Below are 57671 nucleotides of genomic sequence, written 5' to 3' on the forward strand. Positions count from 1 at the left end.
TATGGTGGATCAGCCTGAGCAGGTCGAACGCAGCGGCCAGCAGGCAGACGAACAGCGCCGTTGCCGGCACCAGGTAAGTGGATGCACTGTGGAGCATGACGTCGGCCGTCGCGTCGCGCGGCAACGCGGCCGGCGCATGCAGTGCGTGGACGAAGAACGCGACGGTGCAGGCGAGCAGTACGGCGACGCTCGCGGCGAGGCTGAACGTCCGCCCGATCTGCCGGCCGGGCCGTGCCGACAGCGTCACCGCACGCCTCGCAGCCGGTAGCCGACGCCGCGCATCACTTCCGGCATGCCAGGCGCGCCGGCCTGTTCGAGTTTCTTGCGCAGCCGGCAGATGTGGCTGTCGACCGTGCGCTCCAGCGCGCTCACGTCGGCCATGCACGCATCGAGCAACTCGCCGCGCGTGAACACGCGGCTCGGCGATCTCGCGAGATGCGCGAGGAGCCGGAACTCCGTCAGCGTCAGCGTGATCGGCACCTCGGTACCCGCCGTGCGCACGCGGGCCAGATAGCTGTCGGTGTCGATCTCGAGGTCGCCGACGCGCAGTATGCGCATGGTCGGCGGCGCGGCGGCGCGGCGCAGGATCGCGCGCAACCGCGCGACGACTTCGGCCGGGTTGAACGGCTTGACGATGTAGTCGTCCGCGCCGGCGTGCAGGGCCTGCAGCCGGTCGAGGTCGCGATCGAACGCGGTGACGACGACGACGGGTGTATTGTCGCGCCGTCGCAGCTCGGCGAGCACGTCCCAGCCGTTCTTCTGCGGCATCTTCACGTCGAGCAGGATCAGGTCGGGCTTCAGGCGCGGCTGCACGTCGAGCGCCGCTTGCCCGTCGGCGACGCGGTAGGTGCGAAGGCCGTCGCGCTTCAGGTATGCGTCGAGGATGTCCGAGATGTCGGGCTCGTCTTCCGCAATCAGTATCAGGGAATGGGTCATGGAGTGTACCGTGCGATGTCGAACAGTCGGGGCGGCCCGTGGCCGGGCCGGGGCACGCCGTTGCGCCACGCTGCCGCACGGGGCGCAACGGCGTCGTTCGTTCAGTTCTGCGCCACGCGCTTCGACGGTGCGACGTCCTGGTCCGTCAGGCCGCCGCCGAGCGCCTTGTACAGCGCAACGGCATTGCCGAGCTCGTCGCGGCGCAGGTCGAGCAGCGCCTGCCGTGCCGCATAGAGCTGCCGCTGCGAATCGAGCAACTCCAGCCGTCCCTCGACACCCGCGCGATAGCGCAGGTTCGACAGGTCGGTGCGGCGTTCGGCCGAAGCGACCACGCGCGTCTGCGCGTCGATCTGGCGGCCGAACGTTTCGCGCCCGGCGATGCCGTCGGCGACTTCGCGGAACGCGGCCTGGATCGCGCGTTCGTATTCGGCGATCGCGCTGGACTTGCGCACTTGCGCGAGACGCAGCTCGGAACGCAGCCGGCCACCCTGGAAGATCGGCACCGTGACCTGCGGCGCGAAGCTCCACACGCGCTGACCGCCGTCGAACAGGCTGCCCATCGCGGGGCTGAGGAAGCCGATCGACGACGTCAACGACAGGCGCGGAAAGAACGCGGCGCGCGCGGCGCCGATGTCCGCATTCGCGGCGACGAGATTTTGTTCGGCCTGCTGGATATCCGGGCGACGAAACAGCAGCTCGGACGGGAGACCCGCCGGCAATTGCGTGATCACCGGTTGCTGCTGAAGCGGCAGCGGCTCGGGCAGATCCTTCGGCAGCTCGGTGCCGACCAGCAGGCGCAGCGCGTTGCGCGCCTGCTCGACGGCGCGCGTGCGTGCTTCGAGATCGGCCGTCGCGCTCGCGACCTGGCCTTCGGCCTGTGCGATGTCGACGCCGCTCGCCTGGTGCGCTTCCTTCAGGCGACGCGCGAGATCGAGCGATTGTCGCCAGTCGGCGAGCGTGCGCTCGGACAACTGGCGCTGCTCGTGCGCGAGGCGTTCGGCGAAGTACGCGTTGGCCACGCCGCCGACGAGCGAGATCTGCACCGCGCGTCGGCCGTGATCGGTTGCCAGGTAGCGCGCGAACGCGGCATCCGATTGCGACTTCACGCGGCCGAACAGGTCGATCTCGAACGCGCTGATGCCGACGTTTACGCCGTACTGGTTCTGCGTCGTGCCGAACAGCGGCGGATTCGATTGGGTGTCGTCCGACGTGCGCTGGCGCGTGAAGTTCGCGCCGGCGCCGATCGACGGCAGACGCGCGGCGCGCTGGATGCCGTACTGCGCTTCGGCGGCCTCGACGTTCAGCGCCGCCACGCGCAGGTCGCGGTTGTTGTCGAGCGCGAGCTCGATCAGGCGCTGCAGGCGGCGGTCGCCGAACATCGTGCGCCAGCCGAGATCGGCGGCGTTCGCGTGGAGATCGGCGGCAGCGGCGGCCGTGTAGGCGGTCGGCACCGGCATCGCGGGTTTGACCAACGTCGGCGCGAGCGAGCAGGCCGACAGCGCGAGGACGAGGGGAAGAATAAGCAATCGCATGGCATCAACCTTCCTGTCCGTGAGTCGGGGCCGCCGGCTGTTTGCGGGAAGCCCGCCATGCGCCGATGCGCTCCTGGATGCTCATCACGAACACAAAGAAAACAGGGACGAAGAAAATGGCCAGCACCGTGGCGGTCACCATGCCGCCGAACACGCCGGTGCCGATCGCGTGCTGCGTCTCGGCGCTGGCGCCGGTCGCGATCATCAGCGGCACGACGCCGAGGCCGAATGCGAGCGAGGTCATCAGGATCGGGCGCAGGCGCAGCTTCGACGCCTGGACGGCTGCCTCGATCAATCCCTTGCCTTCCTCGCGCAATTGCTTCGCGAACTCGACGATCAGGATCGCGTTCTTCGCGGACAGGCCGATCACGGTGATCATCCCGACCTTGAAGAACACGTCGTTCGGCAAGCCGCGCAGCAGCACCGCACCGATCGCGCCGATCAGGCCGAGCGGCACCACCAGCATCACCGACAGTGGAATCGACCAGCTCTCGTACAGCGCGGCAAGCACGAGGAACACGACGATCATCGACAGCACCATCAGCATCGGCGCCTGCGACGCCGACTGGCGTTCCTGCAGCGACTGGCCGGTCCACTCGACCGCGAAGCCCGGCGGCAACTGCGCGGCGAGACGTTCCATCTCGGCCATCGCCGCGCCGCTCGACTGGCCGGGAGCGGCGGTGCCCGAGATCCGCGCGGACGGGTAGCCCTTGAAGCGCACCATCTGCAGCGGCGTGTCGGCCCACACCGGGCGCACCACCTCGGACAGCGGCACCATGCCGCCGGCCGCGTTGCGCACGTACAGCTTCATCACGTTGTCGATCTGCATGCGCGCCGGCGCGTCGGCCTGGATGATCACCTGCTGCATGCGGCCGGCGTTCGGGAAGTCGTTCACGTAGGTGGAACCCATCGCGGTCGACAGCGTGTCGCTGAGCGTCGCGAACGACACGCCGAGCGCCTGCGCCTTCGCGCGATCGATCTCGAGGCGGATGCTCGTGCCGGCGGGCAGGCTGTCCGGGTACACGCCGGTCACGACCTTGCTTTGCGCGGCGAGTTCGAGCAGCCTGGCTTCCGCGGCCTTGAGCGCGGCCGTGCCCTGGTTGGCGCGGTCTTCCAGGCGCATCGAGAAGCCCGAGCTGTTGCCGAGTTCGTCGATCGCAGGCGGCAGCAGGCTCATCACCGTGCCTTCGGTCACGCCGGCCATCGCCTGCTGCGCGAGCATGCCTTCCTCGAGCGTCGATGCGCCGCCGCGATTCTTCCAGTCCTTCATCACGGACCAGTTGATCGCCGCGTTCGGACCCTGGCCCGAGAAGCCGTAGCCGATCACGGAAATGCTCGACTGGATTGCCGGACGCGAAGCAAGATGCTTCTCCAGCGTCCTGACCACGTCGTGCGTGCGCTCGGCGGTCGCGTCCGCGGGCAGCAGGAAGCTGGTGATGAAGTAGCCCTGATCCTCGTCCGGCAGGAACGACGACGGCAGGCTGCGGAAGCCGAACGCCAGCGCGCCCGCAATCGCGACGAACACCAGCATCACGCGGCCCGTGCGCCCGACCAGGCGGCCGACGCGCGTCTCGTACCATTTCGTCAGGCGATCGAAGCGGCGGTTGAACCAGCCGAAGAAGCCGCGCTTCTCGTGATGGCCCGGCGCGAGCGGCTTGAGCATCGTCGCGCACAGGGCCGGCGTGAGCGTCAGCGCCAGCAGCGCGGAGAACAGGATCGACACGGCCATCGACAGCGTGAACTGCTTGTAGATCACGCCGACCGAGCCGCTCGCCATCGCCATCGGCAGGAACACCGCGGTCAGCACCAGCGTGATGCCGACGATCGCGCCCGTGATTTCCTTCATCGCCTTCGACGTCGCGTCCTTCGGCGACAGTCCTTCCTCGGCCATCAGGCGCTCGACGTTCTCGACGACGACGATCGCGTCGTCGACGATGATGCCGATCGCGAGCACCATGCCGAACATCGTCAGCACGTTGATCGAGAAGCCGGTCAGCAGCATCACCGCGAAGGTGCCGAGCATCGCGACCGGCGCGACGATGGCCGGGATCAGCGTATAGCGCACGTTCTGCAGGAACAGGTACATCACGAGGAACACGAGCACCATCGCCTCGAACAGCGTGGCCAGCACTTTCTCGATCGAGATCTTGACGAACGGCGACGTGTCGAGCGGGATCGAGTAGGTCATGCCCGACGGCATCGACTTGCTCAGTTCGGCCATGCGCGTGCGGATCGCGTCCGCCGTCTTCACGGCATTGGCGCCCGGCGCGAGCTGCACGCCGGCGAGCGTGGCCGGCCGGTTGTTCTCGCGGCTCACGAACATGTAGTTTTGCGAACCGAGTTCGACGCGCGCGACGTCGCCGAGCACGACCCTCGAGCCGTCCGCGTTCGCGCGCAGCACGACCTTCGCGAATTCCTCCGGCGTGGTGAGCTGGCCCTGCGCGGTGAGCGGCACGGTCACGCGCTGGCCCGGCAGCGCGGGCAGCGCACCGAGGCTGCCCGGCGCGATCTGCACGTTCTGCTGACCGATCGCGGTCGTCAGATCGCTCATCGACAGACCGAAATTGATCAGCTTCTGCGGATCGACCCAGATGCGCATCGCGCGTTCGGAGCCGAACTGCAGCACACGCCCGACACCGTCGATGCGCCGCAATTCCTCGGACACGCTGCGCGCCATGTAGTCGGCGAGCGCGCCTTCGTCGAAGCGGCCGCTGTCGGAGCGCAGGCCGATCAGCATCAGGAAGCCGGACGACGCGGATTCGACGATCAGCCCGTTCTGGCGCACGGCGGCAGGCAGGCGCGGCTCGATCGACTTGATCTTGTTCTGCACGTCGACCTGCGCCATCTCCGGATCGGTGCCGGGCTTGAACGTGACGGTGATCTGCGCGCTGCCGGACGTGTCGGCCGACGATTCGAAGTACAGCAGGTTCTTGACGCCGGACAGCTCGCGCTCGATGAGACTCAGCACGCCGTCGTTCATCGTCTGGGGCGTGGCGCCCGGATAGTTCGCGGTGATCGTGACGGACGGCGGGGCGACCGACGGGTAGCGTGCGACCGGCAGTTGCGGAATCGCGATCAGCCCCATCAGGATGATGAAGAGGGCGATCACCCACGCGAACACCGGGCGGCGGATAAAGAATTCAGCCATGACGGGAGGCTCCTCGTGACTCAGTGCGCGGACGCGGCGGCCGCGTCAGGCGACTTCCAGTCGGTTGCGGCAGCCGGCGCGCCGTCGGTCAGGCGTTCCATGCCTTCGACGACGATCTTCTGGCCGGCCTGCAGGCCCGACTTGATGCGGTAGCTGCGGTTCGTGAGCTCGCCGACTTCGACGGCCTTCAGATGCGCGTTGCCCTTCGCGTCGAGCACCCATACCTGCGGCTTGCCGCCGGCGCGCACCACGGCCTGTTGCGGCACCATCACGGCGTTCGCGTAGTGGGCGCGCGGAATGCGGGCACGCACGTACATGCCCGGCAGCAACTGGCGCTTCGGGTTGTCGACCAGCACGCGCAGCAGCACGTCGCCGGTGCCCGGATCGACGTTGACGCCCGAAAACAGCATGCGGCCCTTGACGTCGTAGCGCGTGTCGTCGTCGCGCAGCACGTCGACCGGCAGGCCGTTGCCGTCGGACGCTTGCGGTTGAGCCGCGAGCGCGCCGCGCAGCGCGTCGAGCGACGCGGCCGGCTGGCGCACGTCCACGTATACCTGGTCGATCTGCTGGATGCGCGCCATCGGCTGACTGTCGCCGCTCGACACCAGCGCGCCTTCGGTCACGAGCGCCTGGTCGATGCGGCCGGCGATCGGCGCTTCCACGGTTGCGAATTTCAGGTCGAGCTGGCGGCGCGCAAGCGTCGCGCGGGCCTGCGCGACGTCGGCCGCGGCCTGGTCGCGTTGCGATACGGCGTCGTCGTACACCTGGCGGCTGATCGCATCGGCCTCGACGAGCGGCTTGAAGCGCGCGGCCTGCACCTTTGCGCGTTCGAGTGCGGCCTGCGCGCGCTGCAGCGATGCGGCGGCCGTGTCCATCTCCGCCTTGAACGGCGCCGGGTTGATCTGGAACAGCGGCTGGCCCGGACGGACTTCGGTGCCTTGTTCGAACAGTCGGCGTTGCACGATGCCGCTCACCTGCGGCCGGATCTCGGCCACGCGCACGGCCGCGACGCGGCCCGGCAGGTCTTCGGTCACGTCGACGCGCGTGGCGGCCACGGTCATGGCCGCCACCGGTGTGGCCGGCGCGGCGGCCTGCTGTTCGGACGGCCCGCAACCCGCCAGCATTGCAGCCACCAGCGCGCATACGGCGCCGTGGCAGCATCGTTTCTGATTCTTCATAGCGACTCCAGGAAGCGCAGGCAGCCCACTGCCTGCTTTGACGGACCGGAGTCTGACGCGCGTAGTTGGCGTCTTTGATGCGGAAAGATGGAGATTCGATGGAGGCGGTGAATGGCGCCGAAAAACGATGGCGGCGGGGGGCGGACGACGCTTGGCGGAACGCTGGTTGGGGACGGCGGGCCCGCCGGGTGCGCGGGTGCCCGGCGTCGTGTCGACGTCGTGTGGGCGGCGGGGCGCGCGTGGATGCTGCCGAGAGCGGTGCGTGGCGACGAGCGCGCCATTGGCCTTGGCCGATCGCTATCGGGATCCAGCGCAGGCATCGCGCGATATCGAAGCGGACCCGGGCAGCGAATGGGCTGCGCCTTTCTTCAGGCGGTACGGGATCGCTCATCCCGATCCGGAGCGGATCGCGTTCTATCGTCTGCTCGACGAGTTTTGTCGAGTCGGAACGTGGGCTCGGACGACGCACGGGTCGATTTTCCCGTGCCGTACGTCACCCGAATTCCGTAGTACTCCTGCTGTTTTCGTGCGAATTTCCGCATTCGCTACGAAGTCCCGGCGTCAGTCGCGATCCCGCCACGCGTATGCGAAACGAAGGCCGTCGCCGAGCGTGCACTGGAAAACCTGCGCGGGCGCGACGGGCTGGTACGTGGTGGGCGAAAGCGAGCGTACCGTCACCGTCGCGCTTTCGTCCTGCATCACGCGATACTGGATCAGCTCGAGTACGGTCGCGCCGCTCGGCTGGACGGTGAGGTGCTGGTTGGCGAACGCGAGCGTATTGCCGCCGACTTCCATGAAGTCGCGTATCGCGAAGCCGCCGGACACGGTGGGCGCCGCTGCCTGGGTAGCCGCCTGCTGCGCGTGCTGGCACTGATTCGGCGAAAAGATCGCGGTGACCGTCGCACCGGCAAAGAGCCGCGTGCGCAACTGACGATACGAATCGGCGCTGTCCGGTTGGGTGCTCGCGGCGGCCGCAGCGAGACTGGTTGTCGCGCCGGCGGCAACCAGAACAATGGCGAAGCGATTCAGCATTTTCCCGTCTCCGTGCGATGAAACCAACGGCACGATAGCACGGTGCATCCGCATCGTTCAGACGGTCGATTCGTAGTCGCACTACCGTTTGGCGCCGACATCCCGCAGTGCGTCCGCGGCATACGTGTTGTCGTGCGTCAGCGCGAGTTGCAGCAGCGATTGGCCGCGCCGGTCGACATGGTTCGGATTCGCGCCATGCGCGACGAGCAGCGGAATCAGCTCGAAGCGGTTGAACAGCGTCGCGAATCCGAGCGCGGTTTCGCCGGCGCCGTTCGTCTGGTCGATCGGGCAGTGTGTGTCGATCAGGCGTCGCGCGATGTCGGGTTCGTTCCTGAAGAGGGCGCCCATCAGCGCCGTATTGCCGTGGCGATCGCCAATGCACGCATCGGCGCCGGCCGACAACAGGTAGTCGAGCGCCGCGGGCTGGCCGTCGTACGACGCGAGGATCACGGCCGTATAACCGTGGCTGTCGGTGGCGTCGAGGGGATAGCCGGCGTCGTGCAACGCGCGCAGGATATCGACGCGGCCGACGCGCGCGGCGTCGAACCAGTCGTCGTCATAGCGGCGCAGCGCGGCAGGGTCGGCCTTGCCGTATGCCGGCCGGTCGGGCAGATGCGCGCAACCGGCGAGCGCGACCAGCGCGAGCGCCGCCGCGGCCGCGCGGATCGCGTGGGTGAAGCGTTCGGATCGCATGAGGATGTCCTGATGAGGTGGCCGGGCCGACGTGCGCGGTGCGAGCGCACACGTCGGCAGCGACCGTCGTCGCGGGATCAGTCGTCGCTCAGCTTCGCCGCGAGCGATTGCACTTGCTGGACGTTCGCGTGAACGGCCTGCGCGAGACGCGTGCCGTAATCGGCGTCGGCCTTGTAGAAGTACGACAGCATCGCGTACTGGTTGTGCGCGTTCTTCACCTGACCGAGATCGCCGGACAGTGCGGTGACGAGGTCGTCCTTGTCCTGCTGCGACAGGCTACGGTAGTACTCGCCCGCCTGACGGAACGGCAGCTTCTTGCGGATCGCCTCCTGCTGCGTCGTGCCGCTGAGCGCCGTGCGGACCGACTTGTACTGCGGATCCTGCGCGAGTTCATTCAGCGTCGACGGTTCGTAATTCACCTCGCCCTTGCGGTCGCCGGCATTCATCTTGCCGTCCTGGTTGTTGTTGACGACCGGCACGACCGGGCGGTTGATCGGCAGATCCATGTAGTTCGCGCCGAGCCGGTACATCTGCGTGTCGGCGTATGCGAACAGGCGATCCTGCAGCATCCGGTCTTCGGACGGCTCGATCCCCGGCACGAGCCGCGACGGCGCGAACGCCGATTCCTCGGTCGACTGGAAATAGTTGTCGGGCACGCGGTTGAGCGTCATCGTGCCGATCTTGCGTTCGGGCACGCCGGTCCACACCTTCGTATCGTCGAGCGCGTCGAAGTCGAAGCGGTTCAGGTCCTTCGGCGCGAGCACCTGCACGTACAGATCCCACTTCGGGAAATCGCCCTGTTTCAGCGCGCCGTACAGGTCGTTCGTCATCATGTTCCAGTCGCGGCCGATCGATGCGGGGATCTCCTGCGGGCGCAGGCCGTGCACGCCTTGCTGGCTCTTCCAGTGGAACTTCACGTAGTGCACGTCGCCCTGCGCATTGACGAACTTGAACGCGTGCACCGCGAAGCCGTCCATGCGGCGATACGAATCGGGCATGCCCTCGTCCGTGTACAGCCTCGTCAGCATGTGGGTCGCTTCGGGCGTGTGTGCGAAGAAGTCGAACGCGAGGTTCGGATCCTGCACGCCGGTCACCGCGCTCGGTTTGTTCGCATGCACGAAGTCGGGGAACTTGATGCCGTCGCGAATGAAGAACACCGGCCAGTTGATGCCGACCATGTCCCAGTTGCCCTGCTGCGTATAGAACTTCACCGCGAAGCCGCGCGGGTCCCGCGCCTGCTCGGGCGAGCCGCGATAGCCCATCACGGTGGAGAAGCGCACGAACACGGGCGTGCGGGTGCCGGGCGTGAAGACCTTCGCTTTCGTCAGGTCGGAGATGTCGGCGCTCGGCACGAACTCGCCGAATGCGCCGGTGCCGCGTGCATGCACGACGCGTTCCGGAATGCGCTCGCGATCGAAGCGCTGCAGTTTCTCGATGAGTGCGGAGTCCTGCAGTAGCACCGGGCCGGCGGGGCCGGCCGTTTGCGAATTCTGGTTGTCGCCCACGGGCGCGCCGGTGTCGCGCGTGAGTTCGGCGGCATGCGGAGCAGCGGAGAGCGCCACGCAGATCGCGGCGACTGCGTGCCGCAGCACGCGATGGGAAGATGAGGACATGACGATGGAACTCCTTGAATCCGATCGGTGGTGGGGAAGCCGACTGAATTAGAAGAGATCGTCAGACGATTGGCTAATTGATATTCGATATGTTTTCGATAGCCGTGGGGGAGATGCAGCGCGAACCGTCCGTTGTGCAAGAAACGAAGCCGTATCGTTGCGCGCGCAAGGAGTCGCTGCGGCGCGCATGATGCATCGGTCGTGCATGATTTCTGGCGACGCCGTCAACCGGCGCTCGTTTGCCACCCGAGCCCGAGGCTCTTTTGTATCGACACGTAGTTCTTGATCAGTTCGGCTTGCCCGGCGATCACGTTCTGCTGTGCGGATAGCGCTTCGCGTTGCGTATCGAGCAGGTCGATCATCGACGCGACGCCCGCGCGATAGCGCTGGTCCATCAGCGCGCGCGAATGCACGGCCGACGTCTGCACCTTCGTCAACGCGACGACGTGCTCGCGCTGATGCCCGTAACGCTGCAGCGCGGTGTTGGCATCCTGTAATGCGCCGAGCACGGCCTTCTGATAATTCGCTTCCGCTTCGTCGCGCGATGCTTCGGCCGCACGTACCGCGCCGCGCGTGCGTCCGAAGTCGAGAATGTTCCATTGCAGGTACGGCGCACCGATCCACGTGAAATTCTGCTTGCGGAACAGGTGGCCGGGATCGGTCGCGCTGAAACCGAGATCGCCGAGCAACGTTACTTTCGGGAAATAGTCGGCGACATGCTCGCCGATCTGCGCATGACTCGACGCGAGCCGGCGTTCGGCCGCGCGGATGTCGGGGCGCTGTTTCAGCAATGTGGCCGGATCGCCGATCGCGACGCTGCCGGGCAGCGTCGGCAGCGCCGCGTCCGGGGTCGACAGCACGACGTCGAGCGCGCCCGGCGCGCGGCCCGTCAGGATCGCGAGGCGGTCGAGCGATTCGGTCACCTGCGCATCGAGCGGGATCAGCGACGCGCGCGTGTTCTCGACCTGCGTCGTCAGCCGCTCGATGTCCGCATCGGCCGCGACGCCGCGTGCGCGGCGCTGCTGCGTGAGTTCGAGCATTTGCTGCTGCAATTGCGCGGTGCGCCGCGACAACGCGAGCCGTTGCTGCTGGTCGCGCAGGTCGACATACGCATTCGCGACTTCGGCCGCGATCGACACCTGCGTGTCGGCGAGATCGGCATCGACGGCTTCGGCCTGCGCGGAAGCGGCTTCGACTGCGCGGCGTGTGCCGCCGAACAAGTCGATTTCCCAGGTCGCGTCGAAGCCCGCCGAATAGAGTTGCAGCGGCCCCGAGCCGCCGAGCGACGGCGATGTGCCGCCCGACTGGCCCGAGCCGTTCGACGGCAGCAGCGAGCCGAGCGCGCCGACGTCCGGCTCGCGCATGCGGATGGCCGCGACGGTGGCCGACGATTTCGGCATCTGCGCCGCGCGCTGCTGCGAGAGCTGCGCACGCGCCGCGCGCAAGCGTGCCTGCGCGGCGTGCAGATCGGGGTTGTACACGAGCGCCGCGGTGATCAGCTCGTCGAGCTGGCGATCGTTCAGCGCGTGCCACCACGCGCTCGGCGCGGGCGCGGCAGTGTCGATGCCGGTGGCCGGCGCACGCACGAAGGTCGGTGCATCGGGTGCGGCGGGCGCGCCGCGGTAGTCGGGGCCGACCGTGCAGCCGGCGAGCAGGCACGCGGCCGCGCACAGAGTGAGCGCGGGGCGGCGGGGCAGGGAGAAGGGTTTCATCGCGTATGACGGGTCAATGGCCGGACGACATCGGTTGCGGCCCGCGCGGCGTTCTCAGCAGCAGCGCGAGCGGCACGCAGGCGAGCAGCGCGAGGCCCAGCAGATAGAAGGTTTCGGAATAGGTCATCACGACGGCCTGGATCTGGATCTGCTGCGCCAGTTGGCCGAGCGCGCGCATGTTCGAATACGTGAGATCGCCGGTGTGCGCGAACCAGTTGGCCGCATAGGCCGACAGTCGATCCTGACCGATCGGCGAGTTCGCGCTCACCGATTCGCGCAGCGCGGCCGTGTGGAAGGTCGTGCGCCGATCGATCACGGTGCCGATGATCGCGAGCCCGATCGAGCCGCCGAGGTTGCGCGCCATGTTGTAGAGCCCGGCCGCATCGCCCGAGTCTTCGCGCGCGACGGCCGCCATCGAAGCCTGGTTGAGCGGCATCATCGCGAGCATCTGCGCGAGGCCGCGGATCAGTTGCGACCACACGAAATCGTGGCCCACGCTCTGCGCGGTCAGGTCGATGTCGAGCATGCAGCTCAGGCAGAACAGCAGCAACCCCGCGATCACGAGAATGCGGAAATCGACCTTGCCGAGCAGACGCGGGAGGATCGGCATCACGAGAAAGGCGGGCAGCCCCGACAGCAGCATGATCGCGCCGGCCTGTTCCGCGTTGTAGCCGGCGACGATCGCGAGGAACTGCGGCAGCAGGTAGGACACGCCATACAGCCCGGCGCCGACCGCGGATACGATCACGATCACGCTCGCGTAGCGCGGGTTGCGCATCAGCGACAGCCGCATGATCGGCCGTTTCGCGAAGCGCTGCGACAGCGCGATCAGGATCATCCCGACCAACGATACGATGCTCAGCGTGACGATCATCTGCGATTCGAACCAGCGTTCGCGCTGGCCTTCCTCAAGCACGACGGTCAGCGAGCTCAGGCCGATCGCGAGGCCGAGGATGCCGAGCCAGTCCGCGTTGAAGAACGCACTCCATTGCGGGCGGTCCGACGGCAGGCCGAACACCAGCAGCGCCATCAGCAGCAGGCAGACGGGCAGGTTCAGGAAGAAGCACCAGCTCCAGTTCACGTTCTCCGCGAGCCAGCCGCCGAGCACGGGGCCGAACAACGGCCCGAGCAGCACGATCAGGCCGAACATCGTCATCCCGACCGGCAACTGCGACAGCGGCAGGCGCGTGCGGATGATCGTCTGCGCGGTCGGGATCAGCGCGCCGCCGGTGAAGCCCTGGCCGATCCGGCCGGCGATCATCGTCGGCAGCGAATGCGACCAGCCGCACATCATCGAGAACGCGATGAACAGCGCGGAGTTCGTCAGCAGGAAATTGCGCAGCCCGAACACGCGCGTGAGCCATGCGGCGAGCGGGATCATCACGATCTCCGACATCAGGTAGCCGGTCGAGATCCACGTGCCTTCGGTGCCGGTCGCGCCGATTTCGCCCTGGATCTGCGGCAGCGCGGAGTTCGTGATCGAGATGTCGAGCGTCGCCATCAGCGCGCCGAGCGCACCGGCCGCGACCGCGATCCAGTCGGTCACGCTCGCGCGGCCTTCGTGCGGCGGCGTGGGTGTCGTGGCGGGCGTATCAGCCATGATGCTGCTCGTCGCGGGCCGAGCGCGTATCGACGTCGACCGTCACCGACAACCCAGGCAACAGCATGCGTTGCGCGCGGGCATTCGCGGCGAGACGGATGCGCACGGGCACGCGCTGGACGATCTTCGTGAAATTGCCGGTCGCGTTCTCGGGCGGCAGCAGCGCGAACTGCGCGCCGGTGCCGGGCGCGAAGCTGTCGACGACGCCGGACAGCGGGCCGTCCGGCAGCGCGTCGACATGCAGCTCGACGGGCTGGCCGACGCGCATGTTGCCGATTTGCGTTTCCTTGAAGTTCGCGACGAGATAGATCGAGTCGACCGGCACGACGGTCAGCAGGCGCGTGCCGGGCTGCACGTATTGCCCGACGCGCACCGTGCGGTCGCCGACGCGGCCTGCGAGCGTGCTGCGCACGATCGTGTTGTCGAGATCGAGCTGCGCCTGGGCGGCGCTGGCCTGCGCGGCCTCGAGCTGCGCCCGTGCCTGCTGGAGCTGCGCGGTGAACGACGCGATCTGCGTGCGGGCGGCGGCGATCGACGCGTTGTTCGCGGCGAGCGTCGCGCGCGCCTGATCGCGCGTGCTTTTCAGGTCGGCCACGCGTTCGTGCGTTTCGGCGCCGGTCGCCGCGAGCGGCGCATAGCGCGCGTACTCGTCGCTCGCGTGCTGCGCGTTGATTTGCGACACCTTCGCCTGTGCGTCGGCCTGTTCGAGATTCGCGCGCTGCTGGCTGATGTCGGCTTCGGCGCGCGCGATATCGGCGCGGCGGGCGTCGACGGTCGCCAGCGCCTGCGCGAGCGCCACCTGGTACTGGCGGACGTCGAGCCGCACGAGCGGATCGCCGGCCTTGACGGGCTGGTTGTCGCGCACGTAGACGTCGGTCACGTAGCCGGCGACCTTCGGCGCGGCAGTCATGCTGTCCGCCTGCAGGTACGCATCGTTGGTGCTCTCGATGAAGCGGCCGACCGTCCACCAGCGACCGAGCCACACCGCGCCGCCGACGGCCGCGAGCACGGCGACCGCGAGCAGGATGCGTCGCTTCGTTCCGCCGTTGCCGTTGCGCGGCGTTGTTCCGTTTTCCTGACGATCTGCTTTCTGTGGCGGGTCTTGTGGTGTCGACATGCGGGATCCAATTTATTCCAAGTGGAAGAATTATTCCAGTTGATAAAATTGTGTCAAGTAGAATGTCGATCGATCGAATGACGAGGAAGGCATGAACGAAGCGAAGAAGCTGCGCCGCACGTCGGCGGGCGGCTACGCGCGCGGCGACGAAACGCGCCAGCGGATCATCGAGGCGGCGATCGAACTGTTCGGCGATCGCGGGTTCGCGGGCGCGTCGACGCGCGAGATCGCCGCGAGGGCGGGTGTGAACGCGCCGGCGCTCCAGTACTACTTCGAGAACAAGGAAGGCGTGTACCGCGCGTGCGTCGAGACGATCGCCGAGAACGGCTGGCAGGTGTTCGCGCCGGCGGTCGGCCATGCGCGGGCGATGCTCGACGCCGACGCGAGCGTCGACGCGCTGATCGATGCGTTCATCGGGCTGCTGCGCGCGTTGTCGGACCGGATGTTCACCGCGCCGAAGACGATGAACCAGCGGATGTTCTTCGCGCGCGAGCAGGGCGGCCAAGAACCGGCGAGCGCGAGCGAAATCCTGATGAAGCGCATGCGCAAGCCGCTGAACGACGTGAGCGCCGAGTTGATCGCCCGCATCACGGGGCGGCCGGTCGACGATCCCGTCACGCGGTTGCGCGCGCTGAGCCTGTTCGGGCAGATCACGGTGTTCCACATCGCGCAGCGTTCGGCGCTGCAGTTGCTCGAATGGGACGCGTTCGACGGCGAGCGCGCGGCGCTCGTGACCGAAACGATCGCCGACCAGACGCGCGTGCTGCTCGAGCAATGGCATGCGCAGCGCGATGCGGGGGCGGCCGATGGGGGATCCGCGCCGAAGCGCGCGACGAAGCGAGTGGCGGCGCCTCCCGCCGCGAAAAGCACGGCCCGCGTGAAGAAGCCTGCCGCGCGTTGAGCGCGGCAGATCACGTGCTCCCGACGATCAATCCGGCTTGCGCGCCGCTGCGTCGGGCGACGGCGGCCGGGCTGCCGTATCGGCGGCATTGCGCGTATCGGCGCGAAGGTCGTTTTCATCGTGGCCGACCGGCCGCGATCCGTCCGCATAGGCCACGACGCTGCGCTGCGGATTGGCGATCCGGATTTCGCGTTCGCGAAACGTCTCCGCGATGCGCCGGTTGAATTCGCGCTGCACGCTCCAGCGCGCCGAGTCCGTGCATTGCATCTGCCCGGCCAGCGCGAGCGCCGCGCCGTCGACCTGGTCGATGCCCCAGTAGCTGAAGTCCGACAGAATGCCGTCGCGGTACTTCGGGTCGTCGCGCAATGCGGCGCCGATTTCCTTCAGCGTCGCGATCGCGCGGTCGATGTCCTCGTCGTACGCGATGCTGACCTTGACCGCCGCGTTGCCGAGCCCGCGATTCGTATTGTTGACGGTCGTCACCGAGCTGAACGGGATCGTGTACAGCGACCCATCGCCGGCGCGCAGCCGCACGGTGCGGATCGACAGGTATTCGACCGTCCCCGACACGCCGGCGAGCGTGACCCAGTCGCCGACCTGCATCGCGTTTTCCATCAGCAGGAAGATCCCGGTGATGAAATCCTGCACGAGCTTCTGCGAGCCGAAACCGAGCGCGACGCCGAAGATGCTGGCGCCGGCCAGCAGCGGGCCGACGTTCACGCCGAGTTCGCTGAGGCCCGTCAGCACGACGACGAGCGCGATCATCACGAACAGCAGCGAGCGCAGCATCGGCAGCAGCGTGCGCAGCCGCGCGGCCCGCACCAGGTTGCCTTCGCGCGTCCATCGTTGCAGGCGGCGCTCGATCGCGATGTTGGCCGCTTCCCACACGACGAGCGCGACGATTGCCGCGATCGCGATCGTCACCAGCGCGGAGGCGAGCCGGTGGCCGATCGTGCCCGTCTCGAACGCGCGGAAGATCGGCACGCCCCAGATCTGCAGCAGCAGCAGGAGGGTCACGATGCCGAGCACGCCCGACACGATCCGGCGCAGCAGCGGGTAGTAGCGGTACGCGTGCAGATGAACGAGCGTGCGGTCGTCCTCGCGGCGCTGGAACAGCCGCGCGAGCGCGCCGAACACGACGATCGACACCATCCGCATCGCGATCATCGCGGCGATCGAGCGGCCGCCGAGCGTGATCAGCACGCGGTAGCCGTTGTGGACGTCGAGCGCCCACACGAACCACAGCGCCATCACGATGAAGACCGAGACGGGCGCCCATGCGTCGGCGAGCGCGTTGCCGACGACCGTGAAGGTCGGACGATCCGCGCCGGCGGCACGGATCCGTGCCGCGACCGGCCGGCGACACCGCAGGATCAGCACCGAGATCATCACGTGCCCGACGAGCGCGACGGCCTTCAGCAGCGCGACATGGCCGGCTTCGGTCAGGCCGAAGTTCGCGGCGATCTCGACGGCCGCCGTGCACGCGCCGACCACGATCGCGATCCGCGCGATCGAGCGTTGCGCGAACCCGGCCCATGCGTCGCTGATATGCAGCAGCCGCAACTGCCGCGCGTCGGGCTGGAAGAACAGCCGGCTGACGATCGTGACGAGCCGGCAAATCACGTAGGTGTCGATCAATGCTTCGAGCGCGGATTCGATCGGCGTATCTGTCTCGACGAGCAACGACATCGTCAGGCTCGCGACGCCGACGAACACGAGCAGCGGCACCGCGCGCAGCGCGAGACTGACGAGCGCGCGCGGCATCCGGTGCAGCAGCGTGGTGTGTCGGCGCGCCTGGCCCCGGCTTGGGGAGGGCGAGGGCGCGGTGTCCGCAGCGTCGGTATCCGCGGCGTCGGCGGCCGCGGTGTCGGGCGGAGTGGACGTGTCGGGCGGCGGCGCGTGATCCTCGTCCGATGCGGCGGAATCGGGCGTGGGGCCGCGCGATGCATCGGCGCGGCGCGCGGCCACCGTCGCCAGCGCGCGTCGCAGCAGCCGCTTCGCGAGCCATTCGACGACGAGCGCTGGCAGAAGCACCGCGAGGAGGATCCCGAGCGTGCGTGTCAGGTCCGCACGCTGGTCGGCGCGCGCGAGCTTGTCGTGCCACCAGCTTCCCACCGAACCGATGTCGAGCAGCGAGCGCAGCGATTCCTGCAGCGCGTTGCCGATCTGCGCGGCCCAGCGCGATCCCTGGCGGACGAGCATCGATGCGAGCCCGTTCGACGTGAGCGCGGCCGGTGCCGCGGCAGCCGATGCGCCGCTGGCCGCGGACGCCGCGCTTGCCGGCACGGCGGGCGCGCTCAATGCGCCGACGGCTGCGATGGCGCGCAGCGTCGTTTCGACCTGCGCGCGCTCGCGCGGGTTTTCCAGCACATTCAGTGCCTGCCGCGCCTCTTGCGGCGTCAGCGCGGGCGCGGCGTCGGAGGCGGCCGACGCGGCCGCTGGAGCAGGAGCGGCCGCGTGGGCGGCCGAGACGACGGCGGCAAGCAGCCAGCCGAGGAGGATATGTCGCATGGCGTGGGCATGCGGGTGCGTCTCGTCACGCGGCCCGCGAGGCTGAATGATGGACGGAAGTTAACATGATCGCGATCGGGACCGAATAGTTCCGTCGCCGGCTATTCGATCGGGCATGAACGAGGCGGAGCGGGCGTTGGCGGGGCATGTGCGCAAGCCGTGTGCCGGCTGCCGTCCGTCCGATTTCGGCGGGAACGTCCTGCTTGCGTGGCCGTAAGGCGTCTGTAACGCGTGCGTGCCGGTGCCGATCGGCGATGCGCCGCTGCGCCGCTGCGCGGGCGTTCGTCCAGCCACGACCGACGCTTGCACCGCATCGTATGAATTGGGATTCCTGATGAATCAGGCTGGCTCGTCGTGAAATACCGGCAAGACATGCTCGGCGATTTCCTCGATGACGTCGCGCACGGGTCGGTCCGATCCAGGGTTCAGCGTGACGTGGTGCGTCCCCGCCGCGCGCATCTCATGCAGGATGTCGACCAGCGCGCGCCGTCCGGTTGCATAGCCGAGCGGCAGCGCGGTGGCAGGCGTATCGGGATGCGCGGCGAGATCGAGCCGCATCGATACGCCGAATGCGCGAAATTCCGGCGACGCGAGCCGATCGACCGCCGCGCGCCACATCGAATAGCGGGCACGCTGCGTATCCGGATCGCGGTGATACGTCATCCAGCCGATCGCATGCCGGGCGATCCAGTCGACGCTCTGTCCGCCCGAGCCGACCGCGAGCATCGGCACCGCGTCGCCGCCGCGCGGCAGCAGCGTGAATTCGGGCGCATCGGGCGGCGCCTGGTCGGGCAGCACGCGCGACGGCACGCCGAGCGCGGCCGCGACGACGTCCCAGTGCGCGCGATAGCGGTCGCGTCGGGTGTCCGCGTCGACGCCGAACGCCGCATATTCGGGCGGCCGGTCGCCCGAGCCGAGCCCGAGGATGAAGCGCCCGCTCGACAGCGTCGCGACCGACAGCGCGCCTTTCGCGATATGCAGGGGATGACGCAGCGGCAGCACGATCGCGCCGCTGGCGAGCGCGATCCGGCGGGTGCGCGACGCCAGCGCGCCGAGCAGTACCCACGGGTCGAGGTGGCCGACCGGATCGGGATAGTCGGCGCTGTTCAGCGGCACGTCGCGAATCCACAGCGCGCGAAAGCCGAGCGAATCGGCCAGCGCCGCGAGTTCGAGCTGTTCGTTGAAGTCCGCGACGATGCGGCCGCTGCGAAGCAGCGGAAGCGTGAGGCCGATCGACAGCCGTCCGGCCGAGAAGACACGATGCGCGATGTCGGGGCGGGCGGGGGTGGGGATGGTCATGGCGAATCCTTGGCGGCGAGGCAGCGGGAATGCGCGGCGTTCAGTGTCCGAATGCTAGCGTGTTTGCGCGATGCGCGAGCGGGACGGCCAGGCCTCGCGCTACCCGACCCGCAGCGTCGCGCCGTGCGGCGCGAGCGGCGGGCGTGACGCCACGCATTGCGGCGCGCGGTCGTCGCGACCGGAGCGGCAGGCCGGCGTGCGGGAGCCGATATCCAGCCGGTGCTTCGTGTCGGACATGCGGCGCGTGCGGGTTCCGGCCGGCCGGTGGCGGATTGTGGGAACGGGCGAGGCCGGCCGCTCGAGTCCGATCACGATGCCGGCCGCGGGGCGATTGTCAGGTGGTCGGCGCACTGCGCACGGCGACGACGCGACGATGCCGGCGATGCGTTTCAGTTTCGAAACGTTCGCGCTTTCCGACGGGGTGCGATGCCTGCCCGCGGCCCGCGAGGCCTTGCGGCATGAAGCATGGTGCGCTCCTTGCATGGTTGTATGGGCCGTGAGTGCGATCGCGGGTGCAGTCGGCTCGGCAATCGCTTCAGTGGGTCGGACATATCGAAGACGGGGACAAGAGAATGAAAAAAGACCGAAACGCAACGTGTCGTGTTGCAAACATGAATCGCCGACCTGCCAGGGTATTCGCTTCGCCGTTGATTGCGGCGACGTGAGCGCGCGGCTTTCCGTTCCATCCGGGTAATCGGGTTCGTTCCGAACGACGGCGTGCATGCGTGACGCACGAGTCCGACCGGTGCCGGTCGGCCGTCGGGGGCGAACCGCGTGCAGGCGGATGGCCCCGGCCCGGATCCCGGAATCGTCATGCCTTGGCGCAACGCACGTCGTCGCGCGGCACATGCGTTTGCACGCCGCGCATTGCGCCGGCATGACGAGCGCACCGAACGGGATCGGGTCGGGAAAGCCGGCGACGCGCCGACGTGCGCGACCGGGCGGAACACGCGGAATCCAGGGGAGCGTCCGTCGATCGCGGCATGACGGACGTCGCAACATTGTGCTGTCAGTTGATCCACTACCCCGATGGATCAATTGTTGAAGCGCCCGTCGCCGAGCGGCGACGGGCGTCTTTTTGTCCGCGCCCGCATGCCGTGGCGGCGGCCGGCCCGATCGCACGGCGTTCTGTATCATGTGCTGGCGTGCGTGGCGGCCCGTGCGGGCGCACGGCCTGCCGGCGCGACCGATCACGTTGCCAACATGAACGATAACGCCTTGCCCGATTCTTCCATCGCCGACGCCGATCCGGCCGCGCTCGATGCGCTGCAGACGTTCGTCGAGCGTCATCCTCGCCTGCTCGTGCTGACCGGCGCGGGCATCAGCACCGATTCCGGCATTCCCGGTTACCGCGACCGCAATGGCCAATGGATGCGCTCGCCGCCGATTCAGCTTCACGAATTCCTCGGCTCCGACGCCGCGCGGCGCCGCTACTGGGCGCGCAGCATGATCGGCTGGCCGGTCGTCGGCCGCGCGCGGCCGAACGGGTCGCATGTCGCGCTGGCGCGGCTCGGCGGCGCGGGCCGGATCGAGCGCCTCGTCACGCAGAACGTCGACGGCCTGCATCAGCGCGCGGGCAGCGGCGACGTGATCGAACTGCACGGCGGCATCGACGGCGTGACCTGCCTCGACTGCGGCGCGCATCATGCGCGGGCCGCGATCCAGACCGTGCTCGAAGCCGACAATCCCGAGCTGCTGGGCGCGCAGGCCGAGCCGGCCGCGGACGGCGACGCGCACCTCGAATGGGCCGCGCTCGATACGTTCCGCATTCCGGCGTGCCCCGCGTGCGGCGGCCTGCTGAAGCCGGCGGTCGTGTTCTTCGGCGAGAACGTGCCGCGCGAGCGCGTGGCGCTGGCGTCGCAGGCGCTCGACGCGGCCGACGCGTTGCTCGTCGTCGGCTCGTCGCTGATGGTGTATTCCGGCTACCGCTTCTGCGTGTGGGCGCAGGCGCAGCACAAGCCGGTCGCCGCACTCAATCTCGGCCGTACGCGCGCCGACCCGATGCTGACGCTGAAGGTCGAGGCGCGCTGCGCCCCCGCGCTCGACGCACTCGTGGCGCGGCTGGGGCTCGGGCGCAACGGCGACACGAAGGAGCATGCATCGTGACCGGCGCCGCTACTTCGCCCGATCCGTCTGCGCGGCTGTCGGCGCCGGCGGCCGAACGCAATCGCGGCCCGATCCTCGACGTGCTGCGCCGCGTGCTGCCCGCGAGCGGCAGCGTGCTCGAAATCGCGAGCGGCACCGGGCAGCACGTCGCGCACTTCGCGCAGGCGTTGCCGGGCCTGCACTGGCAGCCGAGCGATCCCGATGCGCACGCGCGGCGTTCGATCGCCGCGTGGGTCGCGCATGCGGGCCTCGAGAACGTCGCCGGGCCGCTGGCGTTCGACGTGCGCGACACGCCGTGGCCGGTCGCGGCGCTCGACGCGATCGTCTGCATCAACATGATTCATATCTCGCCGTGGGCCTGCACCGACGCGCTGTTCGCGGGGGCGTCGCGCGTGCTGCGGCCGGGCGGCGTGCTGTTCCTGTACGGCCCGTACCGTCGCGAAGGCCGGCATACGGCGCCGTCGAACGAAGCCTTCGACCGGCAGTTGCGCAGCCGCGACCCGTCGTGGGGCGTGCGCGATCTCGAGACCGTGGTCGCGCTCGGCCTCGATCGCGGGCTCGATTGCATCGAGGTCGTCGAGATGCCGGCGAACAACCTGAGCGTCGTGTTCCGGCGCCTGCCGCACGCGGAGCAATGACACGCAAGCGCGCAGCGCCGCCGGGTTTCCACTATCCTTTCGCCTGTGCGCGCGGCCCGGCTCGGGTCGCGCCCCGTTTTTTCCGGAGAATTGACTAATGGGCAAACAAGCAATCGGTGTGATCGGGCTCGCGGTGATGGGCCGCAATCTCGCACTCAATATCGAGAGCCGCGGTTACGCGGTGTCGGTGTACAACCGCAGCCGCGAGAAAACCGACGAACTGATCGCCGAATTCCCCGGCCGCAATCTGGTGCCGACCTATACGCTCGAGGAATTCGTCGCGTCGCTCGAAACGCCGCGCCGGATCCTGATGATGGTGAAGGCCGGGGAAGCGACCGATGCGACGATCGCATCGCTCAAGCCGCTGCTCGAGAAGGGCGACGTGCTGATCGACGGCGGCAATACGCACTTCACCGACACGATCCGCCGCAACCAGGAACTCGCGCAGTCGGGCCTGCATTTCATCGGCACCGGCGTGTCGGGCGGCGAAGAGGGCGCGCTGCGCGGCCCGTCGATCATGCCCGGCGGCCAGCGCGACGCGTACGACCTCGTCGAGCCGATCCTCAAGCAGATCGCCGCGAAGGCGCCGTCGGACGGCGAGCCGTGCGTCGCGTACATGGGCCCGGACGGCGCGGGCCACTACGTGAAGATGGTCCACAACGGCATCGAATACGGCGACATGCAGCTGATCGCCGAAAGCTACTCGGTGCTGAAGGACGTCGCGGGCCTGACCAACGACGAACTCGGCGCGGTGTACACCGAATGGAACCAGGGCGAGCTCGACAGCTACCTGATCGAGATCACGTCGAAGATCTTCGGCAAGAAGGACGAGGAGACCGGCAAGCATCTCGTCGACGTGATCCTCGATCGCGCCGCGCAGAAGGGCACCGGCAAGTGGACGAGCCAGAATGCGCTGGATCTCGGCGTGCCGCTGCCGCTCATCACGGAGTCGGTGTTCGCGCGCGTGCTGTCGTCGCTGAAGACCGAGCGCGTCGCGGCCAGCAAGATCCTGTCGGGCCCGGCCGCCGCGCCGTTCGACGGCGATCGTGCCGCATTCGTCGAAGCGGTGCGCCGCGCGCTGTACCTGAGCAAGGTGATCTCGTACGCGCAGGGCTTCGCGCAACTGCGCACGGCGTCGGAAGAGTACGGCTGGAACCTCGATCTCGGGACGATCGCGAAGATCTTCCGCGCCGGCTGCATCATCCGCGCGCGCTTCCTGCAGAAGATCACCGACGCATATGCGAAGGATCCGGCGCTCGCGAACCTGCTGCTCGACCCGTACTTCAAGGACATCGCCGCGAACTACCAGGCATCGCTGCGCGACGTCGTGGTGGCCGCGGTGAAGGCCGGCGTGCCGGTCCCGGCGTTCGCATCGGCGGTCGCGTACTTCGACAGCTACCGTTCGGAGCGGCTGCCGGCGAACCTTGTGCAGGCGCAGCGAGACTTCTTCGGCGCGCATACGTTCGAGCGCACCGACAAGCCGGGCAGCTTCCACGCGAACTGGTCGTAACCGGCCGGTGGCGGCCGCATTGTTGCGAAAATCTATTCTTTGAATAGGGTTTTTCTATCCCGGATGCCGACATTGTTGGCTCCGGGGAAACAGTGTTTTCGCTCTTTCATGGTTTTCCCTAGGTGCTGACGGGACTAAACTTTGTTCCATCGCTGCAGACATGGTGTGTGCGGCGGAGCAAAAAAATCCCGGAGGTAATCATGAAATCGCTGATCGCAACGTTCGCTGCTGCTGCTGTCCTCGCCGTTCCCGCCGTCTCGTTCGCCCAACAGAACGCGCCCGTCACCCGTGCACAGGTGAAGGCGGAGCTGGTCCAGCTGCAACAGGCCGGCTACAAGCTGGGCAGCGACCGGACCAACTACCCGGAAGGCATCCAGGCTGCCGAAGCCCGTGTGAACCCGCAACAGAACGTCGCTGCGGCCGACACGACCGGCTACGGTGCGCAACCGGCCGCCGGCCAGGAATCGGGCGCACCGGCTGCGGCCAAGACCGGCTGGCAAGTCAAGCGCATCTCGGACGGCGCACCGGTCTACAAGGGTCGTTAATGGTACGGCCGCGCTGGCGACCGGATCCGACCCCCTGTAGTACAACAGCCCGTCGTACCGCTAGTGCGGTACGACGGGCTGTTTTCATTGGCGGCGCGCGATGCGCCGCCGTTCAGTGCAGCGGGCGTCTGCCGCGCCCGATATCGCGAAACAGCGCTTCGGCCGGCTCCAGTACCTGCAGCCACGTTTCGTCGTAACCGCTCAGCGTATCGAGTGCGTCGCGCAGCCGTTCGATCGCGAGGACCGGCAACTCGACGCTGTGGCGCGTGGCGCCGGTCAGGTGCGTGACGCTCGCTAGCTGGACGAGCGCGTCGGCCGCTTCGGCGACGTCGGTCGCGAACAGCAGGTGCCGGTTGAGCAATTCGACCAGACCGCTGGAACCGGCGAAATCGTCGGCGTCGAGCTGCACGGAGAGAAACGTCGCGTTATTCATTGTCATGCTCCTCGTTGTCGTTGGATCGCGCTGCGCATCACCGAGTATAGGCGGCGATCGAAGCGGAGAATATGACGGGGCCGATACGGGCGGCGAGGGTGGCGGCACCCCGCAGGGAAATCTCCGAAGCCCCGGCCGGGCGGCCCGCCCGGCACGGCTCGCGGCCCGCCGGCGCGCCCGCGCGACGCCGCAAGATTGTTTCCGGATCCGCCAACTGTCGGAGCCTCGACCGCCACAAATGGTATCTTTGCCGATCGGGACGCGCGAAAAAGGGGCCGGTGAGCTCATTCGCGCCGACGTCCCGCTGTGGAAACTGACGGCCGCGACAGCGGTCGGATACTGGTTGATCCGGCCGTTCGGCCGGACATCGTGCGTCGCGTGCCGGGGGGCGGTGGGCGGCGCAACGACGGCAAATCCGGGAGGACCCTTGAGAGAAACTATTCCCATCCACGACGCGCTCACGCGCTGGCTGCCGCAGGCGGCGCTCGTTGCCGCGGCCATCGCGCTGGCGGGCTGCACGATGACGCCGTGGACCGACAGTTGGCAACCCACGCGTCAACCGGCGCCTACGTCGGCGGCGACGCCGGGCGTGATCGCCGGCTATTACCGCGTGAACCCGGGCGATACGCTGGCGGGCATCGCGAGCGCCTACGGGCAGCGCGTGCAGGACGTGGCCAGCTGGAACCACATGGCGCCCACCGACGCCGTGTCGCCGGGCCAGGTGCTGCGGGTCGCGCCGCCGCCGGCCGCGGCCTCGTACGGGCAGCCGCCCGCGGCGGCCGCCCAGCCGGGCTCGCTCGCATGGCCGGCCACGGGCGTCGTCGCGACACCGTTCTCGGCCGGCAAGACGCGCGGCGTCGTGATCGCCGCGTCCGGGCCCGACCATTCGGTGCGGGCCGCGGCAAACGGGCGTGTGGTGTACGCGGGCTCCGGCGTCAAGGCGTACGGTCCGCTCGTGATCCTGAAGCACGACAACGGGCTCATCACGGCCTACGGGCACAACGGCAAGCTGCTCGTCAACGAGGGCGACGCGGTGCGCCAGGGGCAGCCGGTCGCCGAAATGGGCACCGACGCGAGCGGTCGTTCGACGTTCGAGTTCGAGGTCCGTCAGAACGGCAAGGTCGTCGATCCGATGAACTTCCTGCCGCGCAACGGCGGCTGATCGTCGGCATCGCCACGTGTGCGCCGGGTGGCGCACACGTTCCCGCCCCCTTTCATCTTTTCCACCTTCATCCTTTCTCGAGCGTCGCGGCGCCGGATTGTCTCGCACGATTGCCGAGCCAGCAAATGCCCAATGCGAGCGCCGCCGCGCCGAACGCGATCAGCGAACACTGGATCGCGACGGGCAGGTAGCCGTGCGGCCGCGGATCGACGAACGGGTAGGGATACCAGTTCTCCACCGCGCCGCGCACGAGCGTATAGCCGAGATAGACGACCGGAAAGCCGAGCCATGCGAATGCGCTGCGGCGCGGAATCGGCGAGCGCGGTTCGACATACAGCCAGTCGCACAGCATCACGAGCGGCACGATCCGGTGCAGTACCCAGTTGTTGAACGCCGGCGTGACGTGGCGCAGCGCATCGAGCCGCGCGAGCAGGAGCTCGTAGACGATCGCGGTGATCAGCACGTACAGCACCGCCGCGCCGCGCATCGATTCGTAGCGGGCCGAGCCGGGGCGTGCGATGCGCCATAGCCCCGCGGCCAGCATCGCGGCCGCGTAGAGGCTGCTCAGTTGCGTGAAGTAGCTGAGGTAGTTGCCGAGATGGAAGTTCGGCAGGCGCCAGTAGTCGGCGACGCTGTGCAGCGTGGTGGACACCGCGAGCAACGCGGCGATCAGCCGGTAGGCCGCAACGAAGAACGCTTTGCTCATGATGCCCGCGCGCCGTCGCACCAAAGCTTCATCGTGCCACAGCCGCCTGCGTGCGCGATGCGGATTTTCCATAGGGCGGCCCTGCGCGGCGCGCGTCGACGATACGTCGGATATTTGATCGCGTCGTGTAAAACCGGGCGCCCGTGCGGCTACAATCGCCACAGCATTGCCAGGCGTCGTCCGGTTGCAACTGGCGCCTTCCCCGAATACAAAACGAGACGAAGCATGAAAAACATCCTCGCGAAACAGACGCGCTACAGCTCGCCCGCGATCTTCTTCCACTGGGCCATCTTCGTGCTGGTCGCGCTGGCCTACCTGGCCATCGAGATTCGCGGACCGAAAGGCAGCGACAGCCGTGCGTTATGGATGAACGTGCATCTGACGGCCGGTACGTTCGTCCTCGTGCTGTCGGTACTGCGCGTGCTGTGGCGAGTCGTCAGCCGCGTGCCGGAAGCGATTCCGCAGGCGGCGCTGCTGCGCTGGCTGTCGAAGCTCGCGCATGTCGCGCTCTACGTGTTCATCATCGCGCAGCCGCTGCTCGGCATCATGATGATCAACATGGGCGGCAAGCCGGTGTCGCTCGACTGGCTCGGCGTGTCGTTTACGCTGTTCGGCCCCGACAAGGCGCTGCGGCCGACGATCAAGGAAGCGCACGAGCTGATCGGCAACGCGTTCTATTTCGTGATCGGCCTGCATGCGCTGGCCGCGCTCTACCATCACTTCATCCGGCGCGACGACGTGCTGCGGCGCATGGCGCCCTGATCGTCCCGTTTCCGGCGCGCGCAGCACGCGGGGGCGCATGGTTGCGTTGACAACCATGCGCCCCCCGTTCGTTTACCGTCGCCCGCACTGTTCACCACGTCGAACATTCTGTAACATCTCGGCTGCCTTTACATTCCGCTTACTCGTCGCCGCGCATGCTGCACCGACATCGTCACCTGACTGCCTGGCTTGGCCTGATCGCGATCTGGATCGCGATCGCGGCGCCGCTGGTGTCGCAGTGGCGTATCGCGCAAGCGGCGACGCCCGATGCGATCGTCTGCAGTACCGATCATGGTGCGCATCGTTCGTCCGATACGGGCGGCATGCACGGTCATGCGTTGCATCTCGACGCGTGCGGCTACTGCGGTTTCTTCGCGCATAGCCCGGCCATCGGCGCGCCTGCCGCCGCATCGGTCGACTTCCTTCCCGTCGTTTCCGTTTCCGCCGTCACGTCGCCTGCCGTCGCGGCGCGCAGCGACCGCTATCCGCGCGCGTATCCGCGCGCACCGCCCGAGCGCGCCTGACGCGTTTCCCGCCGTTCCTACTTCCGCCGATATCCGTGCGGCCCGTCGAGGCCGCGTGGAGGGCGCCACTCGGGCTTTCGATCATGATCAATTTCCAGTTGCGTGCGTCGCGCAATACCGGTGCGCGACCGCTGCCGCGCATGCTGAAACTTACCGTTCCCGCGCTGGCTGCCAGCGCGCTGGCCGCGAGCGCCGCCGCGGCCGACACCCCACATGCGGCCGGCGCGCCGGCGGACGCCGCCGCCGTGCTGTTGCCGCCCGTCGAAGTCGTCGCGTCGCCGCTGTCGACGCCGCTCGTCGTCGTCACGGATCCGAAGGCGCCGCGCCAGCCGCTGCCGGCGAGCGACGGCGCCGATTACCTGAAGACGATCCCCGGCTTCACGTCGATCCGCAGCGGCGGCACGAACGGCGACCCCGTGCTGCGCGGGATGTTCGGGTCGCGGCTGAACATCCTGGCGAACGGGATGCCGACGCTGGGCGCGTGCCCGAACCGGATGGACGCGCCGACGTCGTATATCGCGCCGGAAAGCTATGACAAGGTCACCGTCGTGAAGGGGCCGCAGACCGTGTTGTATGGTCCGGGCGCGTCGGCCGGCACCGTGCTGTTCGAGCGTGTGACGCCGCGTTTCGAGCGCCCCGGCATGCGCTTCGACGGCAGTCTCGTCGGCGGGTCGTTCGGCCGCAACGACCAGAACCTCGACCTGAGCGCCGGCACGCCGGACGTCTACGGCCGCGTGACCGCGAACCACGCGCATTCGCAGGACTACGAGGATGGCAACGGCAACACCGTGCCGTCGCAGTGGGACAAGTGGAACGCCGATGCGGCGCTCGGCTGGACCCCCGACGACCATACGCGCGTCGAGCTGACCGCCGGCACCGGCGACGGCTATGCGCGCTACGCGGGCCGCGGGATGGACGGCGCGCATTTCCGCCGCGAGACGTTCGGCCTGTCGTTCGACAAGCGGCATCTCGGCGACGTGCTCGACCGGATCGAGGCGCGCGTGTACTACAACGAAGCCGATCATGTGATGGACAACTACACGTTGCGGCAACCCGACCCGACGAGCAGCATGCCGATGCGGATGGCCGCGGACGTGCGACGCCGCACGGTCGGCGCACGGGCGGCCGCGACGTTCCGCTTCGGCGACGACTTCAAGCTCGTCACGGGCGTCGATGCGCAATCGAACCGGCTCGATTCGCGGTCGTCGATGGGGCAGCAGAACTACCGCGACCAGCCGTGGGATGCACAGGCGACGATGTGGAACGCGGGCGTGTTCGGCGAGCTGACGTGGTATGCGAGCGACGTATCGCGCGTGATCGGCGGCGCGCGCGTCGACTATGCGAGCGCACGCGACAAGCGTGCGATGCAGCGCGGCATGATGACGAGCAAGCCGAACCCGACCTTCGACGACGATCGGACGAAAGTGCTGCCGAGCGGCTTCGTGCGCTACGAGCGCGATCTCGCGTCGCTGCCCGTCACGTGGTATGCGGGGATCGGCCACGCGGAGCGTTATCCGGACTACTGGGAACTGTTCTCGGCGACGCGCGGGCCGGCCGGCTCGGTCAACGCGTTCTCGGCGGTGCAGCCGGAGAAGACCACCCAGCTCGATATCGGCGCGCAATACAGGAGCGACCGGTTCGATGCATGGGTGTCGGCGTACGCGGGCTACGTACAGGACTTCATCCTGTTCAACTATGCGGCCGGCATGATGGGGCCGACCACGCAGGCAACCAACGTCAACGCGCAGATCATGGGCGGCGAAGCGGGCGTGTCGTGGCGGCCGGTCGCGCCGCTGCGCGTCGAGACGTCGCTTGCGTATGCGTGGGGGCGCAACGTGGCGAGCGGCGATCCGCTGCCGCAGATGCCGCCGCTCGAAGCGCGCATCGGGGTCGAATACACGCGCGGCGCATGGTCGGCGGGCGGCCTGTGGCGCATCGTTGCGCCGCAGCATCGCTACGCACTGAACGAGGGCAACGTGGTCGGCAAGGACTTCGGCCCGAGCGCCGGATTCGGCGTGCTGTCGCTGCATGCGCAGTACAACGTCAGCAAGACCGTGCAGATCTCGGTGGGCGTCGACAACGTGCTCGACAAGGCCTATACCGAGCATCTGAACCTCGCCGGCAACGCGGGCTTCGGCTATCCGGCGAACGCGCCGGTGATGGAGCCGGGGCGGACCGCGTGGGTGCGCGTGAGCGCGAAGCTGTAGCGCGCATCGCGCATGTGCGTCGCAGCATGCGCATGCATGAACGCCGCACCGCCCGAACGGGCGGTGCGCGTCAACCGATTAGAGAACCGTATCTAGTCGGGGCGCAAACGTTCGCGAGTCGTGCTTCACTCCCGCAGTCGACACACACGGTGCGCGCGATGCGGCATGCGTGTCGATCCGGTGTCATTCGCACCGGCAGCACAATAATCAGGAGAACATGCATGGCCAGATCGATGCGTTCCAGGGTAATGGCAGGGGCAGTGGCATGCGCGATGAGCGTCGCGCCGTTCGCGGGGACGGCCGCGCTGACGACGCTCGCGACGACGCGCACGGCGATGGCGGCAACCGCGCCCGTCGACGACTATGCGACGACGCGCTATCCGATCATTCTCGTGCACGGGCTGACCGGCACCGACAAGTATGCAGGCGTACTCGAGTACTGGTACGGCATCCAGAAAGACCTGCAGCAGCATGGCGCGACCGTCTACGTCGCGAACCTGTCGGGCTTCCAGAGCGACGACGGCCCGAACGGGCGCGGCGAACAGTTGCTGGCTTACGTGAAGACGGTGCTCGCCGCGACCGGCGCGACCAAGGTCAATCTCGTCGGTCACAGCCAGGGCGGGTTGACGTCGCGCTATGTCGCGGCCGTCGCACCCGATCTCGTCGCGTCGGTGACGACGATCGGCACGCCGCATCGCGGCTCCGAGTTCGCCGACTTCGTGCAGGGCGTGCTCGCGTACGATCCGACCGGATTGTCGTCGACGGTGATCGCCGCATTCGTCAATGTATTCGGCATCCTGACGAGCAGCAGCCACAACACGAACCAGGACGCGCTCGCGTCGTTGAAGACGCTGACCACCGCGCAGGCCGCCACCTACAACCAGAACTATCCGAGCGCGGGCCTCGGCGCGCCCGGAAGCTGCCAGACCGGCGCGTCGACGGAAACCGTCGGCGGCAACACGCATCTGCTGTATTCGTGGGCCGGCACGGCGATCCAGCCGACGCTTTCCGTGCTCGGCGTGACGGGGGCGACGGACACGAGCACCGTTCCGGTCGTCGATCCGGCGAACGCGCTCGACCTGTCGACGTTGGCGCTGTATGGCACGGGCACGGTGATGATCAACCGCGGCTCGGGCCAGAACGACGGGCTCGTGTCGAAGTGCAGCGCACTGTACGGCAAGGTGCTGAGCACGAGCTACAAGTGGAACCATCTCGACGAGATCAACCAGTTGCTGGGCGTGCGCGGCGCGTATGCGGAAGATCCGGTCGCCGTGATCCGCACGCATGCGAACCGGTTGAAGCTCGCGGGCGTGTGATCGATGGCGGAACGTGAAGGGCGCGCGCCGCTGACGCGGCGCGTGGCGATCTACGGTGTCGCGGGGCTGGCGGCGATCACCGGCGTCGCGATGTGGAGCGGTGCGGGATCGCATCGCGGCACGGGCGTCGCGAGCGACACGCCGGATACGGCCGCGGTGGGCGGCGTGGCGGCTGCCGCGCCGCAGCCCGCCGTGCCGGCGAGTGCGGGCCTGCCGCCGTCGCTCGCCGGTTCCAGCGCACCACGGTTGCCGCTCGATGCGGGCGGGCATCTCGCGAAGTCGCGCGCGGTGCGCGATTTCTTCGACTATTGCCTGAGTGCGCAGAGCGACCTGAGCGCGGCCGCGCTCGATGCGTTGGTCGTACGCGAGATCGCCGCGCAGCTCGACGGCACGGTCGCGCAGGCCGAGGCGCTCGACGTATGGCACCGGTATCGCGCGTATCTCGATGCGCTCGCGACGTTGCGCGATGCCGGAGCGGTCGACAAGTCGGACCTGGGCGCGCTGCAGGTCGCACTGGATCAGCGCGCGTCGATCGCGTACCGCACGCTCGGCGACTGGAGCCAGCCGTTCTTCGGCGCGGAGCAGTGGCGGCAGCGCTACGACCTGGCGCGATTGAAGATCGTTCAGGATCGCTCACTGACGGATGCGCAGAAGGCCGAGCGACTCGCGGCGCTCGAACAGCAGATGCCGGCCGACGAACGCGACGCGCAGCAGCGGGTGGATCGGCAGCGCGCCGCGATCGACCGGATCGCGCAATTGCAGAAGAGCGGCGCGACGCCCGATGCGATGCGCGCGCAACTGACGCAGACGCTCGGCCCCGAGGCGGCGGCACGCGTCGCGCAGATGCAGCAGGACGATGCGTCGTGGCAGAGCCGTTACGCGGATTACGCGGCGCAGCGTGCGCAGATCGAATCGGCCGGCTTGTCGCCGCGGGATCGCGACGCGCAGATTGGCGCGCTGCGGCAGCGCGTGTTCACGAAGCCCGGCGAAGCCGTGCGCGCGGCATCGCTCGATCGTGGAGCGGGCAGCGCGCATTGACGAATCGGGTGCCGCCGTATGCGGCGGGCTTCATGCCGCGCGCGTGATGTCCCGCGGCAGATGGTGCTCGATGGTATCGGCGAGCGTGTCGAACGCGGGGCGGATGCCTTCGTGCGCGACGCATGCATAGCCGAGCAGCAGGCCCTGCCGCGCGGTGTCGAGGTTGCTGTAGTAGCTGGTGAGCGGGCGCACGATCACGCCCGCGTCGAATGCGCTCTGCGTGACCGCGCGATCGTCGCACGCGCCGGGCAGGCCGAGCACCAGATGCAGGCCGGCCTCGTCGCCCATCACCGGCAGCGCGTCGCCGAAGCGCGCGCGGATCGCGTCGATCATCAGTTGCCGGCGCTCGCCGTACAGCGTGCGCATTCGTCTGACGTGCGAAGTGAGATGGCCGTCCATGATGAATTCGGCGAGCACGGCCTGCTGCATCAACTGGCCTTCGCGATACAGCTCCGACAGCCCGGTGCGGAAGGTGTCGACCAGATGCTCGGGCACGACCATGTAGCCCATCCGCAGCCCCGGGAACAGCATCTTGCCGAGACTGCCGACGTAGATCACGCGGCCGCCGTCGTCGAGCCCCTGCAGCGACGCGAGCGGGCGGCTGCCGTAGCGGAATTCGCTGTCGTAGTCGTCCTCGATGATCCAGCAGCGGTGCTGGCGCGCATATTCGAGCAGCATGCGGCGCCGCGCGAGACTCATCACCATCCCGAGCGGGTACTGATGCGACGGCGTGACGAGCACGAGCCGCGGCGGACGCTGCATGTCGCTCGCGCGCGGGTCGAGCCCTTCCTGGTCGACCGGCACCGGCGCGAGCGCGAGGCCGGCCGCCTGCAGGACGCTGCGCACGCCCCAGTAGCAGGGTTCCTCGACCCACGCGCGATCGCCGATGTCGGACAGCAGCCGCACCGCGAGATCGATCGATTGATGGATGCCCGTCGTGATGATCACCTGGTCCGGCGAGCATTTGACCGAGCGCGCGACGCGCAGGTAATCGGCGAGCGCGCGCCGCAGCGGCCGGTAGCCGCCGCCCGGCGCATAGGTCAGCAGCTCCGGATTGGCCTCCTTCCACAGCCGCGCCTGCAGGCGGCTCCACGTGCGGCTCGGGAATTCCGACACGTCCGGCACCCCTGGCATGAACGCGCCCCACTGGCGCCGCGAGACGCCTGCATGCTCGATCAGTTGCCGCCCGCGCATCGACAGGCTGCCCTGCGCGTCGGGCGGCGGCGGTTCGTCCGCGACCGACGGCGCCGTGACGCCCGGCACCCGGATCGCGGCGGCGTCCGGCCGCGTGTCGGCCACGTAGGTGCCGCTGCCGGTCGTCGTCAGCACGTAGCCTTCGGCCGTCAGCTGGTCGTACACGTGCAGGACCGTATTGCGCGCGATCGACAGGTCGCCCGCGAGCGTGCGCGAACTCGGCAGCTTTGTTCCTGGCCCCAATTCTCCGGTCAGGATGGCCTGCTGCATCAGTTGCAGCAGTTGCCGGTACATCGGTTCGGGCGAGCTGCGGTCGATGCGGGCGGAGAGCCAGTCGGCGACGATCACGGTATCCAAAGTGGTCCTACTTGGAATATTGAAATGGTTCCCTATTGTAGAACCGTGCGCACCGTATAGTGACTCGCATCTCAAAATCAATTGTCGCGGAGCCAGGGGGACAGCACGATGAAGTCCGATGATGTGATCGTCAGCTTTCGCGGCGTGCGGAAGACCTACGACGGCGAGGCGCTCGTCGTCAAATCGCTCGACCTCGACATCCGCCGCGGGGAATTCCTGACGCTGCTCGGGCCGTCCGGCTCGGGCAAGACGACCTGCCTGATGATGCTCGCCGGCTTCGAATTCCCGACCGGCGGGGAGATCCGCCTCGACGGCGAGCTGCTGAACAACGTGCCGCCGCACAAGCGCAACATCGGCATGGTGTTCCAGAACTACGCGCTGTTTCCGCACCTGACGGTCGAGCAGAACGTCGCGTATCCGCTGACGGTGCGCAAGCTGCCGGCCGCCGAGCGCGCGGAGCGCGTCGCGCATGCGCTGAGGATGGTGCAGATGGAGCGCTTCGCGAAACGCTATCCGGCGCAACTGTCGGGCGGCCAGCAGCAGCGCATCGCGCTGGCGCGCGCGCTCGTGTTCGAGCCGAAGCTGGTGCTGATGGACGAGCCGCTCGGCGCGCTCGACAAGCAGTTGCGCGAACACATGCAGTACGAACTGAAGGCGCTGCACGAAAAGCTCGGCGTGACCTTCGTGTACGTGACGCACGACCAAGGCGAGGCGCTGACGATGTCCGATCGCGTCGCCGTGTTCGACAAGGGCATCGTGCAGCAGCTCGACACCGTCGACCGCCTGTACGAATCGCCGTGCAACGAATTCGTCGCGAACTTCATCGGCGACAGCAACCGGCTGCGCGGCACCATCGCGCGCGTCGACGGCGAATTCTGCGAATTCCGGCTCGACGACGGCACGAAGCTCGTCGGCCGCCATATCGGCGAAGCCGCCGAGGGCGCATCGGCCGTCGCGTGCATCCGCCCCGAGCGCATGAGCCTCGCGGCGCACGGCGCGAACGGCGCGAACGGCACCGCCAATTGCGTGAGCGGCGAGGCGCGCAGCCTCATCTATTTCGGCGATCACGTGCGCATGCGCTGCGTGCTGCCGGGGCAGGACGAATGCTTCGTGAAGGTGCCGCTCGGCACCGGCGCGCTCGACGCGTTCTCGCCCGGCGCGCCCGTCTCGCTTGCGTTCTCGCCCGAACATTTGCGCGTATTCGCGTGAGCATGGCTAACCCGGTTTTCCGCAGCACGTCGTCAACAACAAAGCCCACTTCCACCACGAGAGGAGAGGAACCATCATGAAACGAGCAAGCTTCACCGCGCGCCGCACGGCGCTCGCGCTGGCACTGGTCGCGTTCGGCGCATCGGCCACGGCTGCCGAGCTCACGGTCGTCAACTTCGGCGGCGCGAACGGCGACGCGCAAAAGGTCGCGTTCAACCAGCCGTTCGAGAAGGCCACCGGCAACAAGGTCACGGCCGTCGAATACAACGGCGAGCAGGCGAAGGTGAAGGCGATGGTCGAGGCGAAGCACGTCAACTGGGACGTGGTCGAAGTCGAATCGGGCGACCTGAACCGCGGCTGCGACGAAGGGCTGTACGAGAAGCTCGACTGGTCGAAGATCGCGAAGAAATCCGACCTGATCCCGGAATCGCCGCAGGTGTGCGGCGTCGGCTTCTTCGTGTGGTCGACGGCGCTGTCGTACAACGCCGACAAGCTGAAATCGGCGCCGACCGGCTGGGCCGATTTCTGGAACGTGAAGAAATTCCCCGGCAAGCGCGGGATGCGCAAGGGCGCACGCTACAACCTCGAATTCGCGCTGATGGCCGACGGCGTCGCGACGAAGGACGTCTACAAGGTGCTCGGCACGAAGGCCGGCCAGGATCGCGCGTTCAAGAAACTCGACGAGCTGAAGCCGTACATCCAGTGGTGGGAAGCGGGTGCGCAGCCGCCGCAGTTCCTCGTCGCCGGCGACGTCGTGATGTCGACCGCGTACAACGGCCGCATCGACGCCGCGCAGAAGGAAGGCAAGAACCTGAAGGTCGTGTGGAACGGCAGCATCTACGACCTCGACTACTGGGCGATTCCGAAGGGCTCGCCGAACAAGGCGCTCGCCGAGCAGTACATCGCGTACACGCTGACGCCGAAGCCGCAGCAGGCGTATGCGCAGCACATCGCGTACGGCCCGGCGAACATCGCCGCGATCAAGTCGCTCGACGCGAAGACGCTCGCGAACCTGCCGAACTCGCCGGCCAACGGCAAGAACGCGGTGCTGGAGGACATCGGCTTCTGGACCGACCACAGCGACGAGCTCGAACAGCGCTTCGCCGCGTGGGCAACGAAGTAACCGGTCGGGCATCCTCACGGATGTCGTGATGCAACCGGCCGCGCGACGCGTCGATCGCGTCGCGCGGCATTCCGCCGGAGCGTGCCCGGCCGGAGAGAACCGTTGAATACGATGACGATTGCGCCTTCCTCGCCGTCGACCGCCGCACTCAAGCGCGAGCTGAAGGCTGCCGAGGCCCGCAAGCGCACGATGGCGCTGCTGCTGGTGGCGCCGCTCGCGATTTTCCTGCTGCTGATTTTCGTCGTGCCGATCGGCACGCTGCTCACGCGCGCGGTGCAGAACCCGGAGATCGCGACCGCGTTGCCGAACACGGTCGCCGCGCTGTCGGGCTGGGACCGCAAGACGCCGCCGGCGGACGCCGCGTATGTCGCGCTCGCGGCCGACATGACGAAGGTGGCCGACAGCGAGGCGATGGGTGCGCTCGCACGACGGCTGAACACCGAGATTCCCGGCTATCGCTCGCTCGTCGCGAAGACGGCGCGGACGATGCCGCTGAAGGGCGACGGCGACGCGGCGCCGTCGCCTGCGCAGACGCGCGCCAGGCTCATCGACCTCGATGCGCGCTGGGGCGAACTCGCGTACTGGCAGGCGATCGCGAAGAACGGCAGCCAGGTGTCGCCGTTCTACCTGCTCGCGGCGCTCGACCACAAGCAGGACGGTTTCGGCCATATCGTGCAGGCCGATCCCGACCAGTCGATTTACCTCGCGATCTTCGGGCGCACGTTCGTGATCGGCATCGCCGTCACGCTGTTCGCGCTGCTGCTCGGCTATCCGCTCGCATACTGGATCTCGACGCTGTCGGAACGGCGCGCGAACCTCGCGATGATCCTCGTGCTGATTCCGTTCTGGACCTCGGTGCTCGTGCGCGTCGCCGCATGGATCGTGCTGCTGCAGAGCGAAGGGCTCGTCAACAAGGCGCTGCTCGGCAGCGGGCTGATCTCGCATCCGCTGACGCTGCTGTTCAATCGCGTCGGCGTGTACATCTCGATGACGCACATCCTGCTGCCGTTCATGATCCTGCCGCTCTACAGCGTGATGAAGTCGATTCCGCCGACCTACCAGCGCGCGGCCGTATCGCTCGGCAGCCATCCGTTCGCCGCGTTCTGGCGCGTGTACGTGCCGCAGACCTATCCGGGCGTCGGCGCGGGCGCGCTGCTCGTGTTCATCCTTGCAATCGGCTACTACATCACGCCCGCGCTGCTCGGCGGGCCGAACGACCAGATGGTCAGCTACTACGTCGCGTATTTCACGAACGTGACGATCAACTGGGGCATGGCGTGTGCGCTCGGCGGGCTGCTGCTCGCGGCGACGCTCGTGCTGTACGCGGTGTACGGGCGCTTCACGCGCACCAACGTGAGCCTCGGCTGAGCGCCGGGCACAGGGAAACGGGAAGGGGATGCCCACCATGAAACTCGCCAGGCCGCTGTTCGCGCCGCACATGTCGTTCGTCGAGCGCGCGTGGTACGTCGCGTTGCGCGTGCTCGTCGTGCTGACGCTGCTGTACCTGATCCTGCCGGTGCTCGCGATCGTGCCGCTGTCGTTCTCGTCGAGCACGTTCCTCGTCTATCCGATTCCGGGTTTCTCCACGCGCTGGTACGAGAACCTGATCGCATCGGACGAGTGGCGGATGGCCGCGAAGAACAGCTTCATCGTCGCGCCGTCGGCGACGGTCGTCGCGACCGTGCTCGGCACGCTCGCGGCCATCGGCCTGACGAAGGCCGACTTCCGCGGCAAGGGGTTGCTGATGGCCGTGCTGCTGTCGCCGATGATCGTGCCCGTCGTCGTGGTCGGCGTCGGCATGTACCTGTTCTTCGCGCCGCTCGGGCTCGCGAATACCTACACGGGGCTGATCGCCGCGCACGCGGCGCTCGGCGTGCCGTTCGTCGTGACGACGGTCGCGGCGACGCTGCAGGGCTTCAACCAGAACCTCGTGCGCGCGAGCCTGTCGCTCGGCGCGAATCCGGTCACGACGTTCTTCCGCGTGACGCTGCCGGTGATCGCGCCGGGCGTGATGTCGGGCGCGCTGTTCGCGTTCGCGACGTCGTTCGACGAAGTGGTCGTCACGCTGTTCCTCGCGGGCGCGGACCAGACGACGCTGCCGCGCCAGATGTTCACCGGGATCCGCGAGAACATCAGCCCGACGATCGCCGCGCTCGCGACGATCCTGATCGTCTTCTCGACGAGCCTGCTGCTCGCGCTCGAGTGGCTGCGCGGCCGCAATGCGCGGCGCGCGGTGTCGTAAATAGCGGCGCCGGCCGCACCGTTCGGCGGGCTGCGAGGCTGCCGATCGTTGCGTCTTCAACGATGCCGCGCGTCCGACGCGGCGTGACGAAGCTTTCGTTTTGCCGACTGACGAGGCGGCCGCCTGCACGTTCGATGTGGCTCTGCAACAATACGGCTCGCGGCGCCGCGCGCTCCGTTGCCGTTGCACGGAGGATGCGGTGCCGCGCCGCTTAATCCGCGACGCCGCGCGTCGCTCGTCAGCCGAGCCCATCTTGTCCGAATTCGCTTCCCCCGCCGGCGCGCACGAGCCGGCCGTCAACTGGCGCGCGATGTCCGCCGTGCTGCTGGCCGTCGCGCTCGCGACGCTCGACACCGCGATCGCGAACACCGCGCTGCCCGCCATCGCGACCGACCTGCATGCGTCGCCGGCCGCGTCCGTGTGGATCATCAACGCGTACCAGCTCGCGATGGTCGCGACGCTGCTGCCGTTCGCGTCGCTCGGCGACATCGTCGGCCACAAGCGCGTGTATGTCGCCGGGCTCGCGGTGTTCACGCTGGCGTCGCTCGGGTGTTCGCTCGCGTCGACGCTGCCGACGCTGACGGCCGCGCGTATCGTGCAGGGCTTCGGCGCGAGCGCGATCATGAGCGTGAACGTCGCGCTGATCCGCGGCCTGTTTCCCGCGCACCGGCTCGGGCGCGGCGTCGGTTTCAACGCGCTCGTCGTCGGCGTGTCGTTCGCGGTGGGGCCGACGATCGCGTCGCTGATCCTGTCGGTGGCCGCGTGGCCGTGGCTGTTCGCGGTAAACGTGCCGCTCGGCGTGTTCGCGCTCGCCGTGGCGATTCCGTCGCTGCCGCAGACGGCGCGCGGCAAGCACGCGTTCGATCCGATTGCCGCGCTGTTCAACGTGATCACGTTCGCGTCGCTGATCTTCGCGCTCGGCGAATTCGCGCAGCGCGGGCCGCTGACGGTCGTGTTCGCGGCGGCCGCAATGGCCTTCTCGTTCGGCTGGCTGCTGATCCGCCGCCAGGCCGGGCATCCGGCGCCGATGCTGCCGGTCGACCTGTTCCGCCGGCCCGTGTTCACGCTGTCCGCGCTGACCGCCGTGTGCGCGTTCGCCGCGCAGGGGCTCGCATTCGTGTCGCTGCCGTTCTATTTCGAAACCGTCCTGCATCGCAACGCGGTCGAGACGGGGTTCCTGATGACGCCGTGGTCGGCGATCGTCGCGCTTGCCGCGCCGATCGCGGGGCGGCTGTCGGATCGTTATCCGCCCGGGCTGCTCGGTGCGATCGGCCTGGCGTTGCTGAGTGCGGGCATGGTGTCGCTCGCCGCGCTGCCGGTGTCGCCGGGCGTCGTCGACATCGGCTGGCGGATGATGCTGTGCGGCGCGGGCTTCGGCTTTTTCCAGTCGCCGAACCTGAAAGCGCTGATGTCGAGCGCGCCGCCCGAGCGCAGTGGCGGCGCGAGCGGGATCATCGCGACCGCGCGGCTGATCGGGCAGGCGACGGGCGCGGCGCTGGTTGCACTGTCGTTCGGGATCGCGGGCCGCCACGGGCCGACGCTTGCGTTGATGCTCGGGGCGGGCTTCGCGGGCGCGGCGAGCGTCGCGAGCGGGCTGCGGCTGTTCGCGCCGTCGCATCGCTCAAGCGTGTCGGCAGGGACGGAGCGGGCTACGAAGTAGAGGTCGTGTTCGCAACAATTGAGTTAAGGTTATTCTGTGAAGAATCCGGCGTGCGCGCCATCGAATCTCCACCTCACTTATCCGATGCAGAACACGACCGCCAAGCCCGTTTTGCGGGCGCTACTGAATCGAATCCGGAACTGGTTGAAGCATCACACGCGTGCCTTCAGGCGCTCAGACTTTTGGCCGGGACGCATGCTGTGGCAAGCTGCTATTGTCCCTGCAGCCTGGGCGCTGCCTGCGATAGCAGGGGTCATCGTGACCGATTGGCTCGGTAGCCACCGGTCAGTCAAGTATTTGGAAACGGCAATCCAGGAAGGCATTGGGCCACATATCTGGAATGTCTTCGCGATTCTCGGAGTTATGCTTGTCGGCTTGCTGATTGCGGCTCCTCGGCAAAGATGGCTCGCGGTCGCTGCACATCAGGTACTGCAGAATACCTACTCCCTTGGCGCGTTGACACTCGGGCTCCTGCTTGGCGAATGGATCTGTCTTTCCGCATCGCAGCACACCCCCGTATTCGTAATGGTGGCCGGGTCAATGATCGCGTTCGCGTTTTGCCTAAATCTGATCGTCTGGTATGTGGCCTTTCTCGTGTCGCCAGCGCGCTTGAATACTGGCTTCATGTACTCAGTAGCACAGCTCGCACCGCAGTTCCGTTTGCCGCTTGCGGCGCTGATTCTCGCGGTCGCGCTCAATTCGATTTATGTCTACTTGGGCAAGTAGATACTCGGATGGCGCGCATAGCCGATACGAAATTCAGGAGTATTGAGTCCCACGGTGAGGGTACTGATACGGCATGCGGCCAAACACTGTCGACGGCGCGGACGGAAATTCCCTATTAGCAATGTTTGGCCAGTAGGCCATTTGGTTTCAGCGCGTGTATATCGTTTGAGCATTTGCATCGTCTTATGGTCGGTGATATTGGCGGCTTTGACCGGATGCAGGTCCTTTTCAAAGAAGCGGCTTGCTGCTTCATGACGTAAGCCGGCGCGCGGCAAACCATCGCCGCGCGCCGGCCTTCATGCATCGCTCAGAACCCGCCCGACTTGATCAGCTGGTTGAGGTTCGCGATGTTCAGGCTGCCGAAGCCGGTCGTCGGATCCCACCCGGTGCCGGCCTTGTAGCCATACCCCTGATAGCCGTTGTTGCCCGACACGACGTCATAGCGCACGAGCGACGGATGCGACGGAATGTCCGCATAGAAATTGGCGGCGGGGAAGCCGAGGCCCGTGCCGTTCGCCGCGAGCAGCCGCGCCCAGAAGCCCGTGAAGATCGGGGCGGCGAGGCTCGTGCCGCCGATCTGCTGCAACTGGCCGTAGTTGTAGATGTACGCGCCCGTGCTTTGGGCGGCATCGAACGCGACGTCCGGCAACTGGCGATTGCTGCCCGACTGCCACGACGGCGCGGGCAGGATCGTGCTGACGCCGCCGCCCGTCGCCCACAGCTTGCCGTTCGAATCGAGCCCTTCGTTCCACACCGTTTCGTTCGAGAACGCGCCGGCCGACGTCGTGTAGAGCGTCGTGCCGCCGATCGCGAGCACGTGCGGCGACGAAGCCGGCCACGACACCGTGTAGTTCGAGCCGTCCGGATAGCCGCGGTTGTTGCACTCGTACACGCCTTCGTCGCCCGACGATACCGAGAACGTCTGGCCTTGCGCGGCTGCCGTCGTGAAGATCTGTTCCTCGGCGTCGAGCGTGCCGTCCGCGTTCGCATCGGTTTCGCACCAGCCGAGCGAGACGTTGATCACCTTCGCGGTGTTGTCCGACACCGCGCGGTTGAACGCCTGCGTGAGGCCGGTGTTGCCGGCGGCGTTGAGGTCCGCCATGTAGAACACCAGCTTGCCGACCTGGCCGCCGGCCGAGCCGACGATCGACTGGCTGTCGAGATCCCATTCGCCCTGGCCGTCCTGGTCGTCGGTGTAGCTGCCGCCCGTGCCGTTGGTCTTGACGGTCTGCGTCGCGACCGTGCCGTAGCCGTTGCTCGACGTGAACTGCTTCAGGTCCTGCAGCGTCTGCGATACGCCGCCGATCGTGATGATGCCGACGGTCACGCCGGCCGCGGTCGGCACGCCGGTCGCGTTGTAGAGGCCCGGAAATTCCTTCGGGTAGTGGCCCGTCGCCGTGCCGGCCGCGAGCGCCTGCGGCTTCGCGACGTTGCCGATGCGCAGCATCGGTCGCGCACGCGCGACGCTTTGCAGCCCGAGCACCGAGCCGACGACGTCGCCGAGCGCACGCGGCACCTGCGCGGTCGACGTGTTGGCGAAGCCGGAGCGGCCCGCGTACTGGAAGTGCACGAGCGACGTGTTGAACGCGGTCTTCACCGTGCCGGCCGTGCCGTGCGCGGAGACCAGCAGCCGGTTCGGCGCGACTTCGACGTTCACGAAGCCGCTCTTGCGCAGATAGTCGACGACCGACTTCACCTGCGCGTCGGTCGGCGCGTAGTTCGCGAGGAACTGCTCGTGCGTCAGGTACTGGCGGTAATGCGCGCTGCCGGGCCGGTTCACGTCGCGCGCCAGTTGCTTGAGCTGCGCGGCGTTGCGCAGCTTCAGGCTGACGACGACGTCGGTCGTCTCGCCGGCCGCGAGTTCGAGCGACGGCGCCGCGCTTTGCGCCATCAACTGCGGGCCGGTCAGAAAGGCCTTCGTATGGGTATCGACCCAATCCGTCGTCGCGTGCGCCGCGGCGGCGGCGAACACGAGCGGTGCCACGCACGCGAGGCGGCGGGGCGACGGAAGGGGAAGGGCAAACCAGGCGTTCCTTTTCATCGGGAGTCCTTTTTTAGGAGAGGCGACGTTACTGGAACCCCCGGCCCTTGTGGGGCCGCGAGCGGTGACGAGCGTAGGGCGTCGGTGCCGTTCGGGTAGCTGCCAGTTTCCATAGCTGTCAGTTCTGACAACGCGGGCGCGCGAGTGCGTGCGCGGCGCAGTGCGCGCCGGAAGTGGCGGGGCCGGTGAGCGGAACCGGTTCTCGGTGCGACGGCGCGGCAATGCGTGTCGCTCACACGCACGCGTCGTTCGTTGCAGCATCGGAATATGCGCGAGCGTGGACGGGCGCGCCGCGCGGATGCATGGCGTTTGTGTGTCAATGGCTGCACGTCGGGTCGCACTATGTGGTCATTGGAAGCGACTCGTCAGGAACCGATTCGCGCAGGGACGCGAACGCGGCTGGCCGACCCCGAACGTTTCCCGAACTGTGGAACAGCGCATCGGCCAGTCTTGCAGGCTGCTTTCGAATCGCGCGTCGTTATCGCGGATTAGAGGAAAGACTCGAATCCGGCGTCCGCGCGAGCCGATGCGACGCACGCGCCGGCCGCGCAGGATCGAACGACGCCGTTCGCGAAATTCCGCCTTGACGCGCGCCGATCAGCGGATATCCTTCAATCCATAACCGGACGGTTATGGATTTTGGACGATATGCAAAACGCTCAGGACACGCTTTTCAGGACGCTTGCCGATCCCACGCGCCGCGCGCTGTTCGAGCGACTGTGCGCGGAGGGGGAATTGACGGTTGCCGCGCTGACGGCCCACGCGGGCGTCTCGCAGCCGGCCGTATCGAAGCACCTTGGCGTACTGAAGCAGGCCGGGCTTGTGAACGACCGTCACGAAGGCCGGCAGACGCACTACCGCGCGCAGCCGCAAGCGCTGGCCCCGTTGATCGACTGGACGAGCCAGATGGCAGGTTTCTGGCAGAGCCGGTTCGATGCCCTCGAAGATCTGCTCAAAAGGATGGATCAGTAATGAACCACGCCACGACCGAAACGCGCTCCGTCGTCGTCGACCGGGAGCTACCCCATCCGCCGGAGAAGATTTGGCGCGCGCTCACGCAACCGCACCTGATCGAGGCGTGGCTCATGAAGAGCGACTTCGCGCCCGTCGCGGGCCATGCCTTCCGTTTCCGCGCGGACTGGGGCTCGGTCGACTGCACGGTCCTCACGATCGAGCCGCATCGCACGCTGTCCTATACGTGGGCGGCGCATGGCCTCGAAAGCATCGTCACATGGACGCTCACGCCGACCCCGGCCGGCACGCACCTGCGCATGGAGCAGGTCGGCTTCCGCCCCGACCAGGAGCAGGCGTACCGCGGCGCGCAGTACGGCTGGGTACGGTTCTTCGACACGCTCGAACAGGTGCTGTCGCGTCCCGACGAAGGCACGGAGGCCCGCGCATGAGTGCACCGGACCTCACACCGTCGGCGCGCATCGATGCGCTGATCGCAGGCATCGCCGACTGGCGCGGCAAGACCTTGGCCGACGTGCGCCGGACGATCCTCGCGGCGCAAGCGGGCATCGTCGAGGAATGGAAATGGATGGGCAGCCCCGTCTGGTCATGCGACGGGATGATCGCGGTGGCGAACGCGCACAAGGGCAAGGTGAAAGTGACGTTCATGCACGGCGCGCAGCTCCCCGATCCGGACAAGCTGTTCAACGACGGCCTCGACGGCAATGCGCGACGCGCGATCGATCTGTTCGAAGGCGACAAGCTCGACAAGCGGGCGTTGAAGAATCTCGTGCGCGCGGCGATCGAATACAACCGCACGCACCTGAAGAAGAACGCGCGAGGCTCGGGTGCGAAGGCGCGCGCAGACAAGGCGGCGTAAGGCCGCGTAAGACCGCGTACGGCACGGGCGAAAAAAAGCCCGACACGAGGTCGGGCATCCAAATCGGCCGCAACCGCCCGCGAGGCGGCTGCGGCGCCTGCAACAGCCGTGCGCTTACGCTGCGAGCAGCGAGCGCAGCACGAACGGCAGGATCCCGCCGTGCTTGTAGTAGTCGACTTCGATCGGCGTATCGATGCGCAGCAGCACCGGCACGCGCTGGGTTTCGCCGTTCTTGCGATGGATCACGAGCGTGACGTCCTGCTGCGGCTTGAAGTCGTCGCCGAGGCCTTCGATGTCGTACGTCTCTTCGCCGGTGATGCCGAGCGACTGGACGCTGTCCGCGCCCTTGAACTGCAGCGGCAGCACGCCCATGCCGACCAGGTTCGAGCGGTGGATGCGCTCGAAGCTGCGCGCGATCACGGCCTTCACGCCGAGCAACTGCGTGCCCTTCGCGGCCCAGTCGCGCGACGAGCCCGTGCCATACTCTTCGCCCGCGAACACGACGGTCGGCGTGCCGGCGTCGACGTACTTCATCGCCGCATCGTAGATCGACAGCTGTTCGCCGCTCGGCTGGTGGATCGTCAGGCCGCCCTCGACGCGCGTGCCGTCGGCCTTCGCCGGGATCATCAGGTTCTTGATCCGGACGTTCGCGAACGTGCCGCGCATCATCACGTCGTGGTTGCCGCGGCGCGAGCCGTAGCTGTTGAAGTCGGCCTTCTGCACGCCGTTTTCCTTCAGCCACTTGCCGGCCGGCGAATCTTCCTTGATCGAGCCTGCCGGGCTGATGTGGTCGGTCGTGACCGAGTCGCCGAAGATGCCGAGCGCACGCGCGCCCTTGACCGTCGGGATCGACGCAGCCGGCTCCATCGAGAAGTCGTTGCCGAAGAACGGCGGCTCGGCGATGTAGGTCGACTTCGGCCAGTCGTAGACTTCGCCCGATTCGCCCTCGATCTTGCTCCAGAGATCGCCCTTCTTGGTCAGCTTCGAGTAGTTGTCCTCGAACTTCTTCGGATCGAGCGCGAACTTGAGCAGCGCGTGGATTTCTTCGCTCGTCGGCCAGATGTCGCCGAGGTAGATGTCGCGGCCGCCCTTGCCCTTGCCGACCGGCTCGGTCATCAGGTCGCGCGTGATGTTGCCGGCGATCGCGTACGCGACGACGAGCGGCGGCGACGCGAGGAAGTTCGCGCGGATGTTCGGGTGAATGCGCGCTTCGAAGTTACGGTTGCCCGACAGCACGGCCGCCGCGACGATGTCGTTCTTCGTGATCGCTTCGTTCAGTTCCGGCGTCAGGTCGCCCGCGTTGCCGATACAGGTCGTGCAGCCATAGGCCGCGACTTCGAAGCCGAGCTTCGACAGGTAGGGCAGCAGGCCCGTCTTCGTCAGGTATTCGGTGACGATGCGCGATCCCGGCGCGAGCGAGGTCTTGATCTTCGGATCGACCGTGAGGCCGGCCTCGACCGCCTTCTTCGCGAGCAGGCCAGCAGCCAGCAGCACGCTCGGGTTCGACGTGTTCGTGCACGACGTGATCGCGGCGATCAGCACGTCGCCGTTCTTCACGTCGACGCCGTTGCTCGTCGTGTACTGCGTGTTCAGGTCTTCCGCCTTCTTCGCGAAGCCGTTCTCCGCGACCGGCTTCGAGAACAGGTCGGTGAACGTCGACTTGACGTTGCCGATCTCGATGCGGTCCTGCGGGCGCTTCGGGCCGGCCAGCGACGGGGCGACCGTCGCCAGGTCGAGCGTCACCGTCTTCGTGTAGTCGATGTCGCCGGCCTTCGGGATGCCGAACAGGTTCTGCGCCTTGAAGTAGTTTTCGAACGCGGCGATTTCGGCCTTCGTGCGGCCCGTGCCTTCGAAGTAGTCGATCGTCTTTTCGTCGACCGGGAAGAAGCCCATCGTCGCGCCGTATTCCGGCGCCATGTTGCCGATCGTCGCGCGGTCCGGCAGCGACAGCGACTGCGTGCCTTCGCCGAAGAATTCGACGAACTTGCCGACGACCTTCTCCTTGCGCAGCATTTCGGTGATCGTCAGCACCAGGTCGGTGGCCGTCACGCCTTCGCGCAGCCTGCCCTTGAGCTCGACGCCGACGACGTCCGGCGTCAGGAAGTACACCGGCTGGCCGAGCATGCCGGCTTCCGCTTCGATGCCGCCCACGCCCCAGCCGACCACGCCGATGCCGTTGATCATCGTCGTGTGGCTGTCCGTGCCGACGAGCGTGTCCGGGTAGTACACGGTGTCGGCGCCGTCGGTCTTCTTGTGGACGCCGCGCGCGAGGTATTCGAGGTTCACCTGGTGCACGATGCCGACGCCCGGCGGCACGACCTTGAACGTGTCGAACGCCTGCATGCCCCACTTCATGAACTGGTAGCGCTCGTTGTTGCGCTGGAATTCCAGCTTCATGTTCAGGTCGAGCGCGTCCTTCTGGCGGAAGTAGTCGATCTGGACCGAGTGGTCGACGACGAGATCGACCGGCACCAGCGGCTCGATCTTCTTCGGGTTCTTGCCCGTGCGTTCGGCGACGCCGCGCATGGCCGCGATGTCCGCGAGCAGCGGCACGCCCGTGAAGTCCTGCAGCACGACACGCGACACGACGAACGGAATCTCGTCGACGCGTTTCGCGGTCGGCTTCCAGTTCGCGAGCTGCTCGATGTGCTCTTCGGTGATCTTCTTGCCGTCGTAGTTGCGCAGCACGGACTCGAGCACGATGCGGATCGACACCGGCAGGCGTTCGATCTTCGTCTTCAGTTCCTTGCCGAGTTGCGGCAGCGAGTAGAACTTGCCTTTGCCGGAACCGCTGTCGAATTCCTTGAGGGTCTTGTGGAGATTGTGGGCCATGGTGATTTTCCTGGGTTTGAGGCTAGGAAACAACGTGTCCTGCAGCTATATCACATACAAGTCGACGTACTCATCGACCGGCATCGCTTCGAGCTTTGCCTGGTCCAGCGACACGTCGAGAATCGCTTGTTGCTGCTTGGCCGGGAAGCGGCGGGCGAGGTTGGTCCGGAATTTGTCGACCAGCAGCGGGATGCCGTCCGCACGGCGCCGCCGATGGCCGAGCGGGTACTCGACCGCCACTTCGGCAAGCTTCGATCCGTCCGTGAACTCGATCGTCAGCGCATTCGCGATCGATCGCTTGTCCGGATCGTGATAATCCTTCGTGAACTGCGGATCCTCGACGCATACGGTCTTCGCGCGCAGCGCGTCGATGCGCGGGTCCGCCGCGGCCGCGTCTTCGTAGTCGGCCGCGGTCAGCCGGCCGAACAGCAGCGGCACGGCGACCATGTACTGGATGCAGTGGTCGCGGTCGGCCGGATTGGCGAGCGGGCCCTGCTTGTCGATGATGCGGATCGCGGCCGCATGCGTGCGGATCGTGATCCGGGCGATCTCGTCGGTCGTGCGGCCCGCCGCGGCGAGCTGCGCGTGCAGTTGCAGCGCGGCCTCGGCGGCCGTCTGCGCATGGAATTCGGCGGGGAACGCGATCTTGAACAGCACGTTTTCCATCACGTACGTGCCGTACGGGCGCTGGAAGCGGAACGGCTTGCCGTCGAACAGCACGTCGTAGAAGCCCCAGGTCTTGGCGGTGAGCGCCGACGGATAGCCCATTTCACCGGTTTTCGCGATCAGCGCGAGGCGCACCGCGCGGGACGTGGCGTCGCCGGCCGCCCAGGACTTGCGCGAACCGGTGTTCGGCGCATGGCGGTAGGTGCGCAGCGCGTGTCCGTCGACGAACGCATGGGAGACCGCGTTGATCAGCTCGTCGCGCGTGAGTCCGAGCAGCCGGCCGACGACGGCCGTCGACGCGACCTTCACGAGCAGCACGTGGTCGAGCCCGACCGCGTTGAACGCGTTCTCGAGCGCGAGGCAGCCCTGGATCTCGTGGGCCTGGATCATCGCGACCAGCACGTCGCGCATCGCGAGCGGCTTGCGGCCGGCCGCGCGGGCCGTGCGGGAGAGCCAGTCGGCCGTCGCCAGGATTCCGCCGAGGTTGTCGGACGGATGCCCCCATTCGGCGGCGAGCCAGGTGTCGTTGAAGTCCAGCCAGCGGATCATCGCGCCGATGCCGAACGCGGCCTGGACGGGATCGAGCTGGAAGGACGTGCCGGGCACCTTCGCGCCGTTCGGCACGATCGTGCCGGGCACGACCGGGCCGAGCAGCTTGGTGCAGGCAGGGTAGGACAGCGCCTCGAGTCCGCATCCGAGCGTGTCGATCAGGCAATGACGCGCCGTCTCCAGCGCGAGCGCGCTGGCGATGCCGGGGTTCAGCACGTAGTCGACGATGTCGACGAGTACCGTATCCGGAGCAGGGCGGACGTTGGAGACCGGGGCGGACATCGAGGGGCCGAGAGGAACGTGCTTAGTTCGTTGCCGGCTTCAGCTCGTTCGCCTGCGTCGGCGCTGCGCCGCCTTGTGCCATTTCCGGCGTCACGCATTCGTCAGCGAGGCGCTCGCCGCCGTTTGCGTCGGAGAACAGCATCGCCTTGCTCGGGATCACGACCAGCTTGAAGCCGGCTGCCGGATCGTAGAACGTGTCGGCGCCCGTCGTCGTGGCCTGACGCGGCAGCTTGTAGTTCTTCTTCGCCCAGTGAACCGTGACGACCTGGTCGCGCTTCATGTCGCCGGCGAGGTCGAACGACAGACCTTCCTTGCAGGACCACTTGACCGCGCCGTCCGGTACCGGATCGACCTTGGCGGCCGCGCGCGCCTGCGCCTTCTTGCTGCGCGGGATGATGCGCTTGGCCGGCGCCGGGCGCTTGGCCGTGGCCTTCTTCGTGGTGGCCGTACCCTGGGCAAACGCGCTCGGAGCCGACACCAGCATCGTGGCGGACAAGGCGCCGATGGCGGTAGCGATCAGGAGTTTCTTCATGGAGTCAGAACCTTTCGATAATCAGTTGACAAGGGCCGGCAATCGAAACCGCCGGCCGGTTTGAAACTGCACGCGCCCCGAAAGCGCGCAGCGGCCGCTATTTTCACCTATTTGGCCGCGCATACATCAGGTTTTCGGGCTCCGTTACGTTTTTTGTCGTTTCGCAAACGTCTGTCCGGTTCGCGAAATCGCGCATGCATGAAACTCGTGTATCGGCCGGCGGCGCGCACTCAACGCGCGGCGCCCGCGGCGGCCGGGCCGAACAGCGGCGCGGCGTCGTCCGGTACGGGCTGGCCGGTGGCCCGCGCGCGGCGCAGCACCGACCAGTAATAACGATAACTCGCGCGATCGTGCAGCGTATCGCCGTGGCGCGTCGGGCCCCAGTCGGCGGCCTGCGCGGCCAGCAGGATCTCGGCGGCGAGCGTGACTTCGTCGGTGCGCGGTGCGAACGCGTCGACGATCGGACGGATCTGCGCGGGGTGGATGCTCCACATCCGCGTGAAGGCGAACTCGTCGCGCGCGCGGCGTGCGTCGCCGGCGACGACACCCATGTCGCGCACCTCGGTCGTCACGTTGTGCGACGGCGTCTTGCCGTGCGCGTGACAGGCCGCGGTGATTTCCAGCTTCGCGCGGCGGACGAGCGGGTGGTCGAACTGGCCGGGCGAGCGCATCGCGGTATCGGGGATCGCGCCGTGGTGCGCGGAGACGAAATCCATCAGCCCGAAGCTCAGCGTGCCGACCGTCGGCAGCGCGGCGAGGGCGGCCGCCTGCGCGAGCGCGCCGTGCGTCTCGACCAGCACGTCGACCGCGATCGGCTGCGCGATGCCGAGCTCGCGGCGCGTGCCTTCGATGAACGCGGTCATTTCGGCCGCGTCGGCGGCGTTCGCGACCTTCGGCAGCGTGATGTAGGCGGGTGCGCGCGCTGCGCGCAGCACGATGCGCACGTCGTCGCGCCAGTGCGGGTGGGAAAAGTCGTGGATGCGGACGCCGACGCGGCCGAAGCGGTTCTCGGCGCTGCCGAGCAGGTCGGCGACGAGCGCCGCGTGCGCGGCTTCCTGGCCGACGGCCGCACCGTCCTCGCAGTCGAGCGTGACGTCGAACACGGGGCCCAGCTCGGCCTGCAGCGCGAGCGACTTGCGCATCAGCTTCTCGCTGCCCGCGTAGTGATCGCAGCAGGGCAGGATCGCGGGCGGTGACGCCCCGTCGTACAGCACTTGTGCAGGAGTGAGCGCGGCCATCTCGTCTACGTCAGGGAAGCGGGTCAACGTGGAGAAAATCGGATTCGGGCAGGTTCTGGGCCGGCGCGCGGCGGGCGCGGGCGGCAAAACGTGCGCGAATCGGATCGATCGGCAGGGCCGGCGGCGTGCCGGCCCGTACCGAAGCCGGGCGCCCCGAAGGTCGCCCGGCGCGATGCGTGAGGCTTAGTTCTTCAGCAGGTGGGCGACGCCGTCGCGCTCTTCGAGCAGCTCGGCCAGCGTGCCGTCCATCTTCTCGCGCGAGAACGCGTCGATTTCCAGGCCTTCGACGCGCTTGTACTCGCCGTTTTCGCAGGTGACCGGCACGCCGTAGATGATGTCTTCGGGGATGCCGTACGAGCCGTCCGACGGGATGCCCATCGTGACCCACTTGCCGTTCGTGCCGAGCACCCAGTCACGGACGTGGTCGATCGCCGCGTTGGCTGCCGACGCGGCCGACGACAGGCCGCGCGCTTCGATGATCGCCGCGCCGCGCTTGCCGACGGTCGGGATGAACGTGTCGCGGTTCCACACGTCGTCGTTGATCAGCTTCAGCAGCGATTCGCCTTCGGCGGTCGCGAAGCGGAAGTCGGGGTACATCGTCGGCGAGTGGTTGCCCCACACGGCGAGCTTCTCGATCGACGCGACCGGCTTGCCCGACTTGGCGGCGAGCTGCGACAGCGCGCGGTTGTGGTCGAGGCGCAGCATGGCCGTGAAGTTCTTCTTCGGCAGATCCGGCGCCGACTTCATCGCGATGTATGCGTTCGTGTTCGCCGGGTTGCCGACGACCAGCACCTTCACGTCGCGGCTGGCGACTTCGTTCAGCGCAGCGCCCTGAACCGTGAAGATCTCGGCGTTCGCCGACAGCAGGTCCTTGCGCTCCATGCCCTTCGAGCGCGGACGTGCACCGACCAGCAGCGCGACGTCTGCATCCTTGAATGCCACCTTCGGATCGTCGGTGATCACGACGCCTGCGAGCAGCGGGAACGCGCAGTCGTCGAGTTCCATCACGACGCCTTTGACGGCGGCTTGGGCTTGCGGGAGGTCGAGCAGTTGCAGGATGACCGGCTGATCCTTGCCGAGCAGGTCGCCGTTCGCGATGCGGAACAGCAGGGAATAAGCGATTTGACCTGCGGCGCCGGTGACGGCAACGCGCTTTGCGGGCTTAGCCATTGAAAATCTCCAGGACGGGTGAAGCGTTGGACGCGAGCGAAAACGCCATTCTATGCGCGTTGTGCGTAGCGTTGCATTGAAGCAGGGCGGAGGACTCGCGATGGCGGACGCGGTGAACCTGGAGACGGCCGTGGCACGTAGCCGGGGACGCGCTGTTGCACCCGCGAACCCTTGCTCGACCGGGAGTGTAGGAGCCGTCACGCGCAAAGTCAAACGGTATCATATGTCTTATATAAGACAGATGTTTTGCGGAAATTGAGTGGACGAAAAAGTGCGGTTTGTGATGAAATGCGCGCCATGACATCGAACCAGGCGAACACCGCGAATCAGACCGGCGCAGGCGGCCCAGGGCAGCCCGGCGCGGGCGATGCCGCAGCCTCGCCCGCGGCGTCCGCGTCGCCGACGTTCAGCCCGTTATACCAGCAGATCAAGTCATTGATCACGCAAAGTCTCGAATCCGGCGAATGGAAGCCCGGCGAGATCATCCCCAGCGAAGTGGAGCTCGCGGCCCGCTACAAGGTCAGCCAGGGCACCGTGCGCAAGGCGATCGACGAGCTGGCCGCCGAAAACCTCGTGGTCCGGCGGCAGGGCAAGGGTACGTTTGTTGCAACGCACAACGAGGATCGCGCGCAATTCCGCTTCCTGCGGCTGCTGGCCGACGACGGCGCCGAGCACCCGCACGTGAGCCGCCTGCTCGAATGCCGGCGCCTGCGCGCGCCGGCCGAGATCGCGCGGCAGCTCGACCTGAAGCCCGCCGATCCGGTCGTGCAGGTGCGCCGCCTGCTGGAATTCGACGGCGAAGTGACGGTGCTCGACGAGATCTGGCTGCCGGGCGCGATGTTTCGCGGGCTCACGTTCGAGCGGCTGAGCGAGTACAAGGGGCCGCTCTACGCGATGTTCGAGACGGAGTTCGGTACGCGGATGATCCGCGCGACGGAGAAGATCCGCGCGGTGGCGGCGGATCCGGCGGTGGCCGACCTGCTGCACGTGCCGGCGGGCTTCCCGCTGCTGTCGGTCGAGCGCGTGTCCTATACGTACGGGGACCGGCCGGTGGAGGTGCGTCGCGGCTGGTATGTCACAACCGGGTACTACTATCAGAATGACTTGAGCTGACGACGTTCGGCTCAGCCGCGTGCCTTCGCGTTTCCCACGCTCGCGAAGCACGTTTCGGGCCGCCTTTGTTCTTGTTCGCGCAATTATCCAGAGCAGACTTTCGCTGCAGCGCGATATAAAAAGGCGCTAAAATCGCGGATTAGTGTGACAACATAGTAGGGGTCTAGCATGACTGACGCAGTAAGAAAGCCGAGGCCGGAATACCGGAACATCGGAATCGGCGACATCACGTTGAAATATCGCATGCCGCTGGCGGCGACATTGTCGATTCTCCATCGTATCAGCGGCGCGCTGCTGTTCCTGTTCCTGCCGTTCCTGCTGTTCCTCTTCGACCAGAGCCTCACCTCCGAGCTCAGCTTCGAAGTCTTCAAGGCTTTCCTCTCCAACATCGTCGTCAAGCTGATCGTCCTCGCGTTGTCGTGGGCCTTCTTCCACCATTTCTGCGCCGGCATTCGCCACCTGCTGATGGACGTCAACCACGACGCCGTCTCGAAGGAAGGCGGCAAGCGGACGGCCGTCGTCGTCTTTGTCGTCTCGATCGCGCTGACGATCGCCATGGCACTCAAACTGTTCGGAGCATTCTAAGAAAATGGCAGCCAATAACCGAATCGGCTCGAAGCGCCTCGTCGTCGGCGCACACTACGGCCTGCGCGACTGGCTCGCGCAGCGCGTCACCGCCACGATCATGGCGGTCTACACGGTCATTCTGCTCGTCCTCTTCTTCGGCGCGCACGATTTCTCGTACGAAGGCTGGGCATCGATCTTCGCCGCGCAATGGATGAAGCTCGCGACCTTCGTGATGCTGCTCTCCCTCTTCTACCACGCATGGGTCGGCGTGCGCGACATCTGGATGGACTACGTGAAGCCCGTCGGTGTGCGCCTGCTGCTGCAATCGCTGACCATCGTCTGGCTGCTCGCATGTGCGGGCTATGCCGCGCAGATTCTCTGGAGAGTGTAAAGAATGGCTGCAATCAAAACTTCCCTCCCGCGCCGCAAGTTCGACGTCGTGATCGTCGGCGCAGGCGGCTCCGGCTTGCGCGCAGCGCTGCAACTGTCGCGCGCGGGCCTGTCGGTCGGCGTGCTGTCGAAGGTGTTTCCGACGCGTTCGCACACGGTCGCCGCGCAAGGCGGCATCGGCGCGTCGCTCGGCAACATGAGCGAAGACAACTGGCACTTCCACTTCTACGACACGATCAAGGGCTCCGACTGGCTCGGCGACCAGGACGCGATCGAATTCATGTGCCGTGAAGCGCCGAACGTCGTGTACGAGCTCGAGCACTTCGGCATGCCGTTCGACCGCAACGCGGACGGCACGATCTACCAGCGCCCGTTCGGCGGCCACACCGCGAACTACGGCGAGAAGCCGGTCCAGCGCGCTTGCGCGGCCGCCGACCGTACCGGTCACGCGCTGCTGCACACGCTGTACCAGCAGAACGTCGAGGCGAAGACGCAGTTCTTCGTCGAATGGATGGCGCTCGACCTGATCCGCGACGCGGACGGCGACGTGCTCGGCGTGACGGCGCTCGAAATGGAAACGGGCGACGTCTACATCATGGAAGGCAAGACGACGCTGTTCGCGACGGGCGGCGCAGGCCGGATCTTCGCGGCGTCGACCAACGCGTTCATCAACACCGGCGACGGCCTCGGCATGGCCGCGCGCTCGGGCATCGCGCTGCAGGACATGGAGTTCTGGCAGTTCCACCCGACCGGCGTGGCCGGCGCGGGCGTGCTGATCACCGAAGGCGTGCGCGGCGAGGGCGGCATCCTGCGCAACTCGAACGGCGAGCGCTTCATGGAGCGCTACGCGCCGACGCTGAAGGATCTGGCGCCGCGTGACTTCGTGTCGCGTTCGATGGACCAGGAAATCAAGGAAGGCCGCGGCGTCGGTCCGAACAAGGATCACGTGCTGCTCGACCTGTCGCACATCGGCGCTGAGACGATCATGAAGCGTCTGCCGTCGATCCGCGAAATCGCGCTGAAGTTCGCGAACGTCGACTGCATCAAGGAACCGATTCCGGTCGTCCCGACGATCCACTACCAGATGGGCGGCATCCCGACCAACATCCACGGTCAGGTCGTCGGCACGTCGCGCGATCACAAGGAACCGGTCAACGGCTTCTACGCAGTGGGCGAATGCTCGTGCGTGTCCGTGCACGGCGCGAACCGCCTCGGCACGAACTCGCTGCTGGACCTCGTGGTGTTCGGCCGTGCGGCCGGCAACCACATCGTCGAGCACGTGAAGAACCAGAAGGAACACAAGCCGCTGCCGGCCGACGCAGGCGAATTCTCGCTGGCGCGCCTCGCGAAGCTCGACAAGTCGACGTCGGGCGAATACACGCAGGACGTCGCGAACGACATCCGCTCGACGATGCAGAAGCACGCAGGCGTGTTCCGCACGTCGGAACTGCTGAAGGAAGGCGTCGACCAGATGGCCGGCCTGAGGGCGCGCGTGGAAAACATCCACCTGAAGGACAAGTCGAAGGTGTTCAACACCGCGCGCGTCGAAGCGCTCGAGCTGGAGAACCTGATCGAAGTGGCCCGCGCGACGATGGTGTCGGCGGAAGCGCGCAAGGAAAGCCGCGGCGCGCACGCGCACAGCGACTACGAGCACCGCGACGACGAGAACTGGCTGCGCCACACGCTGTGGTACAGCGAAGGCGATCGCCTCGACTACAAGCCGGTACAAATGAAGCCGCTGACGGTCGAATCCGTGCCGCCGAAGCCGCGCACGTTCTAAGCCGAGTCAAAGGAATCCGAAATGGCAAAACGCATTTTTGAAGTCTACCGCTACGATCCGGACAAGGACGCGGCGCCGCGCATGCAGACGTACGAGCTCGAGATCCAGCATGAGCGCATGCTGCTCGACGCACTGGTCAAGCTGAAGGCTCTGGACGAGACGCTGTCGTTCCGCCGTTCGTGCCGCGAAGGCGTGTGCGGCTCGGACGCGATGAACATCAACGGCAAGAACGGTCTCGCGTGCCTGACGAACCTGAACGACCTGCCGCAGAAGATCGTGCTGCGCCCGCTGCCGGGCCTGCCCGTCGTGCGCGACCTGATCGTCGACATGACGCACTTCTTCAACCAGTACCACTCGATCAAGCCGTACCTGATCAACGACGCGCCGCCGCCCGAGAAGGAGCGCCTGCAGTCGCCGGAAGAGCGCGACGAGCTCGACGGCGTGTACGAGTGCATTCTGTGCGCGAGCTGCTCGACGTCGTGCCCGAGCTTCTGGTGGAACCCGGACAAGTTCGTCGGCCCGGCCGGCCTGCTGCAGGCTTACCGCTTCATCGCGGACAGCCGCGACACCGCCACCGGCGAGCGTCTGGACAACCTCGAAGACCCGTACCGTCTGTTCCGTTGCCACACGATCATGAACTGCGTCGACGTGTGCCCGAAGGGCCTGAACCCGACGAAGGCGATCGGCAAGATCAAGGAACTGATGGTTCGCCGCGCGGTATAAAGTTTGATGAGCGACGATTCGCATCAATCCGACCCGCACCGTCGCGCACGCCTTCGCTGGCGTGCGCGGCGGGGTCTGCTGGAGAACGACATCGTGTTCGAGCGTTTCTTCGGCAGATACGAGCATGACCTCACCGATGCAGACGTAGGCGCGTTGTCGCGCCTGCTCGATCTGAGCGACAACGACCTGATGGACTTGCTCCTCGCGCGCAAGGAACCAGAAGGCGACCTAGACAGCCCGGATGTTCACCGGCTGTTGGAGATGCTGCGCAACGTGTAATCACGTTCCGCCCGTTATCGAATCCCGTTTCTTTATTTCGATTGAGGATGTGCCATGACTCCGTCTGATGTTAAAGCCACGCTATCGTTCAGCGACAACTCGCCGAGCGTCGAACTGCCGATCTACAAGGGCACGATGGGCCCGGACGTGATCGACATCCGCAAGCTGTACGGCCAGACCGGCAAGTTCACGTACGACCCGGGCTTCATGTCGACGGCTTCGTGCAATTCGGCGATCACGTACATCGACGGCGACAAGGGCGAACTGCTGTACCGCGGCTACCCGATCGACAACCTCGCGCAAAACGCCGACTTCCTCGAAAGCTGCTACCTGCTGCTGAAGGGCGAACTGCCGAACGCGGCACAGAAGAAGGAATTCGTCGACACCGTCACGAAGCACACGATGGTGCACGAGCAGATGCACTTCTTCTTCCGCGGCTTCCGTCGCGACGCGCACCCGATGGCGGTGCTGGTGGCGGCCGTCGGCGCGCTGTCGGCGTTCTATCACGACTCGCTCGACATCAACGATCCGCGTCACCGCGAAGTGTCGGCAATCCGCATGATCGCGAAGCTGCCGACGCTCGTCGCGATGGCGTACAAGTTCAGCATCGGCCAGCCGTTCGTCTATCCGAAGAACGAACTGTCGTACAGCGCGAACTTCATGCACATGATGTTCTCGAACCCGTGCGAAGAGTACAAGGTCAACGACGTGCTGGTCCGCGCGCTCGACCGTATCCTGATCCTGCACGCCGATCACGAGCAGAACGCATCGACGTCGACGGTCCGCCTGGCCGGTTCGTCGGGCGCGAACCCGTTCGCGTGTATCGCGGCCGGTATCGCCTGTCTGTGGGGCCCGGCGCACGGCGGCGCGAACGAAGCCGCGCTGAACATGCTCGAGCAGATCGGTTCGCCGGACAACATCCCCGAATTCATCAAGCAGGTGAAGGAC

50 protein-coding genes and 1 pseudogene (2 of these 51 cut by a window edge) are annotated in these 57671 nt (G+C 67.1%); 28 read left to right on the forward strand and 23 right to left on the reverse strand.

Features of this window, described 5'->3' with window-relative positions; translation table 11 throughout:
- From WS54_RS03970 to WS54_RS03990, 5 genes are all read right to left on the reverse strand, one after another.
- Positions 1-247: the 5' portion of a hypothetical protein gene (locus WS54_RS03970; protein ID WP_059784056.1), read on the reverse strand. 377 nt of this gene lie to the left of the window's left edge; the window shows 247 of its 624 coding nt (coding positions 1-247); the start codon lies at positions 245-247; its stop codon lies off the left edge, out of view.
- Positions 244-936: a response regulator gene (locus WS54_RS03975; RefSeq protein ID WP_059784054.1), complete on the reverse strand. Its 693-nt coding sequence runs from the start codon at positions 934-936 to the stop codon at positions 244-246. Before WS54_RS03975 ends, WS54_RS03970 begins: the two co-directional genes overlap by 4 nt.
- 101 nt (positions 937-1037) lie before the next feature.
- Positions 1038-2468, reverse strand: a complete 1431-nt coding sequence (locus WS54_RS03980; RefSeq protein ID WP_059784052.1) for an efflux transporter outer membrane subunit — start codon at positions 2466-2468, stop codon at positions 1038-1040.
- 4 nt (positions 2469-2472) lie between these two features.
- Positions 2473-5616, reverse strand: a complete 3144-nt coding sequence (locus tag WS54_RS03985) for an efflux RND transporter permease subunit (protein WP_059784051.1) — start codon at positions 5614-5616, stop codon at positions 2473-2475.
- Positions 5617-5636: 20 nt separating this feature from the next.
- Complete coding sequence (locus WS54_RS03990; protein ID WP_059784049.1) at positions 5637-6794, reverse strand: efflux RND transporter periplasmic adaptor subunit; 1158 nt, start codon at positions 6792-6794, stop codon at positions 5637-5639.
- A 280-nt stretch (positions 6795-7074) separates the two neighbouring features.
- Between WS54_RS03990 and WS54_RS34145 the strand changes: the two are divergent.
- Positions 7075-7230: pseudogene (locus tag WS54_RS34145) on the forward strand (APH(3') family aminoglycoside O-phosphotransferase); the annotation flags it as partial.
- A 125-nt stretch (positions 7231-7355) separates the two neighbouring features.
- On the opposite strand, the gene WS54_RS04000 reads toward WS54_RS34145, so the two are convergent.
- From WS54_RS04000 to WS54_RS04025, 6 genes are all read right to left on the reverse strand, one after another.
- Positions 7356-7826: a VirK family protein gene (locus WS54_RS04000; RefSeq protein WP_059784047.1), complete on the reverse strand. Its 471-nt coding sequence runs from the start codon at positions 7824-7826 to the stop codon at positions 7356-7358.
- 81 nt (positions 7827-7907) lie between these two features.
- Positions 7908-8519 (reverse strand): ankyrin repeat domain-containing protein, encoded by a 612-nt coding sequence (locus WS54_RS04005; protein ID WP_059784045.1) that lies wholly within the window; start codon positions 8517-8519, stop codon positions 7908-7910.
- A 77-nt stretch (positions 8520-8596) separates the two neighbouring features.
- Positions 8597-10132: a catalase gene (locus WS54_RS04010; protein WP_059784044.1), complete on the reverse strand. Its 1536-nt coding sequence runs from the start codon at positions 10130-10132 to the stop codon at positions 8597-8599.
- A 224-nt stretch (positions 10133-10356) separates the two neighbouring features.
- A complete protein-coding gene (locus WS54_RS04015; RefSeq protein WP_059784042.1) occupies positions 10357-11844 on the reverse strand; it encodes an efflux transporter outer membrane subunit in 1488 nt (495 codons plus the stop codon).
- Positions 11845-11857: 13 nt separating this feature from the next.
- Positions 11858-13444 carry an MDR family MFS transporter gene (locus WS54_RS04020; protein WP_059784040.1) on the reverse strand — a complete coding sequence of 529 codons (1587 nt, stop codon included), beginning with the start codon at positions 13442-13444 and terminating at the stop codon, positions 11858-11860.
- A complete protein-coding gene (locus tag WS54_RS04025) occupies positions 13437-14561 on the reverse strand; it encodes an HlyD family secretion protein (RefSeq protein ID WP_059784037.1) in 1125 nt (374 codons plus the stop codon). The genes WS54_RS04020 and WS54_RS04025 overlap by 8 nt, the downstream gene beginning before the upstream one ends.
- 91 nt (positions 14562-14652) lie before the next feature.
- Here WS54_RS04025 and WS54_RS04030 point away from each other — a divergent pair, with 91 nt between their 5' ends.
- The gene (locus tag WS54_RS04030) at positions 14653-15462 is read left to right on the forward strand and encodes a CerR family C-terminal domain-containing protein (protein WP_059784036.1); all 810 of its coding nucleotides are present in this window, start codon (positions 14653-14655) and stop codon (positions 15460-15462) included.
- A 27-nt stretch (positions 15463-15489) separates the two neighbouring features.
- On the opposite strand, the gene WS54_RS04035 is transcribed toward WS54_RS04030, so the two are convergent.
- The 3 genes from WS54_RS04035 to WS54_RS33520 form a co-directional block, all read right to left on the reverse strand.
- The gene (locus WS54_RS04035) at positions 15490-17973 is read right to left on the reverse strand and encodes a mechanosensitive ion channel family protein (RefSeq protein WP_059784034.1); all 2484 of its coding nucleotides are present in this window, start codon (positions 17971-17973) and stop codon (positions 15490-15492) included.
- A gap of 339 nt (positions 17974-18312) precedes the next feature.
- On the reverse strand, positions 18313-19272 hold the full coding sequence (locus tag WS54_RS04040; protein WP_059784032.1) for an LLM class oxidoreductase: 960 nt from the start codon (positions 19270-19272) through the stop codon (positions 18313-18315).
- A 99-nt stretch (positions 19273-19371) separates the two neighbouring features.
- On the reverse strand, positions 19372-19995 hold the full coding sequence (locus WS54_RS33520; RefSeq protein WP_159086629.1) for a hypothetical protein: 624 nt from the start codon (positions 19993-19995) through the stop codon (positions 19372-19374).
- A 480-nt stretch (positions 19996-20475) separates the two neighbouring features.
- On the opposite strand from WS54_RS33520, the gene WS54_RS04050 reads away from it, so the two are divergent.
- The 4 genes from WS54_RS04050 to WS54_RS04065 all read left to right on the forward strand — a co-directional run bounded on the left by WS54_RS04050 (position 20476) and on the right by WS54_RS04065 (position 24071).
- Positions 20476-21378: an NAD-dependent protein deacetylase gene (locus WS54_RS04050; protein WP_059785088.1), complete on the forward strand. Its 903-nt coding sequence runs from the start codon at positions 20476-20478 to the stop codon at positions 21376-21378.
- Complete coding sequence (locus WS54_RS04055; RefSeq protein ID WP_059784031.1) at positions 21375-22016, forward strand: DUF938 domain-containing protein; 642 nt, start codon at positions 21375-21377, stop codon at positions 22014-22016. Before WS54_RS04050 ends, WS54_RS04055 begins: the two co-directional genes overlap by 4 nt.
- A 97-nt stretch (positions 22017-22113) precedes the next feature.
- On the forward strand, positions 22114-23526 hold the full coding sequence (gene gndA / locus WS54_RS04060) for an NADP-dependent phosphogluconate dehydrogenase (protein ID WP_021160879.1): 1413 nt from the start codon (positions 22114-22116) through the stop codon (positions 23524-23526).
- Positions 23527-23726: 200 nt separating this feature from the next.
- Positions 23727-24071 carry a DUF4148 domain-containing protein gene (locus tag WS54_RS04065; RefSeq protein WP_034205207.1) on the forward strand — a complete coding sequence of 115 codons (345 nt, stop codon included), beginning with the start codon at positions 23727-23729 and terminating at the stop codon, positions 24069-24071.
- Positions 24072-24183: 112 nt separating this feature from the next.
- Here WS54_RS04065 and WS54_RS04070 read toward each other — a convergent pair whose 3' ends face one another.
- Entirely contained in the window at positions 24184-24504 is a 321-nt protein-coding gene (locus tag WS54_RS04070) for a hypothetical protein (protein ID WP_011694691.1), read from the reverse strand.
- A 427-nt stretch (positions 24505-24931) separates the two neighbouring features.
- Here WS54_RS04070 and WS54_RS04075 point away from each other — a divergent pair, with 427 nt between their 5' ends.
- A complete protein-coding gene (locus WS54_RS04075; RefSeq protein WP_059784029.1) occupies positions 24932-25666 on the forward strand; it encodes a peptidoglycan DD-metalloendopeptidase family protein in 735 nt (244 codons plus the stop codon).
- 67 nt (positions 25667-25733) lie between these two features.
- Here WS54_RS04075 and WS54_RS04080 read toward each other — a convergent pair whose 3' ends face one another.
- On the reverse strand, positions 25734-26372 hold the full coding sequence (locus WS54_RS04080; protein ID WP_059785085.1) for a Pr6Pr family membrane protein: 639 nt from the start codon (positions 26370-26372) through the stop codon (positions 25734-25736).
- A 225-nt stretch (positions 26373-26597) separates the two neighbouring features.
- Between WS54_RS04080 and WS54_RS04085 the strand changes: the two genes are divergently transcribed.
- From WS54_RS04085 to WS54_RS04105, 5 genes are all read left to right on the forward strand, one after another.
- Entirely contained in the window at positions 26598-27134 is a 537-nt protein-coding gene (locus WS54_RS04085; RefSeq protein WP_059784028.1) for a cytochrome b, read from the forward strand.
- A gap of 155 nt (positions 27135-27289) precedes the next feature.
- Complete coding sequence (locus WS54_RS04090) at positions 27290-27658, forward strand: DUF2946 family protein (protein ID WP_059784026.1); 369 nt, start codon at positions 27290-27292, stop codon at positions 27656-27658.
- 83 nt (positions 27659-27741) lie between these two features.
- The gene (locus WS54_RS04095) at positions 27742-29865 is read left to right on the forward strand and encodes a TonB-dependent copper receptor (protein ID WP_059784024.1); all 2124 of its coding nucleotides are present in this window, start codon (positions 27742-27744) and stop codon (positions 29863-29865) included.
- Positions 29866-30086: 221 nt separating this feature from the next.
- Positions 30087-31181 (forward strand): alpha/beta hydrolase, encoded by a 1095-nt coding sequence (locus WS54_RS04100; protein ID WP_059784022.1) that lies wholly within the window; start codon positions 30087-30089, stop codon positions 31179-31181.
- Between the two features lie 3 nt (positions 31182-31184).
- Positions 31185-32219 (forward strand): lipase secretion chaperone, encoded by a 1035-nt coding sequence (locus tag WS54_RS04105; protein WP_059784021.1) that lies wholly within the window; start codon positions 31185-31187, stop codon positions 32217-32219.
- A gap of 30 nt (positions 32220-32249) precedes the next feature.
- On the opposite strand, the gene pdxR is transcribed toward WS54_RS04105, so the two are convergent.
- Complete coding sequence (gene pdxR, locus WS54_RS04110; protein ID WP_059784019.1) at positions 32250-33770, reverse strand: MocR-like pyridoxine biosynthesis transcription factor PdxR; 1521 nt, start codon at positions 33768-33770, stop codon at positions 32250-32252.
- A gap of 108 nt (positions 33771-33878) precedes the next feature.
- Here pdxR and WS54_RS04115 point away from each other — a divergent pair, with 108 nt between their 5' ends.
- The 6 genes from WS54_RS04115 to WS54_RS04140 all read left to right on the forward strand — a co-directional run bounded on the left by WS54_RS04115 (position 33879) and on the right by WS54_RS04140 (position 40730).
- On the forward strand, positions 33879-34979 hold the full coding sequence (locus tag WS54_RS04115) for an ABC transporter ATP-binding protein (RefSeq protein ID WP_059784018.1): 1101 nt from the start codon (positions 33879-33881) through the stop codon (positions 34977-34979).
- A 76-nt stretch (positions 34980-35055) separates the two neighbouring features.
- The gene (locus WS54_RS04120) at positions 35056-36102 is read left to right on the forward strand and encodes an ABC transporter substrate-binding protein (protein WP_059784016.1); all 1047 of its coding nucleotides are present in this window, start codon (positions 35056-35058) and stop codon (positions 36100-36102) included.
- 111 nt (positions 36103-36213) lie between these two features.
- Complete coding sequence (locus WS54_RS04125; RefSeq protein ID WP_059785082.1) at positions 36214-37470, forward strand: ABC transporter permease; 1257 nt, start codon at positions 36214-36216, stop codon at positions 37468-37470.
- A 37-nt stretch (positions 37471-37507) separates the two neighbouring features.
- Positions 37508-38344: an ABC transporter permease gene (locus tag WS54_RS04130; protein ID WP_027782591.1), complete on the forward strand. Its 837-nt coding sequence runs from the start codon at positions 37508-37510 to the stop codon at positions 38342-38344.
- Positions 38345-38597: 253 nt separating this feature from the next.
- The gene (locus WS54_RS04135) at positions 38598-40004 is read left to right on the forward strand and encodes an MFS transporter (protein ID WP_082725158.1); all 1407 of its coding nucleotides are present in this window, start codon (positions 38598-38600) and stop codon (positions 40002-40004) included.
- Between the two features lie 84 nt (positions 40005-40088).
- On the forward strand, positions 40089-40730 hold the full coding sequence (locus tag WS54_RS04140; RefSeq protein WP_059784015.1) for a hypothetical protein: 642 nt from the start codon (positions 40089-40091) through the stop codon (positions 40728-40730).
- Between the two features lie 307 nt (positions 40731-41037).
- Here the strand turns inward: WS54_RS04140 and WS54_RS04150 are convergent, their stop codons facing one another.
- Entirely contained in the window at positions 41038-42771 is a 1734-nt protein-coding gene (locus tag WS54_RS04150; RefSeq protein WP_059784013.1) for a S53 family peptidase, read from the reverse strand.
- A gap of 648 nt (positions 42772-43419) precedes the next feature.
- On the opposite strand from WS54_RS04150, the gene WS54_RS04160 reads away from it, so the two are divergent.
- Genes WS54_RS04160 through WS54_RS04170 form a run of 3 tightly spaced genes read left to right on the forward strand, consistent with a single transcriptional unit; the run spans position 43420 to position 44602 of the window.
- Entirely contained in the window at positions 43420-43743 is a 324-nt protein-coding gene (locus tag WS54_RS04160; protein WP_059784011.1) for an ArsR/SmtB family transcription factor, read from the forward strand.
- The gene (locus tag WS54_RS04165; protein WP_059784009.1) at positions 43743-44174 is read left to right on the forward strand and encodes an SRPBCC family protein; all 432 of its coding nucleotides are present in this window, start codon (positions 43743-43745) and stop codon (positions 44172-44174) included. Before WS54_RS04160 ends, WS54_RS04165 begins: the two co-directional genes overlap by 1 nt.
- Entirely contained in the window at positions 44171-44602 is a 432-nt protein-coding gene (locus WS54_RS04170; RefSeq protein WP_059784008.1) for a DUF1801 domain-containing protein, read from the forward strand. Before WS54_RS04165 ends, WS54_RS04170 begins: the two co-directional genes overlap by 4 nt.
- A gap of 114 nt (positions 44603-44716) precedes the next feature.
- On the opposite strand, the gene acnA is transcribed toward WS54_RS04170, so the two are convergent.
- From acnA to WS54_RS04195, 5 genes are all read right to left on the reverse strand, one after another.
- The gene (acnA, locus tag WS54_RS04175; protein WP_034205192.1) at positions 44717-47434 is read right to left on the reverse strand and encodes an aconitate hydratase AcnA; all 2718 of its coding nucleotides are present in this window, start codon (positions 47432-47434) and stop codon (positions 44717-44719) included.
- 45 nt (positions 47435-47479) lie between these two features.
- The gene (locus WS54_RS04180) at positions 47480-48931 is read right to left on the reverse strand and encodes a bifunctional 2-methylcitrate dehydratase/aconitate hydratase (protein WP_059784006.1); all 1452 of its coding nucleotides are present in this window, start codon (positions 48929-48931) and stop codon (positions 47480-47482) included.
- A 22-nt stretch (positions 48932-48953) separates the two neighbouring features.
- Positions 48954-49463, reverse strand: coding sequence for a hypothetical protein (locus WS54_RS04185; protein WP_034205190.1), 510 nt, complete (start codon positions 49461-49463; stop codon positions 48954-48956).
- Positions 49464-49693: 230 nt separating this feature from the next.
- Positions 49694-50701: an HpcH/HpaI aldolase/citrate lyase family protein gene (locus WS54_RS04190; RefSeq protein ID WP_034205189.1), complete on the reverse strand. Its 1008-nt coding sequence runs from the start codon at positions 50699-50701 to the stop codon at positions 49694-49696.
- Positions 50702-50884: 183 nt separating this feature from the next.
- Positions 50885-51871 (reverse strand): malate dehydrogenase, encoded by a 987-nt coding sequence (locus tag WS54_RS04195; RefSeq protein ID WP_006487742.1) that lies wholly within the window; start codon positions 51869-51871, stop codon positions 50885-50887.
- A gap of 288 nt (positions 51872-52159) precedes the next feature.
- On the opposite strand from WS54_RS04195, the gene WS54_RS04200 reads away from it, so the two are divergent.
- The 7 genes from WS54_RS04200 to gltA all read left to right on the forward strand — a co-directional run.
- A complete protein-coding gene (locus WS54_RS04200) occupies positions 52160-52984 on the forward strand; it encodes a GntR family transcriptional regulator (protein ID WP_080747666.1) in 825 nt (274 codons plus the stop codon).
- Between the two features lie 168 nt (positions 52985-53152).
- The gene (sdhC, locus tag WS54_RS04205; protein ID WP_034205188.1) at positions 53153-53569 is read left to right on the forward strand and encodes a succinate dehydrogenase, cytochrome b556 subunit; all 417 of its coding nucleotides are present in this window, start codon (positions 53153-53155) and stop codon (positions 53567-53569) included.
- A 4-nt stretch (positions 53570-53573) separates the two neighbouring features.
- Entirely contained in the window at positions 53574-53942 is a 369-nt protein-coding gene (gene sdhD / locus WS54_RS04210) for a succinate dehydrogenase, hydrophobic membrane anchor protein (protein WP_006487767.1), read from the forward strand.
- Positions 53943-53945: 3 nt separating this feature from the next.
- Complete coding sequence (gene sdhA, locus WS54_RS04215; RefSeq protein ID WP_059784004.1) at positions 53946-55721, forward strand: succinate dehydrogenase flavoprotein subunit; 1776 nt, start codon at positions 53946-53948, stop codon at positions 55719-55721.
- 21 nt (positions 55722-55742) lie between these two features.
- Positions 55743-56444 (forward strand): succinate dehydrogenase iron-sulfur subunit, encoded by a 702-nt coding sequence (locus WS54_RS04220; RefSeq protein WP_006479352.1) that lies wholly within the window; start codon positions 55743-55745, stop codon positions 56442-56444.
- Positions 56445-56450: 6 nt separating this feature from the next.
- The gene (locus tag WS54_RS04225) at positions 56451-56723 is read left to right on the forward strand and encodes an FAD assembly factor SdhE (RefSeq protein ID WP_034205186.1); all 273 of its coding nucleotides are present in this window, start codon (positions 56451-56453) and stop codon (positions 56721-56723) included.
- Positions 56724-56777: 54 nt separating this feature from the next.
- Positions 56778-57671, forward strand: partial view of a citrate synthase gene (gltA, locus tag WS54_RS04230; protein ID WP_034205185.1) — the 5' portion only. Its footprint extends 408 nt past the window's final position; only the first 894 of its 1302 coding nucleotides appear in the window; it begins with the start codon at positions 56778-56780; its stop codon lies off the right edge, out of view.

It is taken from the genome of Burkholderia sp. NRF60-BP8 (assembly GCF_001522585.2).
In the GTDB taxonomy this organism is placed as follows: Bacteria; Pseudomonadota; Gammaproteobacteria; order Burkholderiales; family Burkholderiaceae; genus Burkholderia.

Bases quoted from the DNA above. Each gene is read 5' to 3' on its own strand.
- WS54_RS03975 (WP_059784054.1), bottom strand. From the start codon at position 936: ATGACCCATTCCCTGATACTGATTGCGGAAGACGAGCCCGACATCTCG.
- WS54_RS03980 (WP_059784052.1), bottom strand. From the start codon at position 2,468: ATGCGATTGCTTATTCTTCCCCTCGTCCTCGCGCTGTCGGCCTGCTCG.
- WS54_RS03985 (WP_059784051.1), bottom strand. From the start codon at position 5,616: ATGGCTGAATTCTTTATCCGCCGCCCGGTGTTCGCGTGGGTGATCGCC.
- WS54_RS03990 (WP_059784049.1), bottom strand. From the start codon at position 6,794: ATGAAGAATCAGAAACGATGCTGCCACGGCGCCGTATGCGCGCTGGTG.
- WS54_RS04000 (WP_059784047.1), bottom strand. From the start codon at position 7,826: ATGCTGAATCGCTTCGCCATTGTTCTGGTTGCCGCCGGCGCGACAACC.
- WS54_RS04005 (WP_059784045.1), bottom strand. From the start codon at position 8,519: ATGCGATCCGAACGCTTCACCCACGCGATCCGCGCGGCCGCGGCGGCG.
- WS54_RS04010 (WP_059784044.1), bottom strand. From the start codon at position 10,132: ATGTCCTCATCTTCCCATCGCGTGCTGCGGCACGCAGTCGCCGCGATC.
- WS54_RS04015 (WP_059784042.1), bottom strand. From the start codon at position 11,844: ATGAAACCCTTCTCCCTGCCCCGCCGCCCCGCGCTCACTCTGTGCGCG.
- WS54_RS04020 (WP_059784040.1), bottom strand. From the start codon at position 13,444: ATGGCTGATACGCCCGCCACGACACCCACGCCGCCGCACGAAGGCCGC.
- WS54_RS04025 (WP_059784037.1), bottom strand. From the start codon at position 14,561: ATGTCGACACCACAAGACCCGCCACAGAAAGCAGATCGTCAGGAAAAC.
- WS54_RS04030 (WP_059784036.1), top strand. From the start codon at position 14,653: ATGAACGAAGCGAAGAAGCTGCGCCGCACGTCGGCGGGCGGCTACGCG.
- WS54_RS04035 (WP_059784034.1), bottom strand. From the start codon at position 17,973: ATGCGACATATCCTCCTCGGCTGGCTGCTTGCCGCCGTCGTCTCGGCC.
- WS54_RS04040 (WP_059784032.1), bottom strand. From the start codon at position 19,272: ATGACCATCCCCACCCCCGCCCGCCCCGACATCGCGCATCGTGTCTTC.
- WS54_RS33520 (WP_159086629.1), bottom strand. From the start codon at position 19,995: ATGCACGCCGTCGTTCGGAACGAACCCGATTACCCGGATGGAACGGAA.
- WS54_RS04050 (WP_059785088.1), top strand. From the start codon at position 20,476: ATGAACGATAACGCCTTGCCCGATTCTTCCATCGCCGACGCCGATCCG.
- gndA (WP_021160879.1), top strand. From the start codon at position 22,114: ATGGGCAAACAAGCAATCGGTGTGATCGGGCTCGCGGTGATGGGCCGC.
- WS54_RS04065 (WP_034205207.1), top strand. From the start codon at position 23,727: ATGAAATCGCTGATCGCAACGTTCGCTGCTGCTGCTGTCCTCGCCGTT.
- WS54_RS04070 (WP_011694691.1), bottom strand. From the start codon at position 24,504: ATGAATAACGCGACGTTTCTCTCCGTGCAGCTCGACGCCGACGATTTC.
- WS54_RS04080 (WP_059785085.1), bottom strand. From the start codon at position 26,372: ATGAGCAAAGCGTTCTTCGTTGCGGCCTACCGGCTGATCGCCGCGTTG.
- WS54_RS04085 (WP_059784028.1), top strand. From the start codon at position 26,598: ATGAAAAACATCCTCGCGAAACAGACGCGCTACAGCTCGCCCGCGATC.
- WS54_RS04090 (WP_059784026.1), top strand. From the start codon at position 27,290: ATGCTGCACCGACATCGTCACCTGACTGCCTGGCTTGGCCTGATCGCG.
- WS54_RS04095 (WP_059784024.1), top strand. From the start codon at position 27,742: ATGATCAATTTCCAGTTGCGTGCGTCGCGCAATACCGGTGCGCGACCG.
- WS54_RS04100 (WP_059784022.1), top strand. From the start codon at position 30,087: ATGGCCAGATCGATGCGTTCCAGGGTAATGGCAGGGGCAGTGGCATGC.
- WS54_RS04105 (WP_059784021.1), top strand. From the start codon at position 31,185: ATGGCGGAACGTGAAGGGCGCGCGCCGCTGACGCGGCGCGTGGCGATC.
- WS54_RS04115 (WP_059784018.1), top strand. From the start codon at position 33,879: ATGAAGTCCGATGATGTGATCGTCAGCTTTCGCGGCGTGCGGAAGACC.
- WS54_RS04120 (WP_059784016.1), top strand. From the start codon at position 35,056: ATGAAACGAGCAAGCTTCACCGCGCGCCGCACGGCGCTCGCGCTGGCA.
- WS54_RS04125 (WP_059785082.1), top strand. From the start codon at position 36,214: ATGACGATTGCGCCTTCCTCGCCGTCGACCGCCGCACTCAAGCGCGAG.
- WS54_RS04130 (WP_027782591.1), top strand. From the start codon at position 37,508: ATGAAACTCGCCAGGCCGCTGTTCGCGCCGCACATGTCGTTCGTCGAG.
- WS54_RS04140 (WP_059784015.1), top strand. From the start codon at position 40,089: ATGCAGAACACGACCGCCAAGCCCGTTTTGCGGGCGCTACTGAATCGA.
- WS54_RS04150 (WP_059784013.1), bottom strand. From the start codon at position 42,771: ATGAAAAGGAACGCCTGGTTTGCCCTTCCCCTTCCGTCGCCCCGCCGC.
- WS54_RS04160 (WP_059784011.1), top strand. From the start codon at position 43,420: ATGCAAAACGCTCAGGACACGCTTTTCAGGACGCTTGCCGATCCCACG.
- WS54_RS04165 (WP_059784009.1), top strand. From the start codon at position 43,743: ATGAACCACGCCACGACCGAAACGCGCTCCGTCGTCGTCGACCGGGAG.
- WS54_RS04170 (WP_059784008.1), top strand. From the start codon at position 44,171: ATGAGTGCACCGGACCTCACACCGTCGGCGCGCATCGATGCGCTGATC.
- acnA (WP_034205192.1), bottom strand. From the start codon at position 47,434: ATGGCCCACAATCTCCACAAGACCCTCAAGGAATTCGACAGCGGTTCC.
- WS54_RS04180 (WP_059784006.1), bottom strand. From the start codon at position 48,931: ATGTCCGCCCCGGTCTCCAACGTCCGCCCTGCTCCGGATACGGTACTC.
- WS54_RS04185 (WP_034205190.1), bottom strand. From the start codon at position 49,463: ATGAAGAAACTCCTGATCGCTACCGCCATCGGCGCCTTGTCCGCCACG.
- WS54_RS04190 (WP_034205189.1), bottom strand. From the start codon at position 50,701: ATGGCCGCGCTCACTCCTGCACAAGTGCTGTACGACGGGGCGTCACCG.
- WS54_RS04195 (WP_006487742.1), bottom strand. From the start codon at position 51,871: ATGGCTAAGCCCGCAAAGCGCGTTGCCGTCACCGGCGCCGCAGGTCAA.
- WS54_RS04200 (WP_080747666.1), top strand. From the start codon at position 52,160: ATGCGCGCCATGACATCGAACCAGGCGAACACCGCGAATCAGACCGGC.
- sdhC (WP_034205188.1), top strand. From the start codon at position 53,153: ATGACTGACGCAGTAAGAAAGCCGAGGCCGGAATACCGGAACATCGGA.
- sdhD (WP_006487767.1), top strand. From the start codon at position 53,574: ATGGCAGCCAATAACCGAATCGGCTCGAAGCGCCTCGTCGTCGGCGCA.
- sdhA (WP_059784004.1), top strand. From the start codon at position 53,946: ATGGCTGCAATCAAAACTTCCCTCCCGCGCCGCAAGTTCGACGTCGTG.
- WS54_RS04220 (WP_006479352.1), top strand. From the start codon at position 55,743: ATGGCAAAACGCATTTTTGAAGTCTACCGCTACGATCCGGACAAGGAC.
- WS54_RS04225 (WP_034205186.1), top strand. From the start codon at position 56,451: ATGAGCGACGATTCGCATCAATCCGACCCGCACCGTCGCGCACGCCTT.